This is a genomic window from Pseudomonas graminis (assembly GCF_900111735.1).
GTDB lineage: Bacteria > Pseudomonadota > Gammaproteobacteria > Pseudomonadales > Pseudomonadaceae > Aquipseudomonas > Aquipseudomonas graminis.
Genome location: NZ_FOHW01000017.1, coordinates 57495 through 115165, shown reverse-complemented (window position 1 = coordinate 115165; position 57671 = coordinate 57495). Strand labels below are relative to the sequence as shown.

At 60.4% G+C, this 57671-nt stretch carries 46 protein-coding genes, 3 tRNA genes and 1 riboswitch (2 of these 50 cut by a window edge); of the genes, 20 read left to right on the top strand and 29 right to left on the bottom strand.

All coding sequences use genetic code 11. The annotated features are described in order from the left end of the window. Positions 1 to 889, bottom strand: partial view of an AraD1 family protein gene (araD1, locus tag BMY98_RS14635; RefSeq protein ID WP_074890370.1) — the 5' portion only. It extends 104 nt beyond the left edge of the window; only the first 889 of its 993 coding nucleotides appear in the window; the start codon lies at positions 887 to 889; the stop codon falls past the left edge of the window. Positions 890 to 1066: 177 nt separating this feature from the next. Beyond that, positions 1067 to 2383 carry an MFS transporter gene (locus BMY98_RS14630; RefSeq protein WP_074890368.1) on the bottom strand — a complete coding sequence of 439 codons (1317 nt, stop codon included), beginning with the start codon at positions 2381 to 2383 and terminating at the stop codon, positions 1067 to 1069. A 230-nt stretch (positions 2384 to 2613) separates the two neighbouring features. Between BMY98_RS14630 and BMY98_RS14625 the strand changes: the two genes are divergently transcribed. Both BMY98_RS14625 and BMY98_RS14620 read left to right on the top strand, forming a co-directional pair. After that, positions 2614 to 4356: an IlvD/Edd family dehydratase gene (locus BMY98_RS14625; protein WP_074890367.1), complete on the top strand. Its 1743-nt coding sequence runs from the start codon at positions 2614 to 2616 to the stop codon at positions 4354 to 4356. A gap of 247 nt (positions 4357 to 4603) precedes the next feature. Further along, positions 4604 to 5326: a FadR/GntR family transcriptional regulator gene (locus BMY98_RS14620; RefSeq protein ID WP_074890392.1), complete on the top strand. Its 723-nt coding sequence runs from the start codon at positions 4604 to 4606 to the stop codon at positions 5324 to 5326. Between the two features lie 89 nt (positions 5327 to 5415). On the opposite strand, the gene BMY98_RS14615 is transcribed toward BMY98_RS14620, so the two are convergent. Together BMY98_RS14615 and BMY98_RS14610 are read right to left on the bottom strand one after the other, a co-directional pair. Further along, a complete protein-coding gene (locus BMY98_RS14615) occupies positions 5416 to 6108 on the bottom strand; it encodes a sensor histidine kinase (RefSeq protein ID WP_074890365.1) in 693 nt (230 codons plus the stop codon). Next, on the bottom strand, positions 6105 to 7709 hold the full coding sequence (locus BMY98_RS14610; RefSeq protein WP_074890363.1) for a tetratricopeptide repeat-containing response regulator: 1605 nt from the start codon (positions 7707 to 7709) through the stop codon (positions 6105 to 6107). Before BMY98_RS14610 ends, BMY98_RS14615 begins: the two co-directional genes overlap by 4 nt. Before the next feature lie 316 nt (positions 7710 to 8025). Between BMY98_RS14610 and BMY98_RS14605 the strand changes: the two genes are divergently transcribed. From BMY98_RS14605 to BMY98_RS14590, 4 genes are all read left to right on the top strand, one after another. Continuing rightward, complete coding sequence (locus tag BMY98_RS14605; RefSeq protein WP_139214501.1) at positions 8026 to 9657, top strand: methyl-accepting chemotaxis protein; 1632 nt, start codon at positions 8026 to 8028, stop codon at positions 9655 to 9657. A gap of 378 nt (positions 9658 to 10035) precedes the next feature. After that, complete coding sequence (gene mqo / locus BMY98_RS14600) at positions 10036 to 11676, top strand: malate dehydrogenase (quinone) (RefSeq protein ID WP_074890362.1); 1641 nt, start codon at positions 10036 to 10038, stop codon at positions 11674 to 11676. Between the two features lie 205 nt (positions 11677 to 11881). Further along, positions 11882 to 12478, top strand: a complete 597-nt coding sequence (locus BMY98_RS14595; RefSeq protein WP_074890360.1) for a chemotaxis protein CheB — start codon at positions 11882 to 11884, stop codon at positions 12476 to 12478. A gap of 23 nt (positions 12479 to 12501) precedes the next feature. Continuing rightward, positions 12502 to 14091, top strand: coding sequence for a sensor domain-containing diguanylate cyclase (locus BMY98_RS14590; protein ID WP_074890359.1), 1590 nt, complete (start codon positions 12502 to 12504; stop codon positions 14089 to 14091). Positions 14092 to 14187: 96 nt separating this feature from the next. On the opposite strand, the gene BMY98_RS14585 is transcribed toward BMY98_RS14590, so the two are convergent. Beyond that, positions 14188 to 14259 (bottom strand) — tRNA-Arg (locus tag BMY98_RS14585). A gap of 288 nt (positions 14260 to 14547) precedes the next feature. Between BMY98_RS14585 and BMY98_RS14580 the strand changes: the two genes are divergently transcribed. The 3 genes from BMY98_RS14580 (at position 14548) to BMY98_RS14570 (ending at position 15840) form a co-directional block, all read left to right on the top strand. After that, positions 14548 to 14796: a hypothetical protein gene (locus BMY98_RS14580; RefSeq protein ID WP_074890357.1), complete on the top strand. Its 249-nt coding sequence runs from the start codon at positions 14548 to 14550 to the stop codon at positions 14794 to 14796. Positions 14797 to 14870: 74 nt separating this feature from the next. Further along, on the top strand, positions 14871 to 15068 hold the full coding sequence (locus tag BMY98_RS14575) for a PA3371 family protein (protein ID WP_074890356.1): 198 nt from the start codon (positions 14871 to 14873) through the stop codon (positions 15066 to 15068). A 445-nt stretch (positions 15069 to 15513) separates the two neighbouring features. Then, the gene (locus BMY98_RS14570; protein ID WP_065986187.1) at positions 15514 to 15840 is read left to right on the top strand and encodes an Arc family DNA-binding protein; all 327 of its coding nucleotides are present in this window, start codon (positions 15514 to 15516) and stop codon (positions 15838 to 15840) included. Between the two features lie 145 nt (positions 15841 to 15985). Here the strand turns inward: BMY98_RS14570 and mgtE are convergent, their stop codons facing one another. Next, positions 15986 to 17428, bottom strand: coding sequence for a magnesium transporter (gene mgtE, locus BMY98_RS14565; protein WP_074890355.1), 1443 nt, complete (start codon positions 17426 to 17428; stop codon positions 15986 to 15988). A 320-nt stretch (positions 17429 to 17748) separates the two neighbouring features. Between mgtE and BMY98_RS14560 the strand changes: the two genes are divergently transcribed. After that, positions 17749 to 18234 carry a DUF4124 domain-containing protein gene (locus BMY98_RS14560; protein ID WP_074890353.1) on the top strand — a complete coding sequence of 162 codons (486 nt, stop codon included), beginning with the start codon at positions 17749 to 17751 and terminating at the stop codon, positions 18232 to 18234. A 41-nt stretch (positions 18235 to 18275) separates the two neighbouring features. Here the strand turns inward: BMY98_RS14560 and BMY98_RS14555 are convergent. From BMY98_RS14555 to ltaE, 6 genes are all read right to left on the bottom strand, one after another. Then, positions 18276 to 18352, bottom strand: a tRNA-Arg gene (locus BMY98_RS14555). Between the two features lie 107 nt (positions 18353 to 18459). Beyond that, positions 18460 to 18550 (bottom strand) — tRNA-Ser (locus BMY98_RS14550). Positions 18551 to 18612: 62 nt separating this feature from the next. Then, positions 18613 to 18801, bottom strand: coding sequence for a carbon storage regulator CsrA (gene csrA, locus BMY98_RS14545; protein WP_002554426.1), 189 nt, complete (start codon positions 18799 to 18801; stop codon positions 18613 to 18615). 179 nt (positions 18802 to 18980) lie between these two features. Beyond that, entirely contained in the window at positions 18981 to 20213 is a 1233-nt protein-coding gene (locus BMY98_RS14540) for an aspartate kinase (RefSeq protein ID WP_074890351.1), read from the bottom strand. Positions 20214 to 20303: 90 nt separating this feature from the next. Further along, positions 20304 to 22925 carry an alanine--tRNA ligase gene (gene alaS, locus BMY98_RS14535; protein ID WP_074890349.1) on the bottom strand — a complete coding sequence of 874 codons (2622 nt, stop codon included), beginning with the start codon at positions 22923 to 22925 and terminating at the stop codon, positions 20304 to 20306. Positions 22926 to 23067: 142 nt separating this feature from the next. Beyond that, positions 23068 to 24072 (bottom strand): low-specificity L-threonine aldolase, encoded by a 1005-nt coding sequence (gene ltaE, locus BMY98_RS14530; protein ID WP_074890347.1) that lies wholly within the window; start codon positions 24070 to 24072, stop codon positions 23068 to 23070. A gap of 183 nt (positions 24073 to 24255) precedes the next feature. Then, positions 24256 to 24415: riboswitch (FMN riboswitch) on the top strand. 126 nt (positions 24416 to 24541) lie between these two features. Between ltaE and BMY98_RS14525 the strand changes: the two genes are divergently transcribed. Continuing rightward, the gene (locus BMY98_RS14525) at positions 24542 to 25036 is read left to right on the top strand and encodes a 6,7-dimethyl-8-ribityllumazine synthase (RefSeq protein WP_065986193.1); all 495 of its coding nucleotides are present in this window, start codon (positions 24542 to 24544) and stop codon (positions 25034 to 25036) included. A gap of 186 nt (positions 25037 to 25222) precedes the next feature. On the opposite strand, the gene astE is transcribed toward BMY98_RS14525, so the two are convergent. The 14 genes from astE to acs all read right to left on the bottom strand — a co-directional run bounded on the left by astE (position 25223) and on the right by acs (position 42146). After that, positions 25223 to 26230, bottom strand: coding sequence for a succinylglutamate desuccinylase (gene astE, locus BMY98_RS14520; RefSeq protein WP_074890346.1), 1008 nt, complete (start codon positions 26228 to 26230; stop codon positions 25223 to 25225). Positions 26231 to 26250: 20 nt separating this feature from the next. After that, complete coding sequence (locus BMY98_RS14515; RefSeq protein ID WP_065986195.1) at positions 26251 to 26544, bottom strand: topoisomerase II; 294 nt, start codon at positions 26542 to 26544, stop codon at positions 26251 to 26253. Between the two features lie 76 nt (positions 26545 to 26620). Then, positions 26621 to 27967 carry an N-succinylarginine dihydrolase gene (gene astB / locus BMY98_RS14510; RefSeq protein ID WP_074890344.1) on the bottom strand — a complete coding sequence of 449 codons (1347 nt, stop codon included), beginning with the start codon at positions 27965 to 27967 and terminating at the stop codon, positions 26621 to 26623. Between the two features lie 152 nt (positions 27968 to 28119). Next, on the bottom strand, positions 28120 to 29589 hold the full coding sequence (astD, locus tag BMY98_RS14505; RefSeq protein ID WP_175514172.1) for a succinylglutamate-semialdehyde dehydrogenase: 1470 nt from the start codon (positions 29587 to 29589) through the stop codon (positions 28120 to 28122). Then, a complete protein-coding gene (gene astA / locus BMY98_RS14500) occupies positions 29586 to 30611 on the bottom strand; it encodes an arginine N-succinyltransferase (protein ID WP_074890341.1) in 1026 nt (341 codons plus the stop codon). Before astA ends, astD begins: the two co-directional genes overlap by 4 nt. 122 nt (positions 30612 to 30733) lie before the next feature. Beyond that, entirely contained in the window at positions 30734 to 31765 is a 1032-nt protein-coding gene (gene aruF, locus BMY98_RS14495) for an arginine/ornithine succinyltransferase subunit alpha (protein ID WP_074890339.1), read from the bottom strand. A gap of 209 nt (positions 31766 to 31974) precedes the next feature. Then, on the bottom strand, positions 31975 to 33195 hold the full coding sequence (locus BMY98_RS14490; protein ID WP_074890337.1) for an aspartate aminotransferase family protein: 1221 nt from the start codon (positions 33193 to 33195) through the stop codon (positions 31975 to 31977). 295 nt (positions 33196 to 33490) lie between these two features. After that, positions 33491 to 34474 (bottom strand): transcriptional regulator ArgR, encoded by a 984-nt coding sequence (argR, locus tag BMY98_RS14485; protein ID WP_074890336.1) that lies wholly within the window; start codon positions 34472 to 34474, stop codon positions 33491 to 33493. 149 nt (positions 34475 to 34623) lie between these two features. After that, the gene (locus BMY98_RS14480) at positions 34624 to 35388 is read right to left on the bottom strand and encodes an ABC transporter ATP-binding protein (RefSeq protein WP_074890334.1); all 765 of its coding nucleotides are present in this window, start codon (positions 35386 to 35388) and stop codon (positions 34624 to 34626) included. A 21-nt stretch (positions 35389 to 35409) separates the two neighbouring features. Beyond that, the gene (locus tag BMY98_RS14475) at positions 35410 to 36522 is read right to left on the bottom strand and encodes a succinylglutamate desuccinylase/aspartoacylase family protein (RefSeq protein WP_074890332.1); all 1113 of its coding nucleotides are present in this window, start codon (positions 36520 to 36522) and stop codon (positions 35410 to 35412) included. A 1-nt stretch (position 36523) separates the two neighbouring features. Next, positions 36524 to 37222 carry an ABC transporter permease gene (locus tag BMY98_RS14470; protein WP_074890330.1) on the bottom strand — a complete coding sequence of 233 codons (699 nt, stop codon included), beginning with the start codon at positions 37220 to 37222 and terminating at the stop codon, positions 36524 to 36526. Beyond that, the gene (locus BMY98_RS14465; protein ID WP_074890328.1) at positions 37219 to 37908 is read right to left on the bottom strand and encodes an ABC transporter permease; all 690 of its coding nucleotides are present in this window, start codon (positions 37906 to 37908) and stop codon (positions 37219 to 37221) included. The genes BMY98_RS14470 and BMY98_RS14465 overlap by 4 nt, the downstream gene beginning before the upstream one ends. Before the next feature lie 91 nt (positions 37909 to 37999). Beyond that, a complete protein-coding gene (locus BMY98_RS14460; RefSeq protein WP_074890326.1) occupies positions 38000 to 38776 on the bottom strand; it encodes an ABC transporter substrate-binding protein in 777 nt (258 codons plus the stop codon). 1414 nt (positions 38777 to 40190) lie between these two features. Then, positions 40191 to 42146, bottom strand: coding sequence for an acetate--CoA ligase (gene acs, locus BMY98_RS14450; protein WP_074890323.1), 1956 nt, complete (start codon positions 42144 to 42146; stop codon positions 40191 to 40193). 449 nt (positions 42147 to 42595) lie between these two features. On the opposite strand from acs, the gene BMY98_RS14445 reads away from it, so the two are divergent. After that, positions 42596 to 42862, top strand: a complete 267-nt coding sequence (locus BMY98_RS14445; protein ID WP_074890321.1) for a DUF2790 domain-containing protein — start codon at positions 42596 to 42598, stop codon at positions 42860 to 42862. Positions 42863 to 43058: 196 nt separating this feature from the next. After that, positions 43059 to 47558, top strand: a complete 4500-nt coding sequence (locus BMY98_RS14440; protein WP_074890319.1) for a deaminase domain-containing protein — start codon at positions 43059 to 43061, stop codon at positions 47556 to 47558. Positions 47559 to 47649: 91 nt separating this feature from the next. Here the strand turns inward: BMY98_RS14440 and BMY98_RS14435 are convergent, their stop codons facing one another. Then, positions 47650 to 49215 (bottom strand): sigma-54-dependent transcriptional regulator, encoded by a 1566-nt coding sequence (locus BMY98_RS14435; protein WP_074890317.1) that lies wholly within the window; start codon positions 49213 to 49215, stop codon positions 47650 to 47652. A 273-nt stretch (positions 49216 to 49488) separates the two neighbouring features. Between BMY98_RS14435 and phhA the strand changes: the two genes are divergently transcribed. The 5 genes from phhA to BMY98_RS14415 all read left to right on the top strand — a co-directional run bounded on the left by phhA (position 49489) and on the right by BMY98_RS14415 (position 53679). Continuing rightward, the gene (gene phhA, locus BMY98_RS14430) at positions 49489 to 50277 is read left to right on the top strand and encodes a phenylalanine 4-monooxygenase (RefSeq protein WP_074890315.1); all 789 of its coding nucleotides are present in this window, start codon (positions 49489 to 49491) and stop codon (positions 50275 to 50277) included. A 52-nt stretch (positions 50278 to 50329) separates the two neighbouring features. Then, positions 50330 to 50686 carry a 4a-hydroxytetrahydrobiopterin dehydratase gene (locus BMY98_RS14425; protein WP_074890313.1) on the top strand — a complete coding sequence of 119 codons (357 nt, stop codon included), beginning with the start codon at positions 50330 to 50332 and terminating at the stop codon, positions 50684 to 50686. A gap of 1 nt (position 50687) precedes the next feature. Further along, positions 50688 to 51884 (top strand): amino acid aminotransferase, encoded by a 1197-nt coding sequence (locus BMY98_RS14420; RefSeq protein WP_074890311.1) that lies wholly within the window; start codon positions 50688 to 50690, stop codon positions 51882 to 51884. Positions 51885 to 52064: 180 nt separating this feature from the next. Then, on the top strand, positions 52065 to 52202 hold the full coding sequence (locus BMY98_RS27315) for a hypothetical protein (protein WP_166650518.1): 138 nt from the start codon (positions 52065 to 52067) through the stop codon (positions 52200 to 52202). A 262-nt stretch (positions 52203 to 52464) separates the two neighbouring features. Further along, positions 52465 to 53679 carry an MFS transporter gene (locus BMY98_RS14415; RefSeq protein ID WP_074890310.1) on the top strand — a complete coding sequence of 405 codons (1215 nt, stop codon included), beginning with the start codon at positions 52465 to 52467 and terminating at the stop codon, positions 53677 to 53679. Positions 53680 to 54507: 828 nt separating this feature from the next. Here the strand turns inward: BMY98_RS14415 and arfB are convergent. Together arfB and BMY98_RS14405 are read right to left on the bottom strand one after the other, a co-directional pair. Continuing rightward, complete coding sequence (arfB, locus tag BMY98_RS14410; RefSeq protein WP_065986956.1) at positions 54508 to 54921, bottom strand: alternative ribosome rescue aminoacyl-tRNA hydrolase ArfB; 414 nt, start codon at positions 54919 to 54921, stop codon at positions 54508 to 54510. Positions 54922 to 54974: 53 nt separating this feature from the next. Further along, the gene (locus tag BMY98_RS14405; RefSeq protein WP_074890308.1) at positions 54975 to 56399 is read right to left on the bottom strand and encodes an amino acid permease; all 1425 of its coding nucleotides are present in this window, start codon (positions 56397 to 56399) and stop codon (positions 54975 to 54977) included. A gap of 520 nt (positions 56400 to 56919) precedes the next feature. Here BMY98_RS14405 and BMY98_RS27310 point away from each other — a divergent pair. After that, positions 56920 to 57057, top strand: a complete 138-nt coding sequence (locus tag BMY98_RS27310) for a hypothetical protein (RefSeq protein ID WP_163022139.1) — start codon at positions 56920 to 56922, stop codon at positions 57055 to 57057. A gap of 69 nt (positions 57058 to 57126) precedes the next feature. Then, on the top strand, positions 57127 to 57671 hold the 5' portion of the coding sequence (locus BMY98_RS14400) for a CgnE/CgnB domain-containing protein (protein ID WP_074890307.1). 424 nt of this gene lie beyond the right edge of the window; 545 of the gene's 969 nt are visible here — the first part of the coding sequence; it begins with the start codon at positions 57127 to 57129; its stop codon lies off the right edge, out of view.

The window sequence follows — 57671 nt, the reverse complement described above, 5'->3', positions numbered from 1 at the left end:
CCGGCTGGGTCTTGATGCCGTCGGCAAACGACAGCGTCGCGGTGCCAAAGAAATGCACGTGGACATCGCCCGGCCGCAGGAACTGGGCGTATTTGAAGTGGTGGTACTCGAGGTTTTCCAGGCTGTGGCACATGTTGGCCTCGCCGCTCAGGAATTCCTTCTCCCACAGCACCTGGCCGTCACGGTGGATGCGGCTGGTGCCCGCCAGGTTTTGCGGCAGATCGCCAACCCGCAGCTCCGGGCCGAAGGAGCAGGCGCGCAGCTTGGAATGGGCGAGGTACAGGTAGTTCTTGCGCTCCATGACGTGATCCGAGAACTCGTTGCCGATGGCGAAACCCAGACGGTAAGGCTTGCCGTCGTGACCGATCACGTACAGCCCGCTCAGCTCAGGCTCTTCGCCGGCGTCTTCGGAGAATGGGGGCTGCGGGAACGACTCACCGGGACGAATCACAATGCTGCCGTCGCCCTTGTAGAACCACTCCGGCTGCACGCCTGGCTGACCGGCCGCCGGTTTGCCGCCCTCAACGCCCCATTTGAAGATGCGCATGGTGTCAGTCATGCCCGCTTCGTCATTGCCCTGCTGGTGCATTTTGTCCCGCGCCGAGGCGCTGCCCAGGTGGGTCAGCCCGGTGCCGCTGACCAGCAAGTGGGCCGGATCCGGGTGATCCAGCGGCGGCAGGATCATCAGATCGGCGCGCAGCTGCGAGTAATCGTGGCTGTCACCCAGGCCGAGGCTGTCGACCTGCTCGGCGAGGGAGATGTGCTTTTCGATGGCCGCCAGGGCCAGCTCACGGGTGCTGGTGGCGCCCTGGATTTCGCGCACCAGCGGACCGTCCACCAGACCGACGCGACGCTGGCCGTTGCCCAGCTCGAACTGTACTAAATGCATGGGATTCTCCTGTTTGGATGTGTGCATGGCCTGTAGGAGCGTGGCTTGTCCCGCGATCTGCCGGGGACCGGCAGCAAATCCGGAAAACCCGGTGTGCCTGACACACGGATCATTCCGATTCACGACGACTTCGTCGACGATCGCGGGACAAGCCACGCTCCTACATGCGGCCTGAGGTTAACGAGAGCCGCGCGCGCTGGCGGCGAATTTCGATTCGGGCAAGACGTGCTTGCGTTCCAGAACACGGTAGACCACGCCGGTCAGGATCAGGCCGAAGATCATCACGCCCGAAAGGAAGTACAGGCCGCTGGCCAGATTGCCGGTCAGTTCTTTCAACCAGCCGATAACGAAGGGGCCAATGTAGCCGCCCAGATTGCCCACCGAGTTGATCAGCGCAATGCCCGCCGCTGCACTGGCACCGGCGAAGAAACGACCGGGCAAGGTCCAGAACACTGCCGTGCAGGAAAACAGCGAGAACGCTACCAGCGACAGCGCCGCCAGTTGCAGCACCGGAACCGTCAGGTACGCGCTCAGAAACAAACCGATCGCGCCGATCACATACAGCACCGCCAAGTGGCCATAGCGGTCATTGAGCCGGTCGGAGCTGCGCGGCACGATCAACAGGCCGACGATGCCGAAGATGTAGGGCACGGCAGAAATGAAACCCGTGGTCAGGTCACTGCCGCCGAACTGTTTGATCAGCGTTGGCAGCCAGAGGCCTAGGCCATAAATGCTCAGCGTGACGGGGAGATAAAATAGCGCCAGCAACAGGACGCGTTTGTCCTTCAGCGCATGCAACGGATTACCGTGGCGGGTCTGACCGTATTCTTCCAGGTCTTTTTTCAGCTCGCCGGCGAGCCATTGCTTCTCGACCGGGTCCATCCATTTCACGTCTTTCGGGCCATCAGGCAACCAGCGCAACACCGGCAGGGTCAGCAGGATCGCCGGCGCACCGATGCACAGGAACAGCCATTGCCAGCCATGCAGCCCGGCCACCCCTTCCATGCCCAGCAGACCGCCGGAAATCGGGCCGGTGATCATCATTGCGATGGGTTGGGAAAGGATGAACAGGCCGAGGATCTTGCCGCGATGGCGGACCGGAAACCATTGGGTGATGTAGTACAGAACGCCCGGGAAGAACCCTGCTTCGGCAGCGCCGAGCAAGAAGCGCATGACATAGAAGCTGGTCGGGCCCTGGATGAAGGCCATGCCCATGGTGATCGCGCCCCAAGTGAGCATGATCCGCGCGAACCAGCGCCGCGCGCCGAAGCGTTCGAGCATCAGGTTGCTGGGGATTTCCAGCAGGAAGTAGCCGATGAAGAACAGGCCGGCACCCATGCCATAGGCCGCGTCACCGATGCCGACGTCCGCGCCCATGTGCAGCTTGGCGAAACCGACGGCGGAGCGATCCACATAGGCAATCAGGTAGAGCAGGATCAGGAAGGGAATGAGTTTCAGGGTGATGCGACGAATAAGCCTGAGTTCCTGGCTCATGGATGCGGTCCTCATTGTTTTTGTTATGGAAGCATGCGGGGATCGCCTCTGCCTTCGTGTGCGCATTGCTGCGGATGAAGCCGGCAGGGTCGTCCCTCGGTCGAGATCGACTATATAGTATTACTATTTAAGACTACAACTCTTCCACTCGTGACATTTTCGGCCTATTTTAGTCGTCACCTGCAGCCTTTAGTCTTACAAATAAAGCCTAACAATAAGAGTGCCGATTTATGTCTGATTCCGATAAGAAACCCGTGCTGCGCTCCGCCCAGTGGTTCGGTACCGCCGACAAGAACGGCTTCATGTACCGCAGCTGGATGAAGAACCAAGGCATCGCCGACCACCAGTTCCAGGGCAAGCCGATCATCGGCATCTGCAACACCTGGTCCGAACTCACCCCCTGCAACGCCCACTTCCGCACCATCGCCGAACACGTCAAACGCGGCGTCATCGAAGCCGGTGGTTTCCCGGTTGAATTCCCGGTCTTCTCCAACGGCGAATCGAACCTGCGCCCGACCGCCATGCTGACCCGCAACCTGGCGAGCATGGACGTCGAAGAAGCGATCCGCGGCAACCCCATCGACGGCGTCGTGCTGCTGACCGGTTGCGACAAGACCACCCCTGCCCTGTTGATGGGCGCTGCCAGCTGTGACATTCCGGCCATCGTCGTCACCGGCGGGCCGATGCTCAACGGCAAACACAAGGGCAAGGACATCGGCGCCGGCACCATCGTCTGGCAGATGCACGAATCCTATAAAGCCGGGCAGATCAGCCTCGACGAATTCCTTTCCGCCGAATCGGGCATGTCGCGCTCGGCCGGTACCTGCAACACCATGGGCACTGCCTCGACGATGGCGTGCATGGCCGAAGCGCTGGGCACCTCGCTGCCGCACAATGCTGCGATTCCTGCGGTGGATTCGCGCCGTTATGTACTGGCGCACATGTCCGGCATGCGCGCGGTACAGATGGTCAACGAAGACCTGCGCCTGTCGAAAATTCTGACCCGCGAAGCCTTTGAAAACGCCATTCGCGTCAACGCGGCCATCGGCGGTTCGACCAACGCGGTCATTCACCTTAAAGCCATCGCCGGTCGTATCGGCGTGGACCTGGAGCTGGACGACTGGACCCGTATTGGTCGCGGCACGCCAACGCTGGTGGACCTGCAGCCTTCCGGGCGTTTCCTGATGGAAGAGTTCTACTACGCCGGTGGCCTGCCTGCGGTGTTGCGTCGTCTGGGCGAGAACAATCTGATTCCCCACCCCGACGCCTTGACCGCCAACGGCAAGACCCTGTGGGAAAACGTGCAGAACTCGCCGATCTATGGCGACGACGAAGTGATCCGCGCCATCGACAATCCGCTGGTGGCCGATGGCGGCATCTGCGTGCTGCGCGGGAACCTTGCGCCGTTGGGCGCCGTGCTCAAGCCGTCCGCTGCCACGCCTGCGTTGATGAAGCACCGGGGTCGCGCGGTGGTGTTCGAGAACTTCGACATGTACAAGGCGCGCATCAACGATCCGGACCTGGACGTCGATGCCGACAGTATTCTGGTGATGAAGAACTGCGGGCCCAAGGGTTATCCGGGCATGGCCGAAGTCGGCAACATGGGTCTGCCCGCCAAGCTGCTGGCCCAGGGCGTGACCGACATGGTGCGGATTTCCGATGCGCGCATGAGCGGCACGGCTTATGGGACTGTGGTTTTGCACGTCGCACCCGAGGCCGCTGCCGGGGGTCCGCTGGCGGTGGTGCAGGAAGGTGACTTCATTGAACTGGATTGCGCGACCGGCCGTTTGCACCTGGACATTCCGGAAGCGGAACTGGCCGCGCGCCTGGCCGATTGGCAAGCGCCGCCACAGTTGCTGATCGGCGGATATCGTCAGCTTTACATCGACCACGTGATGCAGGCGGATCAAGGTTGCGACTTTGACTTCCTGGTCGGCATGCGCGGCTCGGAAGTGCCACGGCATTCCCATTGATAAAGAGCCATTGATTGAATGCGCCACGCCCTTGTAGGAGCGTGGCTTGTCCCGCGATCTGCCGGGCACCGGCAGCCACCCGGCGCTCGCGATTCCATTGATGCGCCGGGCGCATGATTTTGCTGCCGCTTCGCGCCAGATCGCGGGACAAGCCACGCTCCTACAGGTGGAGGCAGAGTCCACCCTTGCGCTCTATCGCCAATGCTATGATGCGCCGCATTCACCGCTCAGGATTGCCCCGCGCCCCATGGATTACCGTAAGCCCTCCGACCGTAAAAGCATGCACGCGCGCATTGTCCAGGACATCGGCATGCAGATTGTCTCGGGCCGTTTCAAGCCTGATGACAAACTCCCCGCCGAAGCCCTGCTCTGTGAAGAATATGCCGTCAGTCGTCCGGTGCTGCGTGAAGCCACGCGGGTGCTGGTCGCCAAAGGTCTGGTGTATTCACGGCCGCGGGTGGGCACGGTGGTCAAGCCGCGCCGCGAGTGGCACATTCTTGATCCGGACGTGCTGCACTGGCTGATGCAAAGCTCGCCGCAGAATGAGTTTTTCGCCCTGCTCACCAGCGTGCGCAGCATCATCGAACCGGCCGCCGCCGCACTCGCCGCGCAACACGCGACACCCGAAGACCTTGCGTCCATCGGCGAAGCCTACGAGCGCATGGCCGCGGCGCCGACCGTTGAAGACGTGCTGCAACCGGACCTCGACTTCCACAGCCGCATCGCCGACGCCACCCACAACGACCTGCTCGCGCACTTGTGCAACATGCTCTCGCTGGCACTGCGCGAGGCGTTGAAGCATTCCAACAAACGCCCGAACCTGCACGAACTGGCATTGCCCCGCCATCGTGCCATCCTTACCGCCATCGAAAACCGCGATGCGCTGGGTGCCCATCACGCCACGCTGGTGCAACTGGATGATGCACGCAACGCGCTGAATGTGGTGTTGGGGCAAGGCGTGAAGTTGTAAGTCCACAAAACGACGCGTGCACTTCGTAGGACCGGCTTTAGCCGGGAAGCCTTTGATCTGCTCTCGACCGCAGCAAAGCGCACGCAATCTCAGGGCAGATAAATGCTGAACAACCCGCCGCCCAGCTCACCGCCGTTGGCGATTTCGATGTGGCCGGGGACGCCTTTGCGCTGATGCTGTCTGGCGATATTCGCCGCGAAGTACAAGCCCAATCCCGTGCTGCCGCTGTTCTGGTTGATGCCCAGCACGTAGTCGGTCTGCTCCTCGATCATGTGCGCAGGGAACCCCGGGCCGTCATCGTTGATGCTGATCACCAGTTGCTCACCGACCTGCCCCGCGGTAATCAGCACTTCGCTGCGCGCAAAGCGAATGGCGTTGATGACCACGTTGGACACCACCGACCCCACCAGCTCGCGATCGAAGAAGCCCGGCAGACCGAAGTCGTTCACCGCATAGCGCGCGGTGATGCCACGACTGACGAGCACTTCCTGATGGAACGCCAGTTGCGCCTCGATGAAGTCATCCAGCTCGTGATAATCGGGGCGCAACGGCAGTTGGTTCACCCCCAGCTTGTACAGCCCCAGCAACTGCACGAGCATGCCGTTGAGATGAGCGAACTCGTAATCGATAACGCCCTGATCCGGCGTACCACGACAGGCCTCGGGAAGCTGCTTGACCCACTGGCCATGGGCCTGGATCAACGACCCCAGCGAGTTCTTCATGTCATGGACGGTGGAAGCAATCACCATCGAGAAGTCGAGCCCGAGATCCTGATCTTTCATTCGCCGAAAGCCCTGAGTCGCAGTTTCTGGAAACGTTCGAAGCGAGCGTCGGTCTCCGGCATCTTGCCCACCATCTTGAGACTGTTCTGACATTCCGCCAGGCTCGCCGCGTCGAGGTTTTGAACGCCCATGTGCAGCAGCGACTGCGCCATGTTCAGGGCGATACTGATGTTCTTCGGTTGCAGGGCCAGGCCCTGGCGGAACAGGTCCTGCGCCTCGCCGAGCTTGCCGGCGCGGTAGCAGCGAATGCCCTGAATGTTGAAATCGATGGCCGCCTTGCCGGCGCCCAGAATCTCCGGATCGTCGGTCTGTTTGGCGATGTTCTGCATCACCAGTGGATCGTCGCCGTAAATTTCGGCACAGCTTTTCAGAATGCCCGCGCCAGCGTCTTCCTGGCCGAGCAGCTTGAGCTGCGAAGCCACTGCCAGTGCTGCATCGGCGCTGAGAAACTGCTCCATGCCTTCAAGCCGCTCCATCGCCTGCTCGGTCAGCTTGGCGGCCATTTCAGGGTCGGAGGACGCGACGCTGGTGGCTTTCATCAGACGCGCGCGCACTTGCAGGCCGGCGTCGTTGCCGTTTTCCTTGGCCACCTCGGTCAGGGTCTGATTGATCTCCACGCGGGCGCGCGCATCCAGGCCGCGCTCGCCGCCACGGCTGATCAGGGCCTGCGCAAAACCCAGATTGGTTTCCGGGTCTTTGAAGCGGGAAAACTGGCCTTGGGAAACGGCCTGACGATACGCCTTTGAAGCGCCGTCGAAGTCCTCATTTTCCAGCGCCAGCTTGCCCAGCAGACGCTGACGGCGCACGGCGTACGGCGATAACCGCACCGCCTCTTCCAGCATCTTCTGCGCGCGCTTGTTATCGCCGCTGGCCACCAATACATCGGCCAGCCCGTCATACAGCACCGGCATGGCATTGAAGGCGCGAATCGCTTCTTCGTACACGGTCTGCGCTTCGGCATTGCGCCCGCGCTTGAACAGCAGCTTGCCCAACGCCACATACGCCCAGGGTTGCGGGCGGTCGGCGAGGATCGACTTGAGAAAGGTTTCCAGCGGCTCGTGCTGGTTGAGGTCACGCAGTGCGTCGGCTTTATAGCGCAGGCACAGCGGCGCAAAGCGAGGATCCTGTTTGGTCAGTGCGACGCAGGCGTTCAGCACCTCCGTCGGATTGCCACGGTCCAGCGCTTGCAGGATCGGCTTGAGCAACGTCTTGCGCTGGACGATCTTTTCCAGACGCTGAGCCAGGCTCGCGCGGTTGAACGGCTTGGTCAGGTAGGCATCCGGCTCCCACTCCAGCGCACTCATCACCATCGCCTGGCTGTTTTCGGCGGTGACCATGACGAACACACTTTCATGACTGATCAGCCGATCGGTCATCAGGTCTTCGAGCACCTGTTGGCCGTTCTTCTTGCCGTCGCCCAGATTGAAGTCGTGGAGAACGAAGTCGTAGCGCTTCTGCGCGCACATCTTCAGCGCCTCCTCGCCGGTGTCGGCAGTGTCCACTACCTTGACGCCCAACTCGCGCAGCATCGATCGGACCGAACTGCGGAAGTCGGAAAAATCGTCGACGATCAGAAAGTTTTTTTGGTTCCACGCCAGCATCGAGATTCCTGTCACCGGATAAAAATTCGGCCCTGAGGCACTTGCAAGAGCAGCGGTCTCTTTCCCAACGTCCGGGCAGAGACGGCCAATAGAGTTGCGGCATGACACCGCTTGTCCCAGTTATCGGCGGCTGCTGAGCAAAGCTTAGGCACGCCGCGCGGGAAAACTGACGCGCCCGCGCCGTGGCGACGGAGCACCGACGCCGAAGCGAGCCCAAGAGAATGGGTAAAGTCCTTGGGCGCTCCGCCGATATCCAGTCATGCAACGCGTAGTCAACAGCCACACCCATCCCCTCTGAGTGCACCCCATGTCCTAGATGACCGATCTGAAATTGAAGACCAAGCTTCTCTCGGCATTCTGCCTGTGTGCGCTGATCACTGTGGTGGTAGGTGTACTGGGGCAGAGCGGTATCTCCCGACTCTACGAGCTGTTTGATAACACGGTGAACGATAATCTGGTATCGATCGCCAAAGTCGATTCGGTCAAGGCTAACGTCATCGCCACCAACCGCGACTTTTTCAAGGCCATCGGACTGAGCGCGCTAAAGGCCAACCCGGACGATGTCAACGCAGCGATCCAGTCCCTGAAGGAAAACCAGGCCCAGGCCGAGACGGACTTCAAGACCTACCGCGCCACCCCGCTCGATCCAGATGAAAAAGCCGCAGGCGATGACTTCGAACGCGACTGGGCCGCTTACATAAGCGCCGCCCTCAACGCGCTGTCCGTAGCGCAGAGCGGCGACCTCGAACAAGCCAGCAAACTGGCGGCGACCAGCGTGACGCCCAGCTACCGCAAGACCATGGGCGAACTGAAAATCATGATCGAATTTAACCTGCGCCAGGCCAAAGAGCAGGCACAGGCCGGGGTTGAAACCGACACCCAGGTGACGTGGATTCTGATCATCGGTTCGTTGATCGCGGTGGTGTGCGCCATTACGTTAGGGCTGATCGTCACACGCATGATTACCCGCCCGATCTACCAATCGGTGGCCGGCGCGACCCGCGTGGCGGCGGGTGACCTGAGTCAGCCTATCCCCGTCGGTGGCCAGGACGAAACCGGGCAGTTGCTCAAGGCGCTGTCCAACATGCAGGGCAACCTCAAGGGCACTGTTCAGCAAATCGCCACCGCTTCGGACCAACTGGCGTCCGCCGCTGAAGAACTGACCATGGTCACTGATGACAGCACCCGTGGGCTGATGCGTCAGAACGATGAAATCCAGCAGGCCGCGACCGCCGTCAACCAGATGACCGCCGCCGTGGAAGAAGTGGCGCGCAACGCCGCCAGCGCGTCGCAGGTGTCTGCGCAGACGTCCGAAGATGCCATCAAAGGCCAGCAACAGGTAAAACAGGCTGTCACCGCAATGAACACCATGACCGTGGAAATCACCGAGTCGACCCACCGCGTCGAAGCGCTGGCCGGGCAGATTCGCGATATCACCCAAGTGCTCGACGTGATCCGCGGGATTGCCGAGCAGACCAACCTGCTGGCACTCAACGCGGCCATCGAAGCGGCCCGCGCCGGCGAACAGGGCCGGGGTTTTGCGGTGGTGGCGGACGAAGTTCGTGCCCTCGCCCACCGCACCCAAACCTCCACCGGCGAAATCGAGTCGATGATCACCAAGGTGCGCAATGGTGCCGACGAAGCCGTGAAGGCCATGGGCAAGAGTCAGACGATCGCCGTGCATACCCAGTCATTGGCCACGGAAGCCGGCCACGCACTGGAGCGCATCAGCGAAGGCGTCAGCCAGATGAACGAACGTAACCTGGTGATCGCCAGCGCGGCCGAAGAACAGGCGCAAGTGGCCCGCGAGGTGGACCGCAATCTGGTGAATATCCAGGACCTGTCGACGCAGACCGCAGCCGGCGCCAATCAGACCAGTGCGTCGAGTCAGGCCCTGTCGCGACTTGCCGTGTCTTTCCACTCCATGGTGGGTAAATTCACGCTGTAACCGGCCTGGCGTTTCGGCGCCCCGCCAGCTAATCGCCACCCTGAGACAAAATGGCGTATTGACTAATTTGGCACCCGATTTGTCGAAAATGACATTTCGGGTACAATCCCCGCCCGCCGCAGGGGATGGACCTGATGACCAGGTCCTGCGGTGGATGATGTTTACTCAAGCTGCTGATTCCAATGATCGAATAAAAAGCACAGCACCGAGGGACATAGAACACGAGGTCGACCTGTTGACTGGCCTCTTGACCCTTCCTCCTCGTTTTCCGAGAGCGAAGCCTGTCTGACGTTCGCGCCGCACACTGGCGCCCGGCACTGCAGGACGTTGCGCGACGAATCCTGCAGGCGGATAACTTTCTATCTATTGGATGATTCGATGTTCAAGAAAACGAGCACCGCTCTACTGGGCCTCGCGATTTCGGCCACCTTCCTGCAAGCCCACGCCGCAGAAAGCAAGAAAGTCGATGTACTGCTGATCGGCGGCGGCATCATGAGTTCGACCCTGGGCGTCTGGCTCAATGAACTCGAGCCGAGCTGGTCGATGGAAATGGTCGAGCGTCTTGATGCGGTCGCCGAAGAAAGCTCCAACGGCTGGAACAACGCCGGCACCGGTCACTCCGGCCTCGCCGAGCTGAACTACACGCCTGAAGACAAAGACGGCAAGGTCAACATCTCTAAAGCCATCGAGATCAACGAAGCCTTTCAGGTTACCCGTCAGTTCCTGTCCTGGCAGGTTCGCCAGAGCGTCCTGAAGAACCCGCCTTCGTTCATCAACACCACACCGCACATGAGCTTTGTGTGGGGCGATGACAACATCAAATTCCTGAAAAAGCGTTACGACGCGCTGCAGGCCAGCCCGCTGTTCCGCCCGATGCAGTACTCCGAAGACCCGGCGCAGATCGCCAAGTGGGTCCCGCTGATGATGGAAGGCCGCGATCCTTCGCAGAAGCTGGCGACCACCTGGACGCCTATCGGCACCGACGTCAACTGGGGTGAAGTCACCCGTCAGTACGTGTCGTACCTGCAGACCCGCCCGAACTTCGACTTGAAGTTGTCCAGCGAAGTCAACGACATCACCCGTAACGACGACGGCTCGTGGCACGTTGAATACAAGAACCTGAAAGACGGCACCACCACCGGTACCGACGCCAAGTTCCTGTTCATCGGTGCAGGCGGCGGCGCATTGAAGCTGTTGCAGAAATCCGGCATTCCCGAAGCTCAGGACTACGCAGGCTTCCCGGTCGGCGGCTCGTTCCTGGTGACCGAGAACCCGACCGTTGCCATGCAGCACATGGCCAAGGCCTACGGCATCGCCTCCACCGGCGCGCCGCCCATGTCGGTTCCGCACCTGGACACCCGCGTGCTGGACGGCAAGCGCGTCATTCTGTTTGGCCCGTTCGCGACCTTCTCCACCAAGTTCCTGAAAGAAGGTTCGTACTTCGACCTGTTCAGCAGCATGACCACGCACAACTTCTGGCCAATGACCAAAGTGGGCATCGAGCAGTACCCGCTGGTCGAGTACCTCGCCGGTCAGTTGATGCTGTCTGACGACGACCGCTTCAAGGCGCTGCAGGAATACTTCCCGCACGCCAAGAAAGAAGACTGGCGCCTGTGGCAGGCCGGTCAGCGCGTGCAGATCATCAAGCGTGACGCGGATAAAGGCGGCGTGCTGAAACTGGGCACCGAAGTCGTTTCGTCGCAGGACGGCACCATCGCTGCCCTGCTGGGCGCATCGCCAGGCGCATCGACCGCTGCACCGATCATGCTCAACGTCCTGGAAAAACTGTTCAAGACTCAGGTCGCGACGCCAGAGTGGCAAGCGAAGATCCATCAGATCGTGCCGAGCTATGGCACCAAGCTGAATGAATCGCCAGCTGCTGTGCAGCAAGAGTGGAACTACACCGCCGAAGTGCTGCAACTGGGCAAGCCGCCTGTGCTCGATCAGAGCGTCGGCACCAGCACTGCCGCGCCGGGCAAGCCTGCTGAAAGCAAGCCAGCCAGCGACATGGCGCTGTAATAACGCCTGACCGGTCGCATCGATTTCGATGCTGCTGCTCACGAAAGCCACGAGACTTCGCGTCTCGTGGCTTTTTTATTGCCTGGGGACCGACCCAAGGGACGCATGAATGGCCGGAAGAGATCCGGCAGCCGCTGATGACGTGAAAATGAACGGCAAGCGCTTGGGTTGGGTCCACCCTATAGATCCAGTCAGGGAGAACGGTATGGACACTACAAACACCCAAGTGCTGAGGGATGTCGTCGTCATCGCAGGTTCACAAGGCGCGACCGAGGCCCTGCGCAAGCTGCTCGCCAGGCTCCCGGCGGATTTTCCGGCTGCCGTGCTCATCGTGATTCACACAAACCCGTCAGGCCCGGACTACCTGGCTTCGGTGCTCGGTCGCTACTCGACGCTGCCTGTAGGCTACGGTAAAGAAGGCGAGCCGGTACTGCCGAGCCGTGTGTATCTGGCTCCTGCAGACCGGCACCTGGAGATCGTCTCGCCCGGGATCATTCATCTCGACGATGGCCCCAAGGTGAAACTCGCACGTCCTGCCGCCGATCGTCTGTTCACCACTGCTGCCGAAGTGTTTCGCGAGCGGGTGATTAGCCTGGTGCTGTCAGGGGGCGATTCCGATGGTGCGGATGGGGCAGTAGAAGTCAGGAACGCTGGCGGGTTGAGTTTCGTCCAGCGCCCCGACGAAGCGCCGGTGCCCAGCATGCCGATTGAGACGATGCGAAAAACCATATTGAGCCCTCAGCTGAGTGCGGAAGAAATGGCGGACGCCCTGATCAAAGCGGTCGGCAGCGTCCACAGCTGATATCTAACAGGAGGCCAGAGAGCATGCCAGGAGGCGAACAGCATCCACCGCCGTCAGGCGCCTTTGATCTACTGGACCTGGGACCGGGGCGCAACACGGCCGTGTTTCGGCTCACCCTTGCGTTCATGATTCTGGTGTTGCTGACGTTCATCTCGGTCGAGGGGTGGCGCGCCTGGCGCGATTACAACCACGCCTACGACTTCGCCCGGGACTCGGTCACCAACCTGGCGCGTGCCACCGCGCAGCACGCCGAGGACGCCATCCGGCAGGTCGACATCCTCACGTACACCCTCGGTGAGCGGGTCGAGGGCGATGGTTTGGCGACTATCAACGCGCCGCGCATCCATGCATTGATGGTGCAGCAATCGAGACTCATGCCTCAGCTCCACGGGCTGTTCATCTACGGCGCCGATGGGCGATGGATCGTCACGGACAAGGATGTGCCCCCGGACACCCCGAACAATGCGGACCGGGACTACTTCATTTATCACCGCGACCATAAAGACCCGCGTGTGCGCATCAGCAACGTGGTCAAAAGCCGCTCCACCGGCGAGCTCATCATCCCGGTCTCACGACGGCTGAATAATCCTGACGGCTCGTTCGCGGGCGTGATTCTGGGGACCATCAAGCTCAGCTACTTCATGGATTATTACGGCGACTTCAAGATTGATGATCGCGGCGCACTGGTGCTGACCATGCGTGACGGAACCATTCTGGTCAGGCGCCCGTTCATGGATTCCGTTGTGGGGCAAAGCCTTGCCGACAGCGAGATATTCAAACGCTACCTGCTGACCGCCAACCAAGGGATCGCGGAGATCAAAGCCGTCGTCGACGGCACGTACCGGCTGTACGCCTTTCGGGCGTTGTCGAGTTATCCGCTGGTGGTCCAGGCAGGGCTGTCGAGAGAATCCTTTGTCGGGCCGTGGCGTCGCGATCTGCTCAAGTCCGGACTTGTGCTGCTGGTGCTGGTCGCCGGCTTTATTGGATTTGCCTTCATCGTGCTCACCCAGTTGCGCGGTCGCATGGCCATGGAGAGCGAAATTCGCCTTGCCCATCAGGCCGTCAGAGACATGGCCCTGACGGACAGCCTGACGCAACTGGGCAACCGGCGCCGCCTCGACATGGCGCTTAACAGCGAGATCGGCCGGGCAAAACGACAGCGCTACCCGCTCGCCTTGATCATGCTCGACATCGATTACTTCAAGCGCTTCAACGACCGCTACGGCCATGCGGCGGGTGACGACTGTCTGCAGAAGGTCGCCCAGGCCATCAGCGGGGTGTTGAAACGGCCGGCGGACCTCGCCGTTCGCTACGGTGGCGAGGAGTTCACGGTGCTCCTTCCGGATACCGATATCCAGGGTGCCGGCCGTCTCGCCGCGGACATCTTGCAGGCCATCCGAGGGCTCGCCCTGGAACACGCCGATCATCCGGAACAGATCGTCACCGCAAGCGCAGGTGTCACGGCCAGATTCCCCGCGCTGGAAGACACCACCCCTGCCGGCATGATCAAGGCGGCGGATGCCTATCTTTACTACGCAAAAAATAATGGCCGCAACCGGTGGTACGCGGATCAGCACACACAGGCGAGCGCGCAGGCACAAACGACAGATTGATTGGGCTGGCTGGCCAAACGGCCGGGACGTGTGACTGGAGAAGGCGTGTTGCGGGAGAGGCACAGTGTTCTGGCGGGAGTGCAGGTGAATCAGATATGTCCCCTGCAGGAATCGAACCTGCATCTAGCCCTTAGGAGGGGCTCGTTCTATCCGTTGAACTAAGAGGACACCAAAACGGACGGCGTGCATCTTAACGACAAGCCGCTGGCTTGTCATGTCGTCATTACCATCGGAAGCTGTAAGACGCTGCGCGCCGGTCACATCAGAGGGCTATCGTGCAGAATGCAACGATGGCCAAGGGCCTCATTGCAAAACGCAATCCTACAATCCGTAAAAATATAAATATCCCATTGATTTTAATAGCTTTTTTTTGGTTTAAGGGTTGGCATGCAGACTGCACCTCTCTTCTTCGCGAATCACCCCCTCTGAACGCCGTCCCCAGCGAAGGTACCCGAGATGAACATGACACTGTCCCTGCTCAACGCTGCCGCGCTCGTCGCATTGGTCGCCTTCCACTTCCAGAACGATGGCAGCACGTCAGAGGCCGTGAAATCAGAGACCATCGCAGTTCAGGCTCAGCCCCATCATCTTATGCAGCAGGCACCGCGGTTCGCCGCCATGCCAAATCAGGGCACAGAAGCCATTCTGGCCCATGACAACGAAGAAATCGTGCCGGTTAATCGCTCGGAGCGCTGGGTTTTCTGATCAGCAATGGCTGATCGGTTACTGCAACGGCTTCACGCACTCACCGTCCGAGAGCACCCCTTTAGAGAACAGTCATGTCCAAAGCAGCAATTTCATTCCTGATTCTGGCCCTGATGGCCCTTGCCGCAGATCAACTGCTGGTTCCTTCAATGGAGACCATGAGTACGCTGGCGAAAGCGGCCGCCGGGATTTTCGCCAGCCTGTTCGTCGCGGCGCTGTTCGTAGGACGTCGCATCAAGTTCGATCCAGTCTTGCGCCAAGCCAAGCCCTGACCCATTGCCAGGCCTTGATGGCCCTTGATGGCCCTTGATGGCCACGTACAAGCAAATCGACACGTCTCTGTCGGCTTTGGCTTACGCTACGGCGCCCATGGCGCTGCAGACCCTTCGTCTCTTTCTTGAATGCCTCCTCGTATTAACGCCACTCTCCCACTACGCTGAAGACAGAAAGCCATCACGCGCTTGCCCAGCACTGACAGGGCGTTCGACTTTCCACTTTGCAAACCAGAACGCATTTCGGATAATTGGTGCTGGCTAAAAGCCTTTATCTAGTTCAATATTTGTCACACATTTGACGCCAAGGATTCGACGCATTGGTGCAGGATGGCGATCCTTTATGGGGGCTAGTTGAACATTTCGTCTAAAAGACAGTCAGAGCATGACATCTGCGGCCTAATGCAAGAACCGCCTCTTTCTTTGAACTAATTCGGTTAAATATATGAGCCCTATGAAACAGGCCAATTATTCCAGTCGCACAGCTGACAAGTTCGTAGTTCGCCTACCTGAAGGCATGCGCGAGCGTATTGCGGACGTTGCCAAACAGCACCACCGCAGCATGAACTCGGAAATTATTGCGCGTATTGAGCAAAGTCTGATTCAAGAAGGCGCACTGGGTGATGAACCAAGTCTGCGTCTGGACAGCCCGGAGCTTTCGCTTCACGAACGTGAGCTGCTGCAACGCTTCCGTCAGTTGGCCCACCGCCAACAGAACGCTCTGGTTTCCCTGATTGCACATGACACTAGCCTGGCAAACGACGACGAATAAGTCGTTCAAACCAGAGACTTGAAAGCCAGCGCTCTGCTGGCTTTTTTGTGCCTGAGATTCAATGATTCCATTGTTTCGCACACGGCAACTGTTTCGCGCGCATTAAAAAACCGCCCTGAAGGCGGTTTTTGTGTGAAGCGTACGGTCAGAGCAAAAACACCGTCGCCAAGCCGAGAAAGATAAAGAACCCACCGCTGTCGGTCATGGCCGTGATCATCACACTGGCGCCCATCGCAGGATCGCGACCAAGCCTGGAAAGCGTCATGGGGATCAGCACGCCCATCAACGCTGCCAACAGAAGATTCAATGTCATGGCGACGGTCATCACCACCCCAAGGGACCAGCTGTGATACAGCAGATAAGCGACGATGCCGATGACCCCGCCCCACACCAGACCGTTGATGAGCGCGACTGCCAGCTCCTTGCGCATCAAGCGTGAGGTATTGCCGGTGTTGACCTGATCGAGAGCCATGGCCCGGACGATCATGGTGATGGTCTGGTTGCCCGAGTTGCCCCCAATCCCTGCCACGATTGGCATCAGCGCTGCCAGCGCAACCAGCTTCTCGATGGAGCCTTCGAACAGGCCGATTACCCGCGAGGCGAGAAAGGCTGTAATCAGGTTGACGGCCAGCCAGGACCAGCGGTTGCGCAGTGAGCGCCAGACGGAGGCGAAGATGTCTTCTTCTTCGCGCAGACCCGCCATGTTGAGCACTTCGGTCTCGCTCTCCTCACGGATAAGGTCGACCATTTCATCGATGGTCAAACGGCCGATCAGCTTGCCGTTCTTGTCGACCACCGGGGAAGAAATCAAGTCGTAACGTTCGAACGCCTGGGCGGCTTCATAGGCATCACCGTCAGGGTGGAAGCTCACGGGGTCACTGGCCATGACCTCCGACACCTGCTTCTCCGGGTCATTGACCAGCAGACGCTTGATGGGCAGCACGCCCTTTAGGACGCCATCGGAATCGACCACGAACAACTTGTCGGTATGACCGGGCAGCTCTTTGAGACGACGCAGATAACGCAGAACGACTTCCAGGCTGACATCCTCACGGATGGTCACCATCTCGAAGTCCATCAGGGCGCCGACCTGCTCCTCGTCGTAGGACAAGGCGGAACGCACGCGCTCGCGCTGCTGGCTGTCCAGCGCCTCCATCAGCTCATGGACAACATCGCGCGGCAGCTCTGGCGCAAGGTCGGCGAGCTCGTCGGCGTCCATTTCCTTGGCGGCGGCAAGCAGCTCATGATCGTCCATGTCGGCGATCAGGGTTTCCCGAACGGAGTCAGACACTTCGAGAAGGATGTCGCCATCACGCTCGGCCTTCACCAGCTGCCAGACCGTCAGACGGTCTTCGAGGGGAAGTGCTTCGAGGATGTAGGCAACGTCGGCAGAGTGCAGGTCGTCGAGCTTACGCTGCAGCTCGACGAGGTTCTGCCGGTGGACGAGGCTCTCGACACGATCCTGGTGCTGGCCTTCCTGACGGTGTGTCAGGTCTTCGACGATGCGCTGACGTTGCAGCAAGTCGATGACTTGGGCGAGACGATCCTGAAGGCTTTCCTGCGTCTTTTTTACTTCGATTTGGGTCATAGGCGAACTCCACTCCCAGCAGTGGAACCCGCCAGAAGATCAATCAGTCGATTCTTGATTGGTGAAACTTGGTGTTAAGTTGCTACTGGGTAAGTCCATGGAGGTAGTCCACAAGCCCCGGCGGGGCTGACGGGCGCAATCATACACCGCTTGCCGTGGCGGGAGGCTAAAAATTCATCGTGAAACAATCGCTTGCAACGCAACGCTAACCGTTGCCCGAATCACTGATATCGCCCGTCACATCCGGTGAACAAAACCCGCTCGCCGCGAGAAATTCTCATCGCTACCCTTTCCGCACTCGGGTCAGGGAGGACATTGCGATGCCGCTTAACACTCAAAAGCTCTTCATCAGCCTGCTGCTTTTTTCTTCACTCGACGCAGGCGCCACTACCGTCAATCGTTGCCAGGATCAAAGCGGCAGCGTGACCTTCACCACACTGAGCTGCCCCAGCGGGCAAGCGACAACGCCACAGGATATCAATCCGGCATCGGGCATGACCTTCACGGCCCCTTCTCCGGCTTCAAAAGCGCACGCGATGAGAGCCCCTAAAAGCCGGGAAGTGGTGGTCGTGGGCCAGCGCGATGACGGCTGCGGCAATGTCCTGAGTGCGGAGCAGCGCCGCAAGGCGATCATCAATCAGCAGACGCCAACGGGGATGAGCAAACGTGATGTAGAAAGCTTGCTGGGTCGGCCCGACAAGATCATCAGCCGTAACGCTGAAGTGCGTTATGTGTATGAGGAGAAGAAAGGACGCAGCCGACAGGTGTCATTCGATGAACACGGCTGTGTAAAAGGCAAACGCTAGAAAGCAAAAAGCCCGCATTTGCATTTTTTCTTTTCGTTTTATGGTGCACTCGACAGGATTCGAACCTGTGACCGCTCGGTTCGTAGCCGAGTACTCTATCCAGCTGAGCTACGAGTGCATTTGTTGCCGCGCATTATAGGCCGTCAAATCTCTTGGTCAAGCACTTTTTCGAGTAAATTCAGCAACTTACCGATCAAGCCAGATTACAACGTACTAAGCAAATAATGGCGGAGAACGGGGGATTCGAACCCCCGACACCCTTTTGAGGTGTACTCCCTTAGCAGGGGAGCGCCTTCGGCCACTCGGCCAGCTCTCCGCAACACGGGGCGTATAATAACCACCCTTTTCCCCGTTTGCAAACCAAAAATTCAATAAAAATTAATGGCTTGGTTCTTCGTCCTTCTCTTTCTTTATACGCAGGTAAATCTCTTCGCGGTGAACGGCCACTTCCTTGGGCGCGTTAACCCCAATGCGTACTTGATTGCCTTTTACGCCGAGCACGGTCACGGTGATTTCACCATCACCAATGATCAGACTTTCCGCGCACCGGCGAGTCAGAATCAGCATACCTATCTCCTTACGGCTTACATTCAAGGGACTACAGTCTGCGTAGACAAACGGCATGGCCCGAGCCGCAAGCGACCCCAGGTCCATGCCTCAGTATCGACCAGCGCCGGAAAAAGAACAGGTTCTCGCGCACATCCCGTAGCAGAAGACCCGGCCGAAACCGCGCCTCTGCCCAAGATTTATTCGCCCTGACGCGGTGCGTCGAGTTCAAAAGCAGTGTGCAGCGCGCGCACGGCCAGCTCCAGGTACTTCTCTTCGATCACCACCGAGACCTTGATTTCGGACGTCGAGATCATCTGGATGTTGATGCTTTCCTTGGCCAGCGCTTCAAACATGCGACTGGCGACACCGGCGTGTGACCGCATGCCAACACCGACGATGGAAACCTTGGCGATTTTGGTGTCGCCAATGACTTCACGGGCGCCGATTTCATTGGCGGTGTTCTGCAGAACCTGCAGCGCTGCCTGGTAATCGTTGCGGTGCACGGTGAAGGTGAAATCGGTGGTGTTATCGTGCGAAACGTTCTGCACGATCATGTCGACTTCGATGTTCGCGCCGCTGATGGGACCGAGAATCTTGAACGCAACGCCCGGGGTGTCTGGCACGCCACGGATGGTCAGCTTGGCTTCGTCGCGGTTGAAGGCGATGCCCGAAATGATCGGCTGTTCCATGGATTCCTCTTCATCAATGGTAATGAGGGTGCCTGGACCCTCTTTGAAGCTGTGCAGTACGCGCAGCGGGACGTTGTACTTGCCGGCGAATTCGACCGCGCGGATCTGCAGGACCTTGGAGCCGAGGCTCGCCATCTCCAGCATTTCCTCGAAGGTGATCTTGTCCAGACGCTGGGCCTGCGAAACAACACGCGGGTCAGTGGTGTAGACGCCGTCGACGTCGGTGTAGATCTGGCACTCATCGGCTTTCAACGCCGCAGCGAGCGCCACGCCGGTGGTGTCGGAACCGCCACGGCCCAGGGTCGTGATGTTGCCGTCTTCGTCGACGCCCTGGAAACCGGCGACCACCACCACACGACCGGCCTTCAGGTCAGAGCGAATTTTCTGATCGTCGATCTGCAGAATACGCGCCTTGTTATGGGCGCTGTCGGTCAGGATGCGGACCTGATTACCGGTGTACGAAACAGCCGGCACGCCTCGCTTGATCAGCGCCATTGCCAGCAGAGCGATGGTGACCTGCTCGCCGGTGGAAACAATGACGTCAAGCTCGCGTGGCACCGGCTGATCACTAATCTGCCGGGCCAGTTCGATCAGGCGATTGGTTTCGCCGCTCATGGCCGATAGCACGACCACCAGATCATCGCCCGCATCACGGAATTTCTTGACCTTGTCGGCTACCTGTTCGATGCGCTCTACCGAGCCCACCGAGGTGCCGCCAAACTTTTGTACGATTAAAGCCATCTCAAAGCCGCCTCAGCCCATGAAGGGCGCCCGTTATCATTCAAACCGCGAAGCGCCGGAACCCGAATAACGGGCTCCGGGTGGGTCGACTTAAATACCTTGTTCGGCGAACGGAACAGCCAGTGCCAGCGCTGCTTCGAGTCCGGCAGCATCAACACCGCCGCCTTGCGCCATGTCAGGACGACCGCCGCCTTTACCGCCTACTGCGGCAGCCGCTTGCTTCATCAAATCACCGGCTTTGAGTTGGCCAGTCAGGTCTTTGGTGACGCCTGCCACCAGGACGACCTTGTCTTCATGCACCCCGCCGAGCAGGATCACTGCGCGGCCGAGCTTGTTCTTCAATTGATCAACCAGGGCCAGCAGCGCCTTGCCATCCTGACCGTCGAGACGGGCAGCGAGGACCTTGACGCCTTTGACGTCCACTGCCGAGCCCGACAGATCGTCGCCCGCAGCACTGGCCGCCTTGGCCTGCAGTTGTTCCAGCTGCTTTTCCAGCAGACGGTTGCGTTCCAGCACCGCCGACAGCTTGTCCAGAACGTTGTCGCGATTACCTTTGACCAGGTTCGCGGCTTCCTTCAGTTGCTCTTCCGCCGCGTTCAAGTAGTCCAGCGCCACGGCGCCGGTCACCGCTTCGATACGGCGCACGCCTGCGGCCACACCGCTTTCGCTGATGATCTTGAACAGCGCGATGTCGCCGGTACGGTTGGCGTGAATGCCACCGCACAGCTCCACCGAGAAACCGCCGCCCATGCTCAGCACGCGAACGCTGTCGCCGTACTTCTCGCCGAATAACGCCATGGCGCCCTTCTGCTTGGCGGTCTCGATGTCGGTTTCTTCAGTCTCGACCGCGGTGTTCTTGCGCACTTCGGCGTTGACGATGTCTTCAAGCGCCTTGATCTGCTCGGGCTTGATGGCTTCGAAGTGGCTGAAATCGAAACGCAGGCGCTGACTGTCCACCAGCGAGCCTTTCTGCTGAACGTGATCGCCCAGCACCTGGCGCAGCGCAGCGTGGAGCAAGTGCGTGGCGGAGTGGTTCAGAGAGGTCGCCTGGCGAACTTCGGCAGCGACGTCGGTGCTGACGGTGGTGCCGACTTTCAGGCTGCCCGACACTTGAACACCGTGGTGCAGGAACGCGCCGCCGGTCTTGGTGGTGTCGCTCACGTCGAAGCGCACTTCGCCGTTGGCGGTCAGGTAACCGCTGTCGCCGATCTGGCCGCCGGACTCTGCGTAGAACGGGGTCTGGTCGAGGATGACCACGCCGTCCTCGCCTTCGCTCAGTTGCTCGACTGCGATGCCGTCTTTGTACAGCGCGACGACCTTGGCCTCGCCTGCGGTGGCTTTATAGCCAGTGAACTGCGTGGCCACATCAACCTTGACCAGGCTGTTGTAGTCCATGCCGAAGGAGCTGGCGGAACGCGCGCGTTCACGCTGGGCGTCCATCTCACGCTCGAAACCGGCCTCGTCGAGGGTCAGGTTGCGTTCGCGGGCGATGTCGCCGGTCAGGTCCATCGGGAAACCGTAGGTGTCGTACAGCTTGAACACCACGTCGCCAGGGACGATGGTGCCCTTGAGCTCGGCGAGATCCTGCTCGAGGATCTTCAAGCCCTGCTCCAGTGTCTTGGCGAACTGCTCTTCTTCAGCCTTGAGTACGCGCTCAATGTGGGCCTGCTGGTTTTTCAGCTCGGGGAAGGCTTCGCCCATTTCGGCGACGAGTGCAGCCACGATCTGATAGAAGAAGCTGCCCTTGGCGCCCAGCTTGTTGCCGTGACGGCAGGCGCGACGAATGATACGACGCAGCACGTAGCCGCGGCCTTCGTTGGACGGCAGCACGCCGTCGGCAATCAGGAAGCCGCACGAACGGATGTGGTCGGCGACGACTTTCAGGGACGCCTGATTGTCGTTGCTGCAGCCGATGGCTTTTGCAGCGGCGGCCAGCAGGCTCTGGAACAGGTCGATTTCGTAGTTGGAATTGACGTGTTGCAGCACCGCGCTGACGCGCTCAAGGCCCATGCCGGTGTCGACCGATGGCGCTGGCAGCGGGTGCAGAACGCCGTCGGCCGTGCGGTTGAACTGCATGAAGACGTTGTTCCAGATCTCGATGTAACGGTCGCCGTCTTCTTCCGGTGAACCCGGCGGGCCACCCCAGATGTCGGCGCCGTGGTCGTAGAATATCTCGGTGCACGGGCCACACGGGCCGGTATCGCCCATGGTCCAGAAGTTGTCGGAGGCGTATGGCGCGCCCTTGTTGTCACCGATGCGCACCATGCGCTCGGCCGGCACGCCGATCTCTTTGGTCCAGATGTCGTAGGCTTCGTCGTCCGAGGCGTAAACCGTGACCCAGAGTTTTTCCTTGGGCAGGTTCAGCACGCCGGTGAGGAAGGTCCACGCGTAGGTGATCGCGTCGCGCTTGAAATAGTCACCGAAGCTGAAGTTGCCCAGCATTTCGAAAAAGGTGTGGTGACGCGCGGTGTAGCCGACGTTTTCCAGGTCGTTGTGCTTGCCACCGGCACGCACGCACTTCTGGCTGCTGACGGCGCGGGTGTAGGCCCGTTTTTCCTGGCCCAGGAAGCAGTCCTTGAACTGGTTCATGCCTGCGTTGGTGAACAGCAGGGTCGGGTCGTTGCCCGGGATCAGGGAGCTGGAGGCGACTCGGGTGTGGCCTTGCTCTTCGAAGAAGCGAAGGAAGGCTTCACGGATTTCTGCGCTTTTCATAGGTTCTTCCACGGAAACTGCGGCCTGGCACATGCATAGCGTCATTCGACGCAGCGACGGCAAAGGGCCGCATTATATAGGCGTTGTACGCTCGGTACAGCGTGTTATTCGATAGAAACCGGCAATCGGGCTGATCACCCGATCAGTGAGCGCCAAACTCGGCAAATGCCGCAACCACCTTGTCCAGATGGGCAGCAGTCACATCAAGATGAGTGACCATACGCAACCGCGGCGCGGCACTCAGCACGATACCGCGCTCGGCGCACAGGGCGTTAAGTGCCTGCGCGCGATCGCCGATCCGTACGTAGACCATGTTGGTCTGCACCGGCTCTACGTCAAAGCCAAGGTCTGCAAGCGCTTTGCCCAGAGCGGTGGCATTGGCGTGATCCTCAGCCAGACGCTCGACCTGATGCTCCAGCGCGTACAGACCCGCTGCAGCCAGGAGACCGGCCTGACGCATGCCGCCGCCGACCATCTTGCGCAGGCGCCGCGCCTTGGCGATGAACTCGCTCGAACCGCAGAGCACCGAGCCGACCGGCGCGCCGAGCCCTTTGGACAGGCACACCGACACCGAATCGAAGTGTCGGGTGATCTCCCGCGCGTCCACACCCAGCTTGACGGCGGCGTTGTACAGACGAGCGCCGTCGAGGTGCAGGCTCAGGCCTTTTTCGCGAGTGAATGTCCGGGCCGCCGCGAGGTACTCCATTGGCAGGACTTTGCCCTGCATGGTGTTTTCCAGGGCCAGCAACCGGGTGCGGGCGAAATGAAAGTCGTCGGCCTTGATGGCGGCGGCGACCTGTTCCAGGTCCAGCGATCCGTCCGCCTGATTGTCCAGGGGCTGAGGCTGTATCGAGCCGAGCACCGCCGCACCGCCGCCTTCGTATTTGTAGGTATGCGCCTGCTGGCCGACGATGTATTCGTCGCCGCGCTCGCAGTGGGCCATCAGGCCGATCAGGTTGCTCATGGTGCCGGTCGGCACAAACAGTGCAGCGGCATAACCGAGACGTTCAGCCAGCCACGATTCCAGCCGATTGACCGTCGGGTCTTCGCCATACACGTCATCGCCAAGGGGGGCGCTGGCCATGGCGTCGCGCATGCCGGCCGAGGGTTGGGTCACGGTGTCACTGCGCAGATCGATTACCGCCACGATGAAGCTCCCGCTGATTAGGGTCGAGCTTCAGTTCTGAGGCCCGGGGCTTCGATAATCAAGGCTTGGGACAGGAATGCCAAGACGCCTTATAAGAAAAGCTGATGAAAACCATCAAAAAGGCTCCAAGCGAATCCCGGAAATCTATGTTACAAACTGCACGCCGACGGAAAACGCCGTTGGCAACGTTCTCAGGGCGGGGTGCAATTCCCCACCGGCGGTAATGGCGCGCAATGCGTCGAGCCCGCGAGCGCTTGCAGCGAGCTTACCCTCGACGCAAGGTCAGCAGACCCGGTGTGATCCCGGGGCCGACGGTCATAGTCCGGATGAAGAGAGAACGGGACTGGCACAGCAGGATCGTTTCGAGACGGGTCCAGGCGCTTGGCGTCCGGCACGGTTTCGCACGTACCCTGGCATCCCATTCGATCCAAAACGCCCTGTTTTTTTCATTAAACAGGAGTCAGAACATATGCAACCTACCGCCATTCACGCTCACGAGCGCATCGCCTTCATTCAAGCCTGCTGGCACAAGGAAATCGTCGATCAGGCGCGCAAAGGCTTTGTCGCCGAGATGGCCCAACACGGTTACGCCGAGACCGACATCGATTTCTTTGAAGTCGGCGGCGCATTCGAAATCCCGCTTCACGCCAAGTTGCTGGCCAAGTCAGGTCGCTATGGCGGCGTCGTGGCGGCCGGTTTGGTGGTCGACGGCGGCATCTATCGCCATGAGTTCGTCGCGCAGTCGGTGATCAGCGCGCTGATGCAGGTTCAGCTGGAAACCGAAGTGCCGGTGTTCTCGGTCGTGCTGACCCCGCACCACTTCCACGCCGGTGAAGAGCACCAGAAGTTCTTCTTCGATCACTTCGTGCACAAGGGCCAGGAAGCGGCCAAGACCTGCGCGGACACGCTGACAAAACTGCGTGCAGTGCGTCGGGTGGGTGAGGTGCAGAAAGCGGCGGGTTGATTTGCACCCGAAGATCAAGATCAACTGCTTCCCGGCTGAAGCCGGTCCTACAGACCTACCGCGTTCCCACTGTAGGACTGGCGTTAGCCGGGAAGAGGCCGGTTTGATCGCCACGCATTGCATTGAATGCTGGCGCTGCCCTTAGTGGGACCGGCTTCAACCGGGAAGAGGCCAGCATGACCGCCATCAGGCCAATGTCTCGTCCGTCGCCGGCACAATCAGAATCCCCGCCCGTAGCCCGTTTTTGACGTTCGGGTTGGGGAAGATGATCCGCGCGCCCTCCTCTTCTATTACCCAGCGTGAATCGGCCAGGTCTTCGGCCAGCACGTAGCCTTTTTCCAGTTCCGTGAAGTTCTCGATGTCCGCCGGCAAGTTCAGGTGGAAGGCGTCGCTGTGCTTGATGATTTCCCGGGCCACACTGAACAACTGCAACCCGTCCAGATCCGCAGGCTCGTCGGCTTCGGTCCCCGCAATCAAGTGTTCGAGGCAGGCTTGAAGCTTGTCGAGATTGACCTGCTGGTTCTGCCCGAACGGGCGCGCCTTGCCCAATTCCAGGGTGAAGGCTTCCGCGTCGAGCTTGTCGTAGGTGTAGGCGCTGAACACGATCGAGGACTTGTTCTGCAGCAGCACCGCTTCCATGCCGGCAGTACGCAGCCGGGCGAGTTCGCGGCGGGAATGGGCGCGACCTTCCTTCCACGGGTACAGCGCGAACTGCTCGATCTTCGAGCCGCGAATCGCCGTGTGCAGGTCGTAGTGCAGGCGGTAGCGGCCCGGAATGTTGAAGAAGCTGGCGGCCAGACGCTCGAGTTCGCAGGCGCGCAAGGCTTCGCTGCCGCCGCTGTGCTCGTGACGGCCATTGAACAGCCGGTTGACATCCTGCTCGACATAACGCCCGCCGCTACGCATCGCTTCGGGGTTGCCGAACAGAAACAGAATACGTGCGCGAGGCTTGAGGTCGCCCCGGGCGATGGCATGAATCAGCGCATCGAGCAGCTCGATCGGCGCGGTTTCGTTGCCGTGGATGCCGGCGGACAACAGCAGGTCAGTGCCATTGTCGCGCGCTTCGGGAGGCCGGACTTCCAGCGCGCCTTCAGCGAGCCAGCGCATGCGAACGCCGTCGACAGTCAGCTGAGTCTTTTCCGCGGGTTCGCGACCCGCGAGGGTCAGTTCAAGCAGTTTGCCGAGGGCGAGCATGGGGAGCTTCCTGCGCAGGCTTAGTCGTGGGTGCAGTCTGGGCCGTGCACGTGGCCTTCTTCGTCGTCGCCGCTCATGTCAGCCGGTTCCATTTCCAGTTGCAGGCTGACCAGGTTGGTCGCCAATGGACGCAGCAGCAGGTTGGCGTATTCGGCATCGCCTTCTTCGACGTCAACGCCGATCAGCAACTGGCCACGGCCGTCCTGTTGAATCCAGACCTCTTTGCCCTGCCAGATAACGGCAAGTCGGGTGCAGGACGTTTCCAGCTGAGTGCCGTCGGTGTCTTCAAGGATCAAACGCAGGGCGTCGGTCATGGCAAAACTCTCTCTGTAAAAGCAAAAACATCGTCGCCTGACGCCGCTCGGGCGCAGGCGTAACGGATGGGGTGCATCAGTTGATCTGGAAAGGATAGACCGCGCCCAGTTTCAGGTGCTGCGTCAGCTCGTCCAGCGCCGTACGGCATTCAATCAGCAGTTGTGGATCGGCCAGATCGCTGTCGCTCATACGATCGCGATAGTGCTTGTCGACCCACTGCGTCAGCGTGTCGTACAGCGGCGCGGTCATGATAACGCCTGGATTGACCGCCGCCAGTTCGGTTTCATTCAGCGCCACGCGCAGACGCAGGCACGCCGGGCCGCCGCCGTTCTGCATGCTCTGCTTGAGGTCGAACACCTTGACCTCGCGGATCGGGCTGTCGTCCGCCAGCAGGCGCTGCAGGTAATGCCACACGCGCTCGTTGCTGCGGCACTCTTCCGGCACGATCAGCAGCATCGAACCGTCGGCGCGGGACAACAGCTGGCTGTTGAACAGGTACGAACGCACCGCGTCTTCCACGGCCACTTCACTGCGCGGCACGCAGATGGCCTGGAAGCGACCGCCGCGTTGACCGAGCTTGTTGTGCAGTTCGGCGAGCATGGGCTCGGTATTGAGGAAGGCGTCCTCGTGATAGAACAGCACCTCGCCATTGCCCACCGAGATCACGTCGTTGTGGAACACGCCCTGATCAATCACCACCGGGTTCTGCTGGGCGAAGACCACGCCCTCGGCGCTCAGGCCATGCAGACGCGCAACGGCCTGGGAGGCTTCGAGGGTCTGGCGGGCCGGGTATTTCTGCGGCGCGGGAAAACGGCGGTCGAACGCAGCGCGGCCGAAGACGAAAAACTCGACACCGGGCTCCCCGTAGCTGCGGCAGAAACGCGTGTGGTTGGCCGCGCCCTCGTCGCCGAACTGGGCGACGGCAGGCAACGCCGCGTGGTGGGCGAAATGCTGCTGATCGGCGAACATCGCGCCGAGGACGCGGCTGGTGGTCGGGTGCTCGATGCTGCGGTGGTACTTGCAGTTGAGGTTGGCGGCGGTGAAATGCACGCGGCCGTCGGCGGTGTCGGCGCTCGGGCTGACCGTGGCGGCGTTGGCCACCCACATGCTCGACGCCGAGCAACTGGCGGCCAGCAGCGGCATCGACTCTTTGGCGGCGCGTTCAATGACCTGTGCGTCGCTGCCGCTGAAGCCCAGTTTGCGCAGACCTGCTACGTCGGGGCGTTCCTGGGGGGCCAGCACGCCCTGGGTGAAACCCATCTCCATCAGCGCTTTCATTTTGGCCAGCCCCTGCAAAGCGGCCTCGCGCGGATTGGAGGATTGCTGGCAGTTGTTCTGGGACGCGACGTTGCCGTAGGACAGCCCACCGTAGTTGTGGGTCGGGCCCACTAGACCGTCAAAGTTGACTTCACAGGATTTCATCGGTGAGGCTCCGTGGATCTGTTTTTATGTGCACAGTCTTCGTAGTGCGCTGAACGAACTGTAGGAGCGCGCTTGCCCGCGATTGCGTCGTGTCAGTCGACGAATCTGGCGCAGACCCAACTCGTTCGCGGGCAAGCGCGCTCCTACAGGGCTCAGTTCAGGGTGATGCCGGGCGTCAGGCTGGCTGGCAGTGCCAAGGTTTCGGTCTCCAGCGAGGCCACCGGGTACGCGCAATAGTCCGCGGCGTAATAGGCGCTGGCACGATGGTTACCCGAGGCGCCGACACCGCCGAACGGTGCGGTACTCGCCGCGCCGGTCAATTGCTTGTTCCAGTTGACGATGCCCGCGCGGCTCTGCAGCCAGAACTGCTGATAGCGCGCCTGGGAATCCGACAACAACCCTGCTGCCAGCCCGTACTGAGTGGCATTGGCCTCTTCGATCGCCGCGTCGAAATCAGCGTAGCGAATGACCTGCAGCAGCGGGCCAAACAATTCTTCATCCTCACGATCCGCCACGTCACTGACGTCGATGATGCCAGGCGTCAGCAGCGCCGATTGCGCGGCAGGCTGAGTCATTTCGAGCAGGGCAACTGCGCCGTTGGCCAGCATCACTTCCTGTGCATCGATCAGTGCTTGCGCAGCGGCAAGAGAAATCACCGAGCCCATGAACGGCGCGGGCTGTTGATCGAACGCGCCGACCTGAATGATTGAAGTCACTTCAACCAGCCGTGCGAGGAAGGCATCGCCCCACGCCCCTTCCGGCACCAGCAGGCGGCGGGCGCAGGTGCAGCGCTGGCCGGCAGAAATAAAGGCTGACTGAATCACGGTGTAGACCGCGGCATCGACGTCCGCGACCTGATCGACCACCAGCGGGTTATTGCCGCCCATTTCCAGGGCAAGAATCTTGTCCGGGCGGCCGGCGAACTGTTGATGCAGGGAATTGCCGGTGCGGCTGGAACCGGTGAAGAACAACCCATCGATGCCTGAATGGCCGGCCAGCGCGATGCCGGTGTCACGCGCGCCTTGCAGCAGATTGAGCACGCCCGCCGGCAGACCGGCTTCAATCCAGCATTGCACGGTCAGTTCGGCGACTTTGGGCGTCAATTCGCTAGGCTTGAACACCACGGTGTTGCCCGCCAGCAGCGCCGGTACGATGTGGCCGTTAGGCAAGTGACCCGGGAAATTGTAAGGGCCGAACACCGCCACGACGCCATGGGGTTTGTGTCGCAACACAGCGGTGGCGTCGCCCAGGGGGCCGCTCTTCTCGCCGGTCCGCTCGCGGTAGCTCTGAATCGAGATCGCGACCTTGTTGGCCATGCTGGTCACTTCAGTCGCCGATTCCCACAGCGGCTTGCCGGTCTCCTCACCGATGCAACGGGCGATCTCATCGGCGCGGCGCTTCAGCGCAGCGGCGAACGCTTCGAGCACGGCAATGCGCTCGTCCAGACTGCGCGTCGCCCAGGCGGGAAACGCCTGACGGGCCGATTTGACCGCCGCGTCGACCTGTTCAGCCGTTGCGCTTTTGCCGGACCAGATCACCTGCTGGCTCACCGGGTTCAGGGACTCGAATGCGTCGCCCTGCCCGTCCTGCCAGGCACCGGCAATGTACAAAGTGTTCATCAAATACTCTCCCGGGCAGGCGACAGTTGCACAGCGCGAACTTGATCACCGGCGCTGAGGCGCAAGCGCTTGGCCGTCTGCGGGTCGACCACCAATGTGCCGGCGGCAAGACGCGCAGGCGCAGCGGTCACGCGGCAGTCTTCGCGCTTGCGGTTGTGAATAAGGAATGGCGTCGCATCGTCGCCCGGCGTCCCGACCGCCAGCACCAGCGCCTGGCTGTCGCGGACCGCGCGGATCTTGCTGGTTTCGCACTCGATGGCCGGGCCGGCGTCGAAAATGTCGACGTAACCCTGGTAACTGAAGCCTTCGGCCTTGAGCATCGCCAGCGCCGGTTCGGTGCTGACGTGTACGCGGCCGATGACTTCGCGCGCGGCCTCCGAAAGGAAGCAGCTGTACAGCGGAAACTTCGGCATCAGCTCGGCAATAAAAGCGCGGTTACCAACACCGGTGAGGTAGTCGGCCTGACTGAATTCCATTTTGAAGAAGTGTCGGCCCAGGCTTTCCCAGAACGGCGAATGACCCTGCTCGTCGGAGATGCCGCGCATTTCAGCGATGGTTTTGGTGCCGAACAGTTCCGGAAACTCGGCAATGAACAGCATCCGCGCTTTGGACAGCAAGCGGCCATTGAGGCCATTGCGGTAGTCGGCGTGGAGGAACAGCGAACACAGCTCGGAGTTGCCGGTGAGGTCGTTGGCCAGAAACAGTGTCGGGATCTCGCGGTAGATGTTCAGCTCTTGGGAAGCGCTGACCGTCAGGCCGACCCGGTAGTTGTACCAGGGCTCGCGCAAACCCACTGCGCCGGCTACCGCAGAAATGCCCACGACTTTCTCGTCGTCATCCTCGAGCACGAACAGGTAATCAGCATCGCCCCGCCCGGCATCGCCACGGAAGGTCTTCTCGGCCCAGCCGACCCGGTGCGCCAGACGCTCTTCATTGGCCGGCAATGTGGTCAGACCTGCGCCGGTGCTGCGCGCCAGCTCGATCAGCGCCGGAAGGTCACTGCTGCGTACGGGACGAACGATCATGCTTTCTCCTCAAGCCGGTGATTCTACAATCCCCGGTGAACTCGCTAACCTGCTTTACGGCGTCGGCCTGCCACTGCAGCACCGGTCGCCGTCGACTCATCTCGCCAAACGTGACCGGGCTGTCAGACCGCGACGATGCGCACGCTGGCGCCTTCGCCGACGCCCAGCGCTTCGGCCGCGGTCAGGCTCAGGGCCACCGGCTTGCCGGGCACCCAGTCCAGCTCCAGCATCACGGCGCGGTAATCCTGCAACTGGCCATTGGAAACCAGATAAGGCCGCCCGCCCTTGACCGCATCACCGGTGCTGACCGTGTCGACCTTGACCGGCACGACGCGGCTCTGGGCGATGGAGCGAATGCCCGAGACCCGCGCGTGCAGGGTCGGCCCGCCGTCGAAGATGTCGATGTAATGATCGGTCTCGAAGCCTTCGCGCATCAGAATGTCAAAGGTGATCTGCGCACGCGGATGGACCTGACCCATGGCTTCCTGCGCCTCATCTGGCAGCAACGGCACGTAGATCGGGTAATGGGGCATCAGTTCGGCGAGGAAGGTCCGGCTTTTCAGACCGCACAGGCGTTCGGCTTCGGCATAGTTGATGTCGAAGAAGTTGCGCCCAATGGCGTCCCAGAACGGCGAGTCGCCGTGGTCGTCGCTGTAGCCGACGATCTCGGTGACCACTGAATCGGCGAAGCGCTCGGGATGGCTGGCGACGAACAGCAAACGGCCGCGGGAGTTGAGTTCCGACCACAGCGTGCCGACCAGTTCAGGCAGCACGTAGAAGCTGGTCAACAGGCTGTTGCCGGTGAGGTCGTGGCACTGGGAGAGCACGTGGATCTTGTTGTGGATCTTCAGCTCGCGGGAGGCGTGGACGAAGGTTTCGTTGCGAAAGCTGTAGAACGGCTCGGAATAGCCCGCGGAGGCGACGATCCCGGAACAGCCCACCAGACGACCTGCTTCCGTGTCTTCGAGGACAAAGAAGTAGGTCTCTTCACCGTTGAAACTGACTTCCGCCGAGAACGACGCTTCGGACGCGGCAATCTTGTCACCCAGACGTCCAGCATCATCCGGCAGGGACGTGACACCAATCGGGCTGTCTGCCGCGAGTCGTTGAACCTCGCTCAGATCCGCCATTTGCGCGGGGCGCATCACCAGCATGGTGTCACTCCTTGAGAAAAAAATCGGGCCGGTTTAACGGCAATAAAAAAGGTCTGTCTGGCTACAACTCGTAGGAGTGAGCTTGCTCGCGATAGCGGTGGTCCAGCGAAACATCTGCATCTGACACAACGCTATCGCGAGCAAGCTCACTCCTACAGGGAAGGCGTACGCCAATCAGCCAAAGGGTGTGTCCCGGTAGACCGAAGGACTTACGCCCCGGTCAGCTTGGCCACCGCTCGTTCGAAACGGTTCAGGCCTTCCTCGATGTCGGCGTCTTCCACCACCAGACTCGGCGCGAAACGCACCACATCGGGACCGGCCTGAAGCACCATCACGCCTTCCTGCTCGGCGGCGTTGAAGAAGTCTTTGGCCTTGCCTTTCCAGGCCTCGGTCAACACACAACCGATCAGCAGACCCATGCCGCGCACCTGGCTGAACACGCCGTACTGGTGACCGATCTTCTCCAGACGGGCCTTGAACAGTTCATGTTTGGCCTTCACGCCGGCCAGCACTTCCGGCGTGTTGACCACGTCAATGACCGCCTCGCCCACTGCGCACGCCAGCGGGTTGCCGCCGTAGGTGGTGCCGTGAACGCCAACGGCCAGGTGCTTGGCGAGTTTTTCGGTGGTCAGCATGGCCGCCATCGGGAAGCCGCCGCCGATGCTTTTCGCGCTGGAGAGGATGTCCGGCGTCACGCCGTAATGCATGTACGCGAACAGATGACCGCTGCGGCCCATGCCGCTCTGCACTTCGTCGAAGACCAGCAGCGCTTTGTGGTCGTCGCACAATTTGCGCGCGCCTTGCAGGTATTCCAGTTCAGCAGGCAGTACACCGCCCTCGCCCTGGATCGGCTCCAGTACCACCGCGCAGGTCTTGTCCGAGACGGCGGCTTTCAGCGCGTCCAGGTCGTTGAAAGGGACGTGGGTAATGCCGGTGATTTTCGGGCCGAAGCCATCGGAGTACTTCGGCTGACCGCCGACGCTCACGGTGAACAGGGTGCGACCGTGGAAGCTGTTCAGGGCCGCGACGATTTCGTACTTGTCCGGGCCGTAAAGATCGTGGGCTACACGGCGGGCCAGTTTGAACGCGGCTTCGTTGGCTTCGGCGCCGGAGTTACAGAAGAACACGCGGTCGGCGAACGTGGCATCGACCAGCTTCTTGGCGAGGCGCAACGCTGGTTCGTTGGTGAAGACGTTGGAGACATGCCACAGCTTGTTGGCCTGTTCGGTCAGCGCGCCGACCAGCGCAGGGTGCGCGTGGCCCAGCACGTTGACCGCGATGCCGCCGGAGAAATCAACCAGTTCGCGACCCGACTGGTCCCACACGCGAGAACCCTGACCGCGCACGGGGATAAACGCCGCCGGGGCATAGTTGGGAACCATCACCTGGTCGAAATCGGCACGTTGCACCGGTACTTGCTCAACGGACATCGGAGTCTCCTGAAGAGGGAACGCCTGCCTGGGACAGGCGAGCGATGAAAGGATTGTAAGGACTGATTCGGGCCGGACCTTGCCGCCAAGCGACAACTTCTTATAGCGCCAAACCGGCTTTTTACGGGGTTTTCGGCAATGCGACAAATTGCGTCACAAAGGCGCAGTTTAAACACTGCAGACCTGCAGGAGCGCGCTTGCCCGCGAAAGATTGATCAGGCGATAAAGATGCAGTGGGTGAACCAACGCCTTCGTGGGCAAGCGTGCCTCTACAGATGAAGGTCGCAAAGCGGATTCACCCGCGCTCGGCCGGTACCGATGACAATTCGAACGGGCTGCTGCTGCGACGCTGGTTGCGGTCTTCGCGAGGGGTGGCGCCGAAGAAGTTGCGGTAGGCGCTGGAGAAATGCGGCCCCGACGAGAACCCGCAGGACAGGCCGATCTGAATGATCGACTTGCTGGTCTGCATCAACATCTGCCGGGCCTTGTTCAGGCGCAGTTCGAGGTAGTACTGGCTCGGCACACGATTGAGGTACTGCTTGAAGATGCGCTCCAGCTGACGGCGCGACACGCACACGTGCTGGGCGATTTCGTCGGTGGTCAGCGGTTCTTCGATGTTGGCTTCCATCAACAGCACCGCCTGGGTCAGCTTGGGGTGGCTGGAACCCAGACGGTTCTGCAGCGGAATCCGCTGGCGCTCGCCGCCTTCACGGATGCGCTCCACCACCAGTTCTTCCGACACCGCGCCGGCCAGTTCGGCGCCGTGATCACGGGCCAGCACGGCCAGCAACAGATCCAGCACCGACATCCCGCCGCAAGCGGTCAGGCGATCGCGATCCCAATCGAACAGATGACTGGTGGCGATGACCTTGGGAAAGCGCTCGGCAAAATCGTCCTGCCAGCGCCAGTGCACCGCGGCACGGTAACCGTCGAGCAAGCCCAATTGCGCCAGCGGATAGACGCCCGCCGACAACCCACCGATCACGCAACCGGCGCGGACCAGTTGCTTGAGCGCGCCACCGAGGGCCGAGGACATGGGCGCCGGCGGCTCGTCGGCCAGCAGAAACAGCTTCTGAAACCCTTCCAGACGACCGACCCACGGCTCGCCCGGCAACTGCCAACCGGCGCCGTCAACGGGGGGTTCGGCCTGCAGAAACGACAGTTCGTAAACCACTTCGGGGTGAACGCGCTGAGCAACACGCAGGGCTTCCTCCGCCAGCGCCAGGGTCAAGGCTTTGGTGCCGGGCCAGATGAGAAATCCGATTCGATGGGCAGTCATGGCGTGCAATCCGAAACGTGTCGCTAAAAGGGGTCGCACGCCTGGCATGCGATGGGATTCTGTAACCGTCAGTCAATGGCTGCGGTCTGGATGACGCGCAGCATGAACCGTTCTGAAGCAAAACGCACCGCTCTCACGTGGCGGGCTGGCTACTTCAAACTGCCGGACAGGAACTGCTGCAAACGCTCGGATTTCGGATTGACCAGCACTTCACGGGGGTTGCCGGACTCCTCGACCAGGCCCTTGTGCAGGAAGATCAGCTGGTTCGACACTTCACGGGCGAAGCCCATTTCGTGGGTGACCACCACCATGGTCCGGCCTTCCTGGGCCAGCGCCTGCATGACTTTCAGCACGTCGCCGACCAGCTCGGGGTCCAGGGCGGACGTCGGTTCGTCGAACAGCATGACCTCCGGCTCCACCGCCAGCGCCCGGGCAATCGCCACGCGCTGCTGTTCGCCGCCGGACATATGCCCTGGATAAGCATCCTTGCGGTGATAGACGCCGACCTTGTTCAGATAATGTTCGGCCTTTTCCAGCGCTTCTTTCTTCGGCACACCCAGGACGTGCACGGGCGCTTCGATGATGTTTTCCATCGCGGTCATGTGCGACCACAGGTTGAAGTGCTGAAACACCATCGACAGGCGCGAACGCATGCGTTGCAACTGTTTCGGGTCAGCCGCCTTCAAGCCGCCGTTCTTGTTGGAGACCAGCTTGAGTTCTTCGTTGTTGAGCAGGATGCGGCCGGATTTCGGCTGCTCAAGCAAGTTGATGCAGCGCAGGAAGGTACTTTTACCCGAGCCGCTTGAGCCGATGATGCTAATGACATCGCCGGCCCTTGCGGTCAGCGAAACGCCTTTGAGCACTTCGTGACTGCCGTAGCACTTGTGCAGGTCCTGGACTTCCAGTTTGTTCATGATGTCGGTTCTCACAAGTAATCAGTCACTGAGCAGGCGGCCGCTGCGCAACGGTGTGCGGCCGGCCACTTTGGCCATCCAGAAACCCGGCTGGGCGTAACGCAGTTTTTCGATGGCGAACAGCACGCCGGCCGTACCGGCACACACGATGGTGGCGCGATCAGTCAACGGGTCGATGACTTCGAACAGCGGTTCGCCGGGCTCGACCCACGCTCCCGCCGGACGTAAAAACGTCAGCACGCCGGGATGGGGTGCATAAATCATTTCGGTGCCTTCGAACGGCATGCCTTCGCAGGCTTCATGGCCGGGTTGCGGCCACTCGCCACCGATCAGGCCCTGCTCGGCCAGAAACGCCAGAATGCCTTCAGCGTAAGCCTCGGCTTCAGCCTTGCCGGTGTTGGTCTGGCCGCCCAGTTCCAGGGTGGTCGCCAGGCACGCCAGCGGAATCTGCGCGTCCGGAAACTGCTTGGACAAACGCAACCACGGCAGTGAACAGGCTTCGTCGAACGAACTGCCGCCGGAGTCTTCGGCCAGCAGCGCAACGGTTACGCCGAGATGCGCCGACAACGAACGCCATTGCGGCCAGTGCTGGGGCAAGGCGTACATGTGCAGCGAAGCGTCGGTGTCGCAATGCAGGTCCAGCACCACGTCGGCGTTGCAGGCATGACTGAGCAAAACGCGCTGCAGCCCGGACAGCTCGCTGCCGGCAGGTGGCAATTGCTCGAGCACGTCGGCCATGGCCTGACGTATCAGTTTGACGTTGGCATGGGGGTCGTCGCCGAGCTTGCCCGCCAGCGCCAGGGCGACTGGCTCGCTCAGTTCGGTGAAATCGCGATTGAAATTCTTGCCGCTGCCGTACTCGAAACGGCCCTGGTGGTTGCCCTGCAGCAACTGGCCCAGACCGATCGGGTTGGCGACCGGCACCAGCTCGATGACGCCCTTGAGCTGGCCCTGTTCTTCCAGCTGGGTCAGACGTTTCTTCAATTCCCATGCGGTGCGCATGCCCGGCAACTCATCGGCGTGCAGGCTGGCCTGAATGTAGGCCTTGCGCTCGCCGTGGCCGAAACGGAACACGCTCAAAGTGCGCTGAGTGCCGAGGTTGCCCCACGGCAGAGGGTGATCGATGCGCTGCATATCAGTGCTTCCTCGGGGCGAGGTAACTGAGCCAGCGGCGCTCGGCCAGCTTGAACAGTTTCACCAGAATGAACGTCAGGCACAGGTAGAAAACGCCTGCGGTGATGTAGGCCTCGAACGGCAGGTAGAACTGCGCGTTGACCGCGCGCGCTGCACCGGTGATGTCCATCAACGTGACAATGGACGCCAGACTGGTGGTCTGCAGCATCATGATCACTTCGTTGCTGTACTGCGGCAGCGCACGGCGCAGGGCCGAAGGCAACAGGATCCGGCGGTACATCTTGGCTTTGGACATGCCCATCGCCCGCGCCGCTTCGATCTCGCCCGGCGGCGTGGATTTCAGGCTGCCGGCGATGATTTCAGCGGTGTAGGCGCTGGTGTTGATGGCGAAGGCCAGGCAAGCGCAGAAGGTCGCACTCGACAGCCACGGCCACAGAATGCTTTCACGCACTGCTTCGAATTGCGCCAGCCCGTAGTAGATCAGGAACAACTGCACCAGCATCGGCGTGCCGCGAATGACGTAGGTGTAGCTCCACGCCAGCAGATTGACCCAGGCGATCTTCGACACGCGCATCAGGCCCAGCGGCAGTGCGGCGAGCAATCCGAAAAACAGCGACACCGCAAGCAGTTTGAGGGTGATCAGCAGGCCACCGAAATACAGCGGCAGGCTTTCCCAGACGACGTTGTAATCGAAAATCATAGGTCTGCCACCCTTACGCCGGCCGAGTAACGTTTTTCGATGTAGCGCAGTACCAGCAGCGAGACGCTGGTGATCACCAGGTACATGGCCGCGACTGCGAGAAAGAAAGTGAAGGGTTCGCGGGTGGCATCGGCCGCCTGCTTGGCCTTGAACATCATGTCCTGCAGACCGACCACGGAAATCAGCGCGGTGGCCTTGGTCAGTACCAGCCAGTTATTGGTGAACCCGGGGATCGCCAGACGAATCATCTGCGGCACCAGAATGCGGAAGAACACCCGGCCACTGCTCATGCCGTAGGCCATGCCCGCTTCGGCCTGCCCTTTCGGGATTGCCATGAACGCGCCACGGAAAGTCTCCGACAGGTACGCGCCAAAGATGAAGCCCAGCGTGCCGATGCCGGCCACCAGCGGGTTCAGGTCGATGTAGTCGTCGTAACCGAGCAGCGGCGCAATGCGGTTGAGCAGGTCCTGGCCACCGTAGAAAATCAGCAGAATCAGCACCAGATCGGGAATGCCACGGATCACGGTGGAATACAGATCGCCCAGCCATGCCAGCCAGCGCACCGGCGACAGCCGCAATGCCACGCCGATCAGGCCGAGCACGATCGCCAGCGCCATGGAGCACAGAGCGAGCTGCAAGGTCAGCCATGCACCTTCGAGGATGACGGCTCCGTAACCTTTCAACATGTTGTTTGGCCCTCAAGCGCGGGATAGAAAAATGGCGCAATCAGTCGGTACGGTGACCGGCTGCTTGCGCCATTGACGGCTTCAAACCACGTTACTTGCCGTAGATGTCGAAGTCGAAGTACTTGTCTTGAATGGCTTTGTATTTGCCGTTGGCACGGATGGCCGCGATGGCAGCGTTGAGCTTGTCCAGGTCAGCCTTGTCGCCTTTGCGCACGGCAATGCCGACGCCGTCGCCGAAGTAGTTGACGTCGGTGAAGGCCGGGCCGACGAACGCGTAGCCTTTGCCGGATTCGGTGTTCAGGAAGCCGTCCTGCAGCAGGGTAGCGTCAGCCACGGTGCCATCGAGACGACCGGCGCCGATGTCCAGGTAGACTTCGTTCTGCGAACTGTACGGCTTGATTTCAGCACCCAGCGGGGCCAGGACTTCGCGGGCGAAACGCTCGTGGATCGAGCCACGCTGCACGCCGATGTTCTTGCCCTTGAGTTCGGTCAGGGCGTCGCTGACGACGGTGCCCTGCTTCATGACCAGACGGGCCGGGGTGTTGTAGTACTTGTTGGTGAAGTCGACGGACTTCTTGCGGTCTTCGGTGATGGACATCGAGGACAGGATGGCGTCGATCTTGCGCACTTTCAGCGCAGGGATCAGGCCGTCGAATTCCTGTTCGACCCACACGCACTTGACCTTCATCTCTTCGCACAGGGCGTTGCCGATGTCGTAGTCGAAGCCGACGATGCTGCCGTCCGGTGCCTTGGAGGCAAACGGAGGGTATGCCGCTTCGATGCCGATCTTCATGGGCTTTTCATCGGCGAATACGGGCTGTGCCAATACGGTCAGTGCCAGCGCACCCAGCAGCATGAGCTTTTTCATTTCTTGGAACTCCATCGGTATAACGCGACAAATGGCAGTGAGCGAGACGCTCAATGAACAGGAGGAATCAGAAATTGCGACGCGAGGTGCCGGCGGGTCTCTGAACCCGACAAGCCTTCGGCGAGTGGTCGGCATTTTAGCGGCAGGCTGAAAGTCGATATTTCTTCAATGCGACAACTAGTTACAGAAGCGCATGAAATCGTGATCAGGCCAATTGACATCCAAAAAGCTTTATGCAAGTGCCAGAGTTGGCAAACCTATCAACGAAGCAAATAACGCGCCCATTATTGGCAAAGCCTTATGATCCGGCAAGTCCAGCGTGGGAGCAGGTTGGTTCGGGGCGATGAAATGCTTTGTTTTCGTGTGGAAAGGCCCCACGGCGGGGCGCCAGGTTACGAGAGCGGATGTGCGGTAACAAATCGATATTTCCCGATTCCTGAGTCCAGGAAATGTGAAGATCAAGAGCGTCCGCCTAGGGGCGGACTGTTTCGCCTTCGGCGAGTTACTTGGAAAAGCACCCCAAGTAACCAAGGGTGCCTGCTCCTGGCTTGGCCCTCCTTCGTCGGGTTCCTTCACTCCGGTCTCGCTCCGTGGGCCCGCCGCCATCCGCCATCCATGGCGGGGGGCGGCTCTCGCGGCATCCATGCCGCTCGGCCCACTGCGCGAGACCTGCGTTCAGCCTGCACCAAAGTCGCGATTGGCGGTGTTTGGAATGTTTGCGTAGGAAGATCAAAAGCGCTTTTTTGCAGATCAAAGGCTTCCCGGCTGAAGCCGGTCCCACTAAAGGCACCGAGTACACCCTGTGGGACCGGCTTTAGCCGGGAAGCTTTTGCTTTTGATCGTTCCCCCGCTCCGCGCGGGAATGCATCCCGTGACGCTCCGCGTCACCTCGCCGTGTCTGAATTCGCTTCGTCTGCGGGACGCGGAGCGTCCGGGGCTGCGTTACCACGCGGAGCGTGGGAACGATCAGAAAGAGCAGATCAAAGGCTTCCCGGCTGAAGCCGGTCCCACTAACAGCAGCGCGTGCACTCAGTGGAAGTGGCGGCGACCTCGACTGTGGGACCGGCTTTAGCCGGGAAGCTTTTGCTTTTGCCGTAGATCTGCTTTTGATCTTCGTACGCATTGAGTCCAGACACCACCAAACGCGACTTTGGTGCAGGCTGAACGCAGGTCTCGCGGAGTGGGACGAGCCGCAGGGATGCGGCGAGAGCGCCGTCAGGACATGGATGTCCGTTGGGCGCGGGCCCACGGAGCGGGACCGGAGTGAGGGTATTCCGACGAAGGAGGAACCAAACCAGGAGCAAGCACCCTTGGTTACTAGGGGTGCTTTTCCAAGTAACTCGCCGAAGGCGAAACGTCTGCCCTTAGGCAGACGCTCTTGATCTTAGCGACTGTCGCCCCTGAAACACGACCATCAGGCCGCTGTCATGCTCTTGTGGGTCTCCACCAGATGCGCAACCACACTCGGGTCAGCCAGCGTCGAGATATCGCCCAGCGCGTCGTACTCCCCCGTGGCGATCTTGCGCAAGATGCGTCGCATGATCTTCCCGGAACGAGTCTTCGGCAGACCCGGCGCCCACTGAATCACATCCGGCGAAGCGATCGGACCGATCTCCTTGCGCACCCAGTTGCGTAACTCGATGCGCAACGCCTCGTCCGGCACCTCACCGCCATTGAGCGTGACGTAAACATAGATGCCCTGCCCTTTCAGATCGTGAGGCACACCCACAACAGCCGCTTCGGCGACTTTCGGATGCGCCACCATCGCGCTCTCGATCTCAGCGGTGCCCATGCGGTGGCCGGACACGTTGAGCACGTCATCGACGCGACCGGTGATCCAGTAGTAACCGTCTTCGTCGCGACGGGCGCCGTCACCGGTGAAATACATGCCGCGGAAGGTCTTGAAGTAAGTGTCGACGAAACGATCGTGGTCGCCGTACAGGCTGCGGGACTGACCCGGCCACGAGTCGAGAATCACCAGATTGCCTTCTGCCGCGCCTTCAATGAGGTTGCCCAGGTTATCCACAAGGGCCGGGATCACGCCGAAGAACGGACGCGTCGCCGAGCCTGGCTTCAGCGCAATCGCACCTGGCAGCGGGCTGATCAGAATGCCGCCGGTTTCGGTCTGCCACCATGTGTCCACAATCGGGCAATTCTTGTTGCCAACGGTGTTGTAGTACCAGTTCCAGGCTTCCGGGTTGATCGGCTCGCCGACAGAACCCAACAGGCGCAGGCTCGAACCGTCAGCGCCTTCAACGGCTTTGGTGCCCTCGGCCATCATGGCGCGAATGGCGGTTGGTGCGGTGTAGAGGATGTTGACCTTATGCTTGTCGACGATTTTCGACACGCGGGTGATGTCCGGGTAGTTCGGCACGCCTTCAAACAGCAGCGTGGTGGCGCCATTGGCCAGCGGGCCGTAGACGATATAGCTGTGGCCGGTGACCCAGCCGACGTCGGCGGTGCACCAGTACACTTCACCCGGGCGGTAATCGAATACGCGTTCGTGGGTCAGGGCGGCGTACAGCAGATAACCCGCCGTAGTGTGCAACACGCCCTTGGGCTTGCCGGTAGAGCCGGAGGTGTAAAGGATGAACAGCGATTCTTCGGCGCCCATTTCTTTCGGCGCGCAGGTGCTCGATGCCACGTCCAGCAGCGAGTGGTACCAGATGTCGCGGTGACGGTTCCACTCGATTTCGCCGCCGGTACGCCTGGCGACGATGACCTTCTGTACGCTCGCCGTTTCCGGGTTGGTCAGCGCACGGTCGACGTTGGCCTTCATCGGTGTTTTCTTGCCGCCACGCAGCCCTTCGTCCGCAGTGATCACCACTTTCGATTTGCAGTCGATGATGCGACCGGCCAGTGCTTCAGGCGAGAAACCGCCGAACACCACCGAGTGAATTGCACCGATGCGCGCGCAGGCCAGCATGGCCACCACGGCTTCGGGGATCATCGGCATATAGATAGTCACGACGTCGCCGCGATGGACATCCTGGCCGCGCAGCGCGTTGGCGAACTTGCAGACTTCTTCGTGCAGTTCACGGTAGGTGATGTTGCGGCTCTCGGAAGGATCGTCGCCTTCCCAGATGATCGCGATCGAATCGCCACGCTCGGCCAGATGGCGGTCGAGGCAGTTGTAGGAAACGTTCAAGGTGCCGTCGGCGAACCACTTGATGTCGACGCGGTGATCGTCGAAGGAGGTCTGTTTGACGGTGGTGAATGGCTTGATCCAGTCAAGGCGCTGAGCTTGTTCGCGCCAGAAGCCATCGGGATTGACCACCGACTGCTGGTACATCGCCTTGTAGGTCGCCTCGTCAGTCAGCGTATTGGCTGCCACTTCAGGGCGGACGGGGTACAGGGAAGCCGCACTCATCTTTCTTACCTCGGTGGAAATGTTGTTGTTTTATGACCCTGTTGTATCCGCCGATGGCTGCAAAGGCCATTCGACGATGGTCTTACCGCCCCCGAGCATAGCGCTGAAAGCAGGTGAAGTGCCCGGCTTCAGGCAAATCTTCATGTCCCGGCTACGACTAAAGAATCCACAGAGCGTGCCACCCACTCCACGCAGGGTGATTGTTGCCGTTTTGCTCAACAGACTTTATCAAAATGGTTTCTATATGAATTCAGAACAGGGGCATAGAATCCGTTCCGCCAACACGGCACATGATTGATAAATAACAGCTCCCCACACTGGACTGTCGATCAACTAAACCCACCCGCTCATTATCCGCTTCGCCCAGAGCCCCATAAGGGTCCTGTGAACCCTGCCGACCGCAGTTTCTGCGCCGCAGTGTCAATGAAGCAACTTAGAGGAACTCAGTAATGAAAGCTGCACTGGTTGTAATGGCTCTTTGTGGTTTCAGCGCCATGGCAATGGCAGAAGAATCCGGCGCTAAAGTGGCCGCCCAGCAACAGCGTGTCGAGGAATACACCTACTCCACCAAGCTGGATATCGCGAAAGTCATTTCGGTGGATGACGTGCCGAACGTCTGCCAGGTCGTCCCGCAGCACATGACCTACGAAGACTCCCAGGGCAAACGCCATGTGCTTGAGTATCAGGTCATGGGCAACGGTTGCAGCAACGGGTGATCGAGGTCTCACTGTTCATCGCCTCGCGAACCCTTTCCGCGAGGCGGTGAACGTTATCGTGCCTGCGCATTTTAAATGTTGCTTTCAATAACTATGTAATACCCGGCACCTCTTGAAATAACGAACGTCTCCTTACACCGGTTGCCAGTTATCACTGGGAACAGAACGTTCGACAGTTAATCAGGAAGTGCAATACATGAGTTCCCACCCTCATCACGAAACATCCACATTGATTCACCCGAGACTGCAACGTCTCAAGGCTGAAGATATAGTCCGGGTCAACGAGATTACCGGCCCCCAATCCATCGCGGTATCTTTGGGTGATGTATTCAAAGAATACCTGGCGGCTGATGCCGTCGTTGAGAAGACGCTTCGCGACAGGGATTTCCTCACTCTGATTCATCGCGTGCTCGGCTCCGCCGACGTGGAACGCTATATCAGCGGCATGCTGTACGAAGGCGATGTAAACACTGCCATTGACCCGCACACCCGAGTGGCGTTTTTCCAGACAGTGTGTCGCCTGGCCATTGAGCACGAGCGACCGGGCACACTGGATGCCGCGCTGACCGAGATTCACCAAAGCGCTTGCGCCTACAAAACGTTTTCCCTGGCCGATCGATTGTGGAGGTCGTTGCCGACACTTCGCCGTGTCGGCGCTTTGTGGGCAGCGGCATTCCTGCTGTATGACGACCTGGGCCATGGCGTCCCGGCGCCCGAGACAGTGCCTTTACCCCCACCCCTCGACCTGCACGGTTATCAAGACCTGAACGCAGTGGTCAGTCACCTCTTGGTTGATCAACCTGGGGACTCCCTTTGCATCAAGCTCCTGAAACTGCTGCCCATGGACCTGCTCACCATCAGCAGCGGTCAATTTCGCCCTGCCAGCCTCCGGGAAATCGCGGCGGGCGCCGATATGATCCCGGGCAGAGACGACAGAATGGCGTTTTTCCCGGGTGCCACCCTGACCCACCCTGTGGATATTGCGCTCGACGCACTGTTGAACTGCGCGCCGTTTGCCGCCTTGCAGAACCGTCTGGTAGAAGCGCTGGAATGGTACAACCCTGAAGACAAGCACCTGGCGTCGCATTCGATGGCGCGGCAACTGGCGATCCAGGCGTTGATCGACTGCATTTACCCGATCCATCAAAGGCGCATCGGTTACCTGCTTGATTTCCACCTGTTCGCCGAGGACAAAGCCGACTGTTCGCTGTATGACATTCGCATCAATCTGGTCAACAGTCTGCGCAACACCCTGGGATGCCGGAACGCCGACGCGCAGATCATCATGCAATTGCTGGCGACGCGCTTTGCCCCGGAACTGCTGCTGACCGATGCACCCGATGACTTTCGCTACCAACCCGACCTGCGCTGGGCCAATCTTCGCCACGCCATGACACTGGACCGTGCCGCCCCGGGATCACGGACGTTCGCGCAGTGGGAGGCGCTGCCCGCACAGTTCGCGGCTGAGGCCAGGACTGAGGAAGCAAGGCTTCACGTTGCAACGACCCGACTTGACGCCATGATCGTGTGGAATCTGTACGAGAACCACATCGTCGAACAACCCCGTTACTCTGCCGACGACATCGCGCGCATGACCCGATACTTCGAGTCCGCCTGTGAGCGACAGGCACTCAACAATCCTCCCGATCGCCTCAATGATGCGCGACGATTGCTGATAGAAGCGGGCATCGAGCCCGATGCCATGATCAGGGGCTATGCCAACATCACCGAGCTGGAGGCTTACCTGGACAATGGTGCGGCGCATCGGCCTTCACGTCCTCCGGCGAAACCGCTTCCCGACGCCACGCTGCAGTTCCATCAGGCGTTTGATCGCTATTTGATTGAGGCACGACAGACGTACACGCACTTGATGACGCTGTTTCTGGACGAATTGCCGACGCTTCATCGCAACCGTCTGCTAAGCGCCGATATCGTCTGTTACGCGGTGGTATGGCGACATTACGTTGGCCCGATGGTGGGCGGAGTGCCCTCGGTCGGCAGCAGCCCTGCGGATGATTGGGAGGATTGCCGAGGCGGGCACGGCGGCCTGGTGCATGTCGTCCATGAAGGGCAGCACTGGGTGTACGAGCTGTTCCCAGAGCACTTCGGGTTTGAATGCACTGTCGTCGATCCCGGCAGGGTGATGCCGCTTGAAGATCCAAACCTGGCCGCCGAAGCATTGAACCTGTTGATGGCTCCCGACCATGAGCGCTACAACGGCGCCCCCCTGCCCTATGAAAAGTCCATCCTGTCGAAAGCGGTGCCGCTGATCCGTCGTCCCGGCACCGATAACCAGACCCACCTGGTGCAGGGCTTCGTCGACCAGATTTTCCTGCACCATAGCCAGGAATTGCGCGAAGCCTGCAAAGGCACGACCCGGCAGGAAACCTGGAAACGGCAACGCGAGTCGACCTCCGATGCGATGTATGCCTGGAAGCTGATCAAATCGGTGATCCCCATCGTCGGGTGCTTTGACGTCACTACCGGTGGCGACGCCGCCTCCTGCGTTGCCGACGTAGCCGGAGAGATCGGCACGGTCATGACCATCGCCGGACGCACACTCAAACCGCTGATCAAGCTGGGAAACAAACAGCGTGCCTGGTCGCCTCGTCCGCCTTCGCCGACCAGTCCCCGTCAGCAAAACGCGAAGTGGTTTCCCGGACAGACCGTGGAACGCGCGCGTTTCGAGCGCAGAGTGCATGCCGCCGGTGTCACCCTGGTCACTGGCAAGTTCTCCCAACGCAATGGCATGTTCCAGCGCCTGTCCAACAGTGAAGCAACGCCTGATCCGGCCCTGATGTGGGCGAAAGTGGATAACGTCGACCAGGTCCTGGTACGAAACATCTCTGTCGATCAAACCCCGGACTACCGCTGGTGCAATCCCCGCGATCAAAAACCCTATGGCCCTCGACTCAGCCGCCATCCGGCTGCATGGACGGATGAATCACCGGTGTTTACCACCACCCAGAAGCACTTGCTGCCGGGCCAGTTTCCAGGCGCCGTGCACCTGAACGAAGTAGACGGGCATGGTTATGATCTGTCGGTGGCCGGAGGCCGAAACATCCATGTGGCGCGCCGGGGTCAATCAATGACTGATCTGATCATCGACGACGTCAGCTACCGCTTCGACGCTGACGGGCCATCCGGCATGCTGCGAAAAGTGGAACTGGAGGCACCCGCTGCAAGGCTCGGCCGACTGGATGAAGCGTCCTCTCACTGCGTAATCCGTCGCAGCCCGATGCAAGGGAGCTGTTCCGGCGCTGTGGTTCTGATCTCGACCACGCGCCCGGCAATGGACACGGCGCTTGAGCCACTCACGTTCGGTGAGCAGGCGAGCCATGCGTTCATGACCCGTCGGTTCAGACCTGTATTGCGGTTTACGCCGAGACGCGGACAAGCCACCCCGCAAAGGACTCACCTGCTGGTGGACGATGGCAAGGTCAGCACCTGGGTCAACGAAACGCTACCGGAACGAAGCGCACCGAATGTACCGATGACGGGGCACAACACACTTTCACCCCTGACCTCGGACGCCGCCGTTCACTTGGGTATCACCCTGCCGCTGCACTACCGGCCAACAGTACAGGGCAGATTGATGAGGGACCGGATCCTCGGGCTGCCTGATGACCTTGATGACAACTGGCGCGTACGTATTAACCACGAGCTGCCGGTGGTGCAGCTCGATTCGATCTGCAAAACGGTCAACGACCAGCGTGAACTGCGTGCAATCCGGCTGACCCTCGAAGACGGTCAGTACCTGGCCGTTGAAGCCGACACTGGCCAGTTCTACAAAGCCAGGGAGCTGCCGGAGGCCGCGCAATTGACGTTTGCACGCATGACATCGGACGCGGATATCGAGGCGTACCTGACCTCCAGCGAGAGTTACCGCCTGGGCTCGGGGCGACGCACCCTCGGTCAGGACATGGATAACATCGCCCGCATGCTGTTTGAACTGGAGAGCCCCGGGGTCGACATGCAACGCGTCTATCGCCCCTACCGTCCCATCATGGAAAACCATGCCCGCAACATCCTCACGCGGGAAACGGCGCTGGAAAACTTCGTCACGCTGACCAAAAGCAGCATCGCCAACTTCAAACCCCTCGGCGAAGCTGACCCACTGACGCGTCTGCATGTTTCAGGCGTGCTCAATTCATTGTTGCCCGCGTCGGCGTCCAAACATGCCTGGACCCCGGTATCCGCTGCCGACGTTGGCTTGGAGACGACGGGCGAAAATATCCGCAGACACCTGAACACGACTAATCTGGCATTTCTGCTGGCTGAAACGGCGGACAGTAGGCGCCACGTGTATTACGCGCTGGCGGGAGGCAAGCGGGGCAGGAAACTGACGCTGCGTGTTCCCGAAACCGGTGAAGGCAGCTCCATGACGTTCATCGATGCGCGGGAACGCATGAGCAGCCAGCCGCCGAATCCGTCATTCACCAGCTTGCCGGTCCTGCGCACCGCACAAAAACTCAAGATTCGCGAGCATGATCGCTACCTCGACGCCGAACGCCTGATCGCCACGGCGTTCACGCAAGACATGCCGGCGGGAGCAGCCGTGACCAGGATGCATTTCTTCACGCTGATGGACACCTGCAATTCCTGCGGAGGATTCGTCCTGCCACGCCTGAAACTGGACTATCCGCAGGCAGACTTTTCCGTCAGCTACATCCTGCCCTACACCCCGCCAAGCTGATGGCCGAGCGTCAGCAGCGGGGTTGGTCGACAAACGTGAGCGGGCGCGCCGGGGACTCATGAGTCGCCGCTTCTGACGGATGAATACGCGCCTACGGTAGCTCGGGTTTCAGACCAAGACCGTAGTGACGTAGTTTGTTGGCGATTGTGGTGTGGGAAACGCCCAGACGTTTGCCCAGCAAGCGGCTGCTCGGGTGCTCCTCATGGAGCCGCTCGAGCAGCGCTTTTTCGAAGCGTCCGACGATGTCTTCCAGACTCCCGTCCAGCGAAAAACCACCCAAAGGCTGACGCCCGCCGTATTCGGGGAAGCGGATGTGCTGAGCCTTGATCCGCCCGCCCTCGCACAACGAAACCGCCTGAAACAAGACGTTCTCCAACTGCCGGACATTGCCAGGCCAATGGTACTGGCGCAGCCGGTCCAGCACCTCGGGACCGACTTTAGGAAGCGCACAGCCGATTTGCCGGCTGGCCTGATCCAGGAAGTGCTCGACCAGCGGCGCGAGGCCGTCCAGGCAGTCGCGCAGGGGTGGAATGTGCAGCGATAGCACGTTAAGCCGGTGGTAGAGGTCCTGGCGGAATTCACCCCGGGCGCAGAGTTCGGACAAGTCCACTTGCGTCGCGCAGATGATGCGCACGTCCAGATAAACCTCTTCGTCGCTGCCTACCCGGCGAAAGCAGCCTTCTTGCAAATAGCGCAGCAGTTTCGCCTGCAACCGCGTACTCATTTCCTCGACGCCATCGAGAAACAGCGTGCCACCCGAGGTCAGTTCCAGCAGCCCCAACTTGCCTTCGGCGCGCGCACCCTCGAACGCGCCGGGGCCGTAGCCGAACAGCTCGGTCTCGGCCATGGATTCGGAAAACCCTGCGCAGTTGAGCGCCATCATCGGCGACTGGCCGCGCGGGCTGGCGAGGTGACAGGCCCGGGCCAGCAATTCCTTGCCAGTGCCGGTTTCGCCTTCGATCAGCAACGGCGCATCCAGTGGGGCCATGCGCCGGGCCTCCCGAACCACCGCCGCCATGACCTTCGAGCTCTGAAAAATACTGTCGAAACCGCGCAGCTCTTGCTTGCGCACGTTATAGATGTGCTCGCCGACCCGGTCGGCGCGGTGCAGTGTCAGCACGGCACCGGCCATGGCTTCGCTGTCTTCGTGCTCGGATTGCAGGGGTGCGATGTCCGCGAGAAAAATGTCGCCCTTCACCTTCACGCGCATGCCGTTGATGCGCGAGCGGTTGGCCCGCACCAGTTGCGGCAGGTCGAAGTCCTCGGCGTAACGGGACAGCGGGATGCCAGGCACCTCATCGACCCGCACGCCCAGCAACTGCGCCGCAGCGCGGTTCGCCGCCACGATGGAGCCGCCCATGTCGATGGACAGCACCGGGAATTCAAGGGCGCCAAGCAAGGCATTGAGCTCCATATGCCGACGTTCGCTGGGCATCAATCCCACACGCTTGACGCCGAACACCCCGGCGATGGTTTCGAATTTCGGCACCAGCGCCTGGAATTGCAGGTTGATCAGGTTTGGGCAGCGCAGGTAGATGGCGTCGCCATGCTCACCGCCCACTTCGCCACCGGAGACGTTGACGCCGTAGGCCACCAGCAGTTCGAGGATGTCGCGCAGGATGCCGACGCGGTTCTGACAATGGACTTTGATACGCATGGTTGGCTCGTGGACGTGGCATCGATTTCGGGGTGGCCCGAGTTTATCGTCAAGAATACGTTACAGCGCAAGGGCCTTTTGAAGCCATGCGTAGGATGTATTGAGGTTAAGCGCCTTAACCGTCACGATTTCTTTACGAATTGCGATACGCTGCTGCCCGGACTTCACGCTGGCACTGCCTACTGGAGACGCTAAATACGCTATCAATAGCTCCATCGGATTTATCCCCATATCGCTTCGCTCCCTATAAGAACAATCCATCAGGAGAGGCCCATGAGTACGCAGTATGTCGCCCGCGAGCCGGACCACACGGGATTCATTGATTACACCGACGCCGAGCACAGCATCTGGAACACCCTCATCACCCGCCAGCTCAAAGTGGTCGAAGGCCGTGCGTGCCAGGAGTATCTGGATGGCATCGAGCAGCTCGCGCTGCCCCACGACCGTATTCCGCAGCTCGGTGAGATCAACCGCGTGCTGGGCGCAACCACCGGTTGGCAAGTCGAGCGCGTGCCGGCGCTGATCCCCTTTCAAACCTTCTTCGAGCTCTTGGCGAGCAAGCGATTTCCGGTCGCCACGTTTATTCGCAGTGAAGAAGAACTCGACTACCTGCAAGAGCCCGACATCTTTCACGAGGTTTTCGGACACTGCCCGTTACTGACCAACCCCTGGTTTGCAGAATTTACCCACACCTACGGCAAGCTTGGTCTGGCAGCCAGCAAAGAACAGCGCGTGTACCTTGCACGGCTGTACTGGATGACCATCGAATTCGGCCTGGTCGACACGCCCCAAGGGCGCAAGATCTACGGCGGCGGCATCCTCTCTTCGCCGAAGGAAACCGTTTACAGTGTGTCTTCAACCCCTGAACATCTGCCCTTCGACCCGGTTGAGGCCATGCGCACGCCCTATCGCATCGACATTCTGCAGCCGCTGTATTTCGTGCTGCCGGACCTCAAGCGTTTGTTCGACCTTGCCCATGAAGACATCATGGGCATGGCGCGCACGGCGGGTGAACTGGGGCTGCACGCGCCCAAGTTCCCGTTGAAAACAAAAGCCGCGTAAAACAAAAGCCGCCTGAAACAAAAGCGGCCCGAACCCGATCAAGGAATCTCCAATGACCGCTCTCAACCAATCCCAGTGCGAAGCCTGCCGCGCCGACGCCCCGCAAGTCAGCGACGCCGAGCTGCCGGACTTGCTCAAGCAGATCCCGGACTGGAACATCGAGGTGCGTGACGGCGTCATGCAGCTGGAAAAAGTCTTTCTGTTCAAGAATTTCAAATTTGCGCTGGCGTTTACCAACGCGGTCGGCGAAATTGCCGAGGCCGAAGGTCACCACCCGGGTCTGCTGACCGAATGGGGCAAAGTGACCGTGACCTGGTGGAGCCATTCCATCAAGGGGCTGCACCGCAACGATTTCATCATGGCCTCCCGCACAGACGAGGTGGCCAAAAGCGCCGAGGGCCGTAAGTAAAATGCATTTCTCACAGATTCAGCGCGTACCGGACGATCCCATCCTGGGCCTGATTCAGGCCTACGCCAAAGACCCGAATCCGAACAAGTTCGACCTGGGCGTGGGCGTCTATAAAGATGCGCAGGGCCTGACCACCATTCCCCGCGCGGTGAAAATCGCCGAGCAGCGGCTGGTCGACTCGCAGCCCACCAAGAGTTACATCGGTGGCCATGGCGAACCGCGTTTCGGCACGCTGATCTGTGAACTGGTCATGGGCGCCGATTCCCCGCTGATCGCCAGCAAACGCGTCGGCGCCACCCAGACACCCGGCGGTACCGGCGCGCTGCGATTAAGCGCCGACTTCATCGCCAATTGCCTGCCGGGCAAGGGCATCTGGCTGAGCGATCCGACATGGCCAATTCACGAAACCATCTACGCCGCCGCGGGCTTGAAAGTCAGTCACTATCCCTACGTGGGCAGCGACAACAAGCTCAACGTGCCTGCGATGCTGGAGACGTTGAAGACCATTCCCGAGGGCGATGTTGTCCTGCTGCATGCGTGCTGCCACAACCCGACCGGGTTTGACCTGTCCCGTGATGACTGGCACGCAGTGCTGGAAATCGTGAAGCAACGCAACCTGCTGCCGCTGATTGACTTCGCGTATCAGGGTTTTGGCGACGGTCTCGATCAGGACGCCTGGGCAGTTCGCCTGTTTGCCAGCCAACTGCCTGAGCTGCTCATCACCAGTTCCTGCTCGAAAAACTTCGGGCTGTACCGCGAGCGCACCGGCGCCTTGCTGGTTTGTGCTGACACCACCGAGAAGCTGATGGATGTGCGCAGTCAGCTTTCCGCGACCGCTCGTAATCTGTGGTCGAACCCGCCGGACCATGGTGCCGCCGTGGTCGCCGAGATCCTGGGCGATCCTGAACTGAAAGCCCTGTGGGCTGAAGAAGTGGAAGAGATGCGCAGCCGCATTGCGCAACTTCGGGTCGGGCTGGTCGAGGCACTGACACCGCTGGGTCTGGGTGAACGTTTCGCCCACATCGGCGTGCAGCGCGGCATGTTTTCCTACACCGGCATGAACGACGATCAAGTAGCGCGTCTGCGTAACGAGCACAGCGTCTACATGGTGGCGGCGGGTCGAGCCAACGTCGCGGGAATCGACGCCATGCGACTGGATGAACTGGCAGCGGCGTTTGCGGCGGTTTGCAAGGACTGAGTCGCTCACCGGCCCGACGCTTTTCAAGGGCCGCGCGCATGTTGTAGGCACCCATCCCCACTACATGACCAGCGGCCCGCATTTAAAAGTCTGATTGTCATTTGTACTGCTGTATCCTCCCTGAGCGTTCTAGGACGCGCTGTTCAATTCAGCCGCAACACACTTGTGAGGAGCGACGATATGCATGAAATCCCGAACTTCCCCTTCCCAAGCCAGAATCAGCAAAGTGCAGCAGCCCGCCAGGAACTCGGTCAGCCGATCGAAATGAAAGCCAGCGGTAAACGCAACGACAGCAGCAAAGCCCAAAGCCCGCGCTGAAGGCCTGTTTAGCCACTGATTTTTCAGCCGCTAAATTTTCAGCCCCTACGGAAGAGCGTCTTCAAGGTGTATTTCCATAAGGGCTGAATCATTTGCGACAGGCTTCACCTCTGCTTGCCCCCTACATCAGCTCCGCCCATCCGCTACTCCCATGAAGTGCCGTGCCTCGATATCATGTGCCCTCGGCCGGACTCGAGCGTCTACGCTTCAACCCGATTGCCCCCTCGCTATTCTTTTCCGTCGTAACCGTGGATCTATGCCCATGCCAGACGCTTCGAGCGCTGCCCCTCAACGTCCTATGGCTGTCACGCTGCAGGTTGTTTCCATCGTCCTTTTCACTTTCATCGGCTACCTGAACATCGGTATCCCGCTGGCCGTATTGCCTGGTTATGTGCACACCGACCTTGGCTTCGGCGCGGTGGCGGCCGGGCTGGTGATCAGCGTGCAATACCTCGCGACACTCCTCAGCCGTCCCTTCGCCGGGCGCTTCATCGACACCCGAGGCCCGAAGAAAGCGGTGATCGTCGGCCTGTTCGGCTGCGGGTTGAGCGGCGTGTTCATGCTCTTTGCCGACTGGCTCGACGCCTGGCCGATGGTCAGCCTGATCAGCTTGTTCGTGGGTCGGCTGGTGCTCGGCAGCGCGGAAAGCCTGGTTGGCTCGGGCTCGATCGGCTGGGGCATCGGCCGCGTCGGCGCTGCCAATACGGCCAAAGTGATTTCATGGAACGGCATCGCCAGCTATGGCGCCTTGGCCATCGGCGCGCCGGTGGGGGTGTTGCTGGTCAATGCGTTGGGCCTGTGGAGCATGGGCGTCAGCGTCATGCTGCTGGCGGCGCTGGGGATTTCCCTGGCCTGGAAGAAAACACCGGCGCCGCTGGTGCACGGCGAGCGCTTGCCCTTCCTCCACGTGCTCGGTCGTGTGCTGCCCCACGGCACCGGACTGGCGCTGGGTTCGATCGGCTTCGGCACCATCGCGACGTTCATCACGCTGTATTACGCCAGCCACACCTGGCCGAATGCAGTGCTGTGCCTGAGCCTGTTCGGCGCCTGTTTCATCGGCGCACGCCTGCTGTTCGGCAACCTGATCAATCGCATCGGCGGCTTCCGCGTGGCGATTGCCTGCCTGTCAGTGGAGACGCTGGGGCTGCTGCTGCTGTGGCTGGCGCCCAACCCGAATCTGGCATTGGCCGGGGCGGCGCTGACTGGATTCGGCTTCTCGCTCGTGTTCCCGGCGCTCGGCGTTGAGGCGGTGAATCTGGTGCCCCCGGCCAGCCGCGGTGCGGCCGTGGGGGCTTATTCTCTGTTCATCGACCTGTCCCTGGGGATTACCGGGCCGGTGGCCGGCGCCGTGGCGGCAGGCTTTGGCTTTGCGTCAATCTTCCTGTTTGCCGCGCTGGCTTCACTGAGCGGCCTGGGGCTGAGCGTGTATCTGTACAAGCATGCGAAGGCGATGCGAGAAAAACCGGCTGCGCTGTGAAGCTGCCTTGACTGCGGTAGAGCCCCCGTCGCGCAGTTATTAATACAATCCCTGTGGGAGTATCGCTGCCACAGCTCATCTATCTGCAGATGCAAGTGCGGTGCTGTGATGTTTGATGAGAGCCGGCTTGCTGGCGACTTGATTGGGGCAGCGAAATTGCGTTGCCTGATCTGACGCGTTCGCCAGCAAGCCGGCTCCTACAGTGGGTCGGCGTCAAACCCCGAGTCCAGGGTGGATGCAAATCCGGAGCCGGCTTGCTGGCGAACGCGGTGGGTCTGCAACGGTAGTGTGGTTTGAGCCGCCGCATTCGCGGGCAAGCGCGCTCCTACAGTGGGTCGGCGTCTGATTCCATGTTTGGGGTGCATGCAAATCGGAGCCGGCTTGCTGGCGAACGGGGTGGGTCTGCAACGGCAGTGTGGTTTGAGCCGACGCATTCGCGGGCAAGCGCGCTCCTACAGTGGGTCGGCGTCTGATTCCATGTTTGGGGTGCATGCAAATCGGAGCCGGCTTGCTGGCGAACGGGGTGGGTCTGCAACGGCAGTGTGGTTTGAGCCGACGCATTCGCGGGCAAGCGCGCTCCTACAGTGGGTCGGCGTCTAATTCCATTTCTGGGATGAATGCAAATCCGTAGGAGCCGGCTTGCTGGCGAACGCGGTGGGTCTGCAACGGTAGTGTTGTTTGAGCCGCCGCATTCGCGGGCAAGCGCGCTCCTACAGTGGGTCGGCGTCAAACCCCGAGTCCAGGGTGGATGCAAATCCGTAGGAGCCGGCTTGCTGGCGAACGCGGTGGTTCTGCAACGGCTAATGCCAGCTTGCCCCCACACGATGGTCAAAAATCGACCTTGCCCCGCCCTGCCTTGATCGACCCGCGCTTGGTTTTTGATTCCAGCCGGCGGGTCTTCGAGCCGAGGGTCGGCTTGGTCGGTCGGCGCTTCTTCTCGACCTTACCCGCGCTGATGATCAGCTCGCTCAGGCGTTCCAGCGCATCCGCACGGTTCTGTTCCTGCGTCCGGTATTGCTGCGCCTTGATGACCAGCACGCCGTCGCTGGTGATCCGGCTGTCACGTAGCGCCAGCAGGCGTTCCTTGTAGAACGGGGGCAGCGAAGAGGCGTTGATGTCGAAGCGCAGGTGCATGGCGCTGGACACCTTGTTGACGTTCTGACCACCCGCCCCCTGGGCACGGATGGCGGTGAGCTCGACGTCGCTGTCCGGCAGGTGGATGTTGTTGGAGATGATCAGCATGGCAATCTGTGTCCTGGTTCGAAGCCGCCGCGACGTCACCGGCGGCTCTCGCCTTATTTGATGATCGACGTCCGCTGGGCCATAGACTCGCTATTGGCCCGGCGCTTGTTCTTGATCACATAAAACGCCCACATCGCCGCCAGCCAGACCGGGATCGCGTACACCGAAATCCGGATGCCCGGAATCATCAGCATGATCGCCAGAATCAGCACCACAAACGCCAGGCAGACGTAGTTGCCGTACGGGTACCACAGCGCCTTGAACAGCGGCTCCTGGCCGACGCGGTTCAGGTGTTCACGGAACTTGAGGTGCGAATAGCTGATCATCGCCCAGTTGATCACCAGGGTGGCGACCACCAGCGACATCAGCAGCTCAAGGGCGTTTTGCGGCATCAGGTAGTTGAGCAGCACGGCAATCAGCGTCACCGCCGCCGACACCAGAATCGCCCGCACCGGAACGCCCCGACTGTCGACCCGCGCCAGTGACTGCGGCGCATCGCCCTGCTCGGCCATGCCAAACAGCATGCGCGCGTTGCAATAAGTGCCGCTGTTGTAGACCGACAAGGCCGCCGTCAGCACGACGAAGTTGAGGATGTGAGCCGCCGTCGTGCTGCCCAGCATCGAGAACACATGCACGAACGGGCTGCCGCTGTAGGCATCGCCGGACGCGTTGAGGTCAATCAGCAAGGCATCCCACGGCGTCAGCGACAGCAGCACCACCAGCGAGCCGATGTAGAAAATCAGAATCCGGTAGATGACCTGGTTGATCGCCTTGGGAATGATGGTCCGCGGCTGATCGGCCTCGGCTGCGGTGAAACCGAGCATCTCAAGGCCGCCGAACGAGAACATGATGAACGCCAGCGCCATGACCAGCCCGCTGACACCATGGGGGAAAAACCCGCCCCGATCCCACAGGTTGCTCACCGACGCTTGCGGGCCACCCTCGCCGCTGACCAGCAGATAACTGCCCAGGGCAATCATCCCCAGAATCGCCACGACCTTGATGATCGCGAACCAGAACTCAGCCTCGCCGAAGACTTTCACGTTGGCCAGGTTGATGACGTTGATCATCACGAAGAACACCGCTGCCGACGCCCAGGCCGGGACTTCAGGCCACCAGTACTGAATGTATTTGCCCACGGCGGTCAGTTCGGACATGCCCACCAGAATGTACAGGACCCAGCAGTTCCAGCCCGACAGAAAGCCGGCAAAGCCGCCCCAGTAGTTGTGGGCGAAATGGCTGAACGATCCGGCCACCGGCTCTTCGACGATCATTTCGCCCAGCTGGCGCATGATCATGAAGGCGATGAAGCCGCAGACGGCGTAGCCAAGGATCATCGACGGGCCAGCGGACTTCAGCACCCCTGCCGAGCCCAGGAACAGCCCCGTGCCGATCGCGCCACCGAGGGCGATCAACTGGATGTGACGGTTCTTCAGACCACGCTTCAAGTCACCCGAATGGGACATGTTTTCACTCATTGGCAAACCACCTTGGCGCGCTTGTCTGTGACGGAATCGAACCCGACGCGCTCATGACGCGGCGGAGGGAAACGGAGTGGGTAACCCCGAGGGCTTGGCGTCCATACGCCGGCGGATCACAGAAAAAAACGGGCGCGCATTGTACACCGCTCACATGTCGTTTGGCGGCGAAATAATTCCCGGCTGAAGCCGGTCCCACAGGATGTGCATGACGCTTCTGTAGGACCGGCTTCAGCCGGGAAGCTGTCGCCACCTCCAGACCCGACACAATTCTGTCGCAAAAATAATTCTCCGAAATCGAAAGCTCCCTAACGTTGTTTTCGCTGCAAGTTTCAATAATTCCGGCGAAATGCCAGCATTTGTCGGTCGATTTTTACTTTGCAACAGTCTGACTATTGCACTAGTTTTTTAAGTGCTTGCTGGCCACGAAGGTCAGTGTGCTTCCATGACGAGGACCCACGGCTCAGGCCTTTCGTCCTCGCTGCATTCGGCAAGTACGTCATTCTCAGGAGATTCACCTATGCAAACAGTTGAACTGGCTCTGGAAGAAGAACTGCAATTGGACGATTGGTTTGAAGCACCGACTCATGATGCCGCTGTGGAAATGATGCAGGCTGACGCCGTTGTGCCGTTTGGCACCGCGATGTGGCCGTTCTAAAACAGCTGAAGGGCGAGCGTGGCTAACGCGTTCGCCCTCTTGTTTTAAGCATTCGCAGTGGAGCGCACTATGGATAACAGCAGCGCCATCGAACATTTCCTGTATTACCTGCAACGCCACCCCGCCGTTACCGGCATGACCACTCCCCAAGTACTACTGGCCCCTACACCGGAATACCGCAGCATCGTCGACGGCATTATCGAAAGCTCGACGGCGCGGGATTTCTTCCGGTTCAGCACTCTGCCGCTGGACACGTCCCCTATAAACGAACTGACAGAAGCCATCACCGATTCCGATCTCTTCGTTCTGTTCTACGATTCCTCAACGCTGCCCAATCCTCGCGCGGAAGGACCGCCGTTCATTCGCCAGTTGCAGGAGGTGATGTCGGCGCAGTGGAAGAAGTCTTTGCTGTTCAAGGATTACGGCGACTATTTCTACGACACGTTCAGCGTTGAGCCCGAGCGTATCGCGCAGCTTAATGCTGCACTCATCGACACCATGAACCAGGGCGAAACCCTCAGCTTCAGCGACGCCCACGGCTCCTACTTCGAGGCCCCACTGCGCGAACTGAAGAAGTGGACCAACATCAACGGCGTCGGCAACTACGACCTGGC

What these genes read in the sequence shown, in the direction of transcription:
- BMY98_RS27310 (WP_163022139.1), top strand. Translation starts at nt 56,920, where the DNA reads ATGCAAACAGTTGAACTGGCTCTGGAAGAAGAACTGCAATTGGACGAT.
- mgtE (WP_074890355.1), bottom strand. Translation starts at nt 17,428, where the DNA reads ATGACCCAAATCGAAGTAAAAAAGACGCAGGAAAGCCTTCAGGATCGT.
- BMY98_RS14435 (WP_074890317.1), bottom strand. Translation starts at nt 49,215, where the DNA reads ATGCGTATCAAAGTCCATTGTCAGAACCGCGTCGGCATCCTGCGCGAC.
- BMY98_RS14405 (WP_074890308.1), bottom strand. Translation starts at nt 56,399, where the DNA reads ATGAGTGAAAACATGTCCCATTCGGGTGACTTGAAGCGTGGTCTGAAG.
- BMY98_RS14580 (WP_074890357.1), top strand. Translation starts at nt 14,548, where the DNA reads ATGAACATGACACTGTCCCTGCTCAACGCTGCCGCGCTCGTCGCATTG.
- BMY98_RS14575 (WP_074890356.1), top strand. Translation starts at nt 14,871, where the DNA reads ATGTCCAAAGCAGCAATTTCATTCCTGATTCTGGCCCTGATGGCCCTT.
- phhA (WP_074890315.1), top strand. Translation starts at nt 49,489, where the DNA reads ATGAGTACGCAGTATGTCGCCCGCGAGCCGGACCACACGGGATTCATT.
- BMY98_RS14620 (WP_074890392.1), top strand. Translation starts at nt 4,604, where the DNA reads ATGGATTACCGTAAGCCCTCCGACCGTAAAAGCATGCACGCGCGCATT.
- BMY98_RS14470 (WP_074890330.1), bottom strand. Translation starts at nt 37,222, where the DNA reads ATGATTTTCGATTACAACGTCGTCTGGGAAAGCCTGCCGCTGTATTTC.
- BMY98_RS14465 (WP_074890328.1), bottom strand. Translation starts at nt 37,908, where the DNA reads ATGTTGAAAGGTTACGGAGCCGTCATCCTCGAAGGTGCATGGCTGACC.
- BMY98_RS14445 (WP_074890321.1), top strand. Translation starts at nt 42,596, where the DNA reads ATGAAAGCTGCACTGGTTGTAATGGCTCTTTGTGGTTTCAGCGCCATG.
- BMY98_RS14480 (WP_074890334.1), bottom strand. Translation starts at nt 35,388, where the DNA reads ATGAACAAACTGGAAGTCCAGGACCTGCACAAGTGCTACGGCAGTCAC.
- BMY98_RS14475 (WP_074890332.1), bottom strand. Translation starts at nt 36,522, where the DNA reads ATGCAGCGCATCGATCACCCTCTGCCGTGGGGCAACCTCGGCACTCAG.
- alaS (WP_074890349.1), bottom strand. Translation starts at nt 22,925, where the DNA reads ATGAAAAGCGCAGAAATCCGTGAAGCCTTCCTTCGCTTCTTCGAAGAG.
- BMY98_RS14625 (WP_074890367.1), top strand. Translation starts at nt 2,614, where the DNA reads ATGTCTGATTCCGATAAGAAACCCGTGCTGCGCTCCGCCCAGTGGTTC.
- BMY98_RS14595 (WP_074890360.1), top strand. Translation starts at nt 11,882, where the DNA reads ATGGACACTACAAACACCCAAGTGCTGAGGGATGTCGTCGTCATCGCA.
- BMY98_RS14440 (WP_074890319.1), top strand. Translation starts at nt 43,059, where the DNA reads ATGAGTTCCCACCCTCATCACGAAACATCCACATTGATTCACCCGAGA.
- BMY98_RS14590 (WP_074890359.1), top strand. Translation starts at nt 12,502, where the DNA reads ATGCCAGGAGGCGAACAGCATCCACCGCCGTCAGGCGCCTTTGATCTA.
- astB (WP_074890344.1), bottom strand. Translation starts at nt 27,967, where the DNA reads ATGAAATCCTGTGAAGTCAACTTTGACGGTCTAGTGGGCCCGACCCAC.
- aruF (WP_074890339.1), bottom strand. Translation starts at nt 31,765, where the DNA reads ATGCTGGTGATGCGCCCCGCGCAAATGGCGGATCTGAGCGAGGTTCAA.
- BMY98_RS14615 (WP_074890365.1), bottom strand. Translation starts at nt 6,108, where the DNA reads ATGAAAGATCAGGATCTCGGGCTCGACTTCTCGATGGTGATTGCTTCC.
- argR (WP_074890336.1), bottom strand. Translation starts at nt 34,474, where the DNA reads ATGACTGCCCATCGAATCGGATTTCTCATCTGGCCCGGCACCAAAGCC.
- mqo (WP_074890362.1), top strand. Translation starts at nt 10,036, where the DNA reads ATGTTCAAGAAAACGAGCACCGCTCTACTGGGCCTCGCGATTTCGGCC.
- astA (WP_074890341.1), bottom strand. Translation starts at nt 30,611, where the DNA reads ATGATCGTTCGTCCCGTACGCAGCAGTGACCTTCCGGCGCTGATCGAG.
- BMY98_RS14460 (WP_074890326.1), bottom strand. Translation starts at nt 38,776, where the DNA reads ATGAAAAAGCTCATGCTGCTGGGTGCGCTGGCACTGACCGTATTGGCA.
- BMY98_RS14540 (WP_074890351.1), bottom strand. Translation starts at nt 20,213, where the DNA reads ATGGCTTTAATCGTACAAAAGTTTGGCGGCACCTCGGTGGGCTCGGTA.
- BMY98_RS14490 (WP_074890337.1), bottom strand. Translation starts at nt 33,195, where the DNA reads ATGTCCGTTGAGCAAGTACCGGTGCAACGTGCCGATTTCGACCAGGTG.
- BMY98_RS14560 (WP_074890353.1), top strand. Translation starts at nt 17,749, where the DNA reads ATGCCGCTTAACACTCAAAAGCTCTTCATCAGCCTGCTGCTTTTTTCT.
- BMY98_RS14605 (WP_139214501.1), top strand. Translation starts at nt 8,026, where the DNA reads ATGACCGATCTGAAATTGAAGACCAAGCTTCTCTCGGCATTCTGCCTG.
- BMY98_RS14570 (WP_065986187.1), top strand. Translation starts at nt 15,514, where the DNA reads ATGAGCCCTATGAAACAGGCCAATTATTCCAGTCGCACAGCTGACAAG.
- BMY98_RS14425 (WP_074890313.1), top strand. Translation starts at nt 50,330, where the DNA reads ATGACCGCTCTCAACCAATCCCAGTGCGAAGCCTGCCGCGCCGACGCC.
- BMY98_RS14415 (WP_074890310.1), top strand. Translation starts at nt 52,465, where the DNA reads ATGCCAGACGCTTCGAGCGCTGCCCCTCAACGTCCTATGGCTGTCACG.
- acs (WP_074890323.1), bottom strand. Translation starts at nt 42,146, where the DNA reads ATGAGTGCGGCTTCCCTGTACCCCGTCCGCCCTGAAGTGGCAGCCAAT.
- BMY98_RS14630 (WP_074890368.1), bottom strand. Translation starts at nt 2,383, where the DNA reads ATGAGCCAGGAACTCAGGCTTATTCGTCGCATCACCCTGAAACTCATT.
- BMY98_RS14420 (WP_074890311.1), top strand. Translation starts at nt 50,688, where the DNA reads ATGCATTTCTCACAGATTCAGCGCGTACCGGACGATCCCATCCTGGGC.
- BMY98_RS14610 (WP_074890363.1), bottom strand. Translation starts at nt 7,709, where the DNA reads ATGCTGGCGTGGAACCAAAAAAACTTTCTGATCGTCGACGATTTTTCC.
- BMY98_RS14525 (WP_065986193.1), top strand. Translation starts at nt 24,542, where the DNA reads ATGCAACCTACCGCCATTCACGCTCACGAGCGCATCGCCTTCATTCAA.
- arfB (WP_065986956.1), bottom strand. Translation starts at nt 54,921, where the DNA reads ATGCTGATCATCTCCAACAACATCCACCTGCCGGACAGCGACGTCGAG.
- astE (WP_074890346.1), bottom strand. Translation starts at nt 26,230, where the DNA reads ATGCTCGCCCTCGGCAAACTGCTTGAACTGACCCTCGCGGGTCGCGAA.
- BMY98_RS14515 (WP_065986195.1), bottom strand. Translation starts at nt 26,544, where the DNA reads ATGACCGACGCCCTGCGTTTGATCCTTGAAGACACCGACGGCACTCAG.
- BMY98_RS27315 (WP_166650518.1), top strand. Translation starts at nt 52,065, where the DNA reads ATGCATGAAATCCCGAACTTCCCCTTCCCAAGCCAGAATCAGCAAAGT.
- csrA (WP_002554426.1), bottom strand. Translation starts at nt 18,801, where the DNA reads ATGCTGATTCTGACTCGCCGGTGCGCGGAAAGTCTGATCATTGGTGAT.